Genomic DNA, 57,671 nt, shown 5'->3' on the forward strand with positions numbered 1-57,671 from the left:
CCCCTTGAAGACGACGAGGTAGATAGGTCAGAGGTGGAAGTACAGTAATGTATGGAGCTGACTGATACTAATCGGTCGAGGGCATGACCAAGCAAGGTGATAGGTAGGATGAAAGAAAATATTTCTTGTATGCAGTTTTGAAGGTATATGAAAGATAAGAAGCAATCAACGATATGTTGGTTGTTTTTTGTTATATAAATATAATTTATGAATTAAAATAATATTAAGATTTATAATTCTCTTTTTTTAGTCAAGTAGTAAGAAGCAATCAACAATAGCCACATGTTGATTGCTTCTTTAGATATCAAAGTATACAAGAAAAGTTGCCGATGGCAAGTTTTGGATATAGCAGACTTAGTTACAGCAAGGCTTACGATCGAATTCAGGATTGAATGCGTAGAAATTCTTACTGTCAAGTTTATCTTGAACAATTCTCAGACTTTCACCGAAACGCTGATAATGAACAATTTCACGTTCACGGAGGAAGCGGATTGGATCGCAGACTTCAGGATCTTTTACCAGACGCAGAATATTATCATACGTAGTGCGGGCTTTTTGTTCTGGGGCGACTTCGTAAGAACAACATTACACAATATAATATGAAGATAAAACAAGCTATCCTACATAGTTCCAGTGTTTTCGATATTTAGGCGTTCAGAAATGAGCGTCTTTTTTCATACCCAAAATCGAAAGGAGAAAGAGAAAATATGAATAAGCTAGTAAAGCGATTGCTGACAGGAACGCTTGCTTTTGCAACTATTCTCACGGCATTACCAGTGACGGCGGTTCATGCTTCCGGCAATCAATACTGGACAGAATCAGCAGAACGTGTCGGCTACATTGAACACGTTATGAATGATGGTTCTATCAAATCTACATTCAATGAGGGACACATGAAAGTTGAGGGCGAAACTGCCTACTGTGTGGACATCAATACCAGTTTCAAGAATGGATATAAAACACGTTCTGACGCAAGCACCCGCATGAGTAGCGATCAGATTGCGGACGTTGCTCTTTCTTTAGAGTACGTCAAGCAATATACCGCTTCTCATACGAACTTAAATTATAAACAAGGTTATCTGTTGGAACAGTGTGTTGTCTGGCAGAGATTGAGTGAACAGCTCGGCTGGCAATGTGATAACGTCAGAGCTTCTTATAATGAAATCTCACAGGCAGTACAGAATGAAGTGTATGCTGGTGCGAAAGCATTTGTGAAAGCGAATAAGGGACGCTATGAATGTGGTGGTTACATCTACACTGGCGAAGGACAGGACATCGGACAGTTCTGGGCGAAGTTAAATGTGGGAAATGCAAAGGTCAAAAAGACTTCTTCCAATCCCACGGTCACAAATGGCAATGCCAACTATTCCTTTGAGGGTGCGACATTTGGTGTCTATTCTGATAAGGGCTGTAACAGCCAGCTTGCTACACTTACTGCCGATGGAAATGGCGATACCAAAGAAGTTGAGGTAAAAGCCGGAACAGTTTACATCAAAGAGCTTTCTGCTCCAAAGGGTTACAAGCTGGATTCTATTGTCCATGCCTTAAATGTGGAAGCTGGAAAAACAGCGACATTGACTGTTGCTGACACTCCAAAGGTCACAGAAACTTTGATTGATTTATTTAAAATCGACATGGAAACAGGAAAATCCACTCCACAGGGAAATGCTTCTTTAGAGGGTGCAGAGTTCACATGGTGTTATTATGACGGATACTACAATGCAGACAATCTTCCTGCAAAGGCTACCCGTACATGGACAACCAAAACCGCTACCGAAAAAGACAGTGACGGAACTATCTATTATGTATCCAGACTTGCTGACAACTACAAAGTATCCGGCGACAGCTTCTATACACAGGACGGTAAAAATGTACTGCCACTTGGTACACTTACTGTCACAGAAACCAAAGCACCAAACGGTTACTTATTAGATGGTGCATATATGCAGGCTGACAGAAGTTCCGAACAGATTAAGGGAACATACCTTACACAGATTTCCGAAGATGGCGAACTTGCCGTACTTTCTGGAAGCAACCAGTATTCCGTATCCGATAAGGTTATCCGTGGCGGTGTAAAAATCCAGAAACGTGACCTTGAAACAAAGGATACCAAAGCACAGGGAAGTGCGACCTTACAGTACACAGAATTTAATATCATTTCCTTAAATGACAGTCCTGTACTGGTTGAGGGAAAATTATACAGCAAGAATGAAACTGTCAAGAAGATTCAGACAGGAATTGACGGAATCGCTTCTACTTCTGCTGATTTACTCCCTTACGGAAATTACAGATTAGAAGAAAGCAAAGCACCAGAGGGCTACTTAACAGACGGTGCAAAAGCAATCGACTTTTCTATCACGGAAGATGGAAAAATCGTGGACTTGACCGACAAATCCCACTCTGTCTACAACCAGATTAAGCGTGGCGATATTGAGGGTGTAAAAATCGGTGCAGGTACGCACAAACGCCTTGCAGGTGTTCCATTCAGAATTACAAGCAAGACAACGGGAGAATCCCATATTGTAGTCACGGACAAAAACGGTCAGTTCTCCACTGCTTCAAGCTGGGCTTCCCACAAGGTCAATACCAATGCCGGAAAATCCAGTGAAGACGGTGTATGGTTTGGTACATCTGAACCAGACGACAGCAAAGGTGCATTACTTTATGATACCTATGTGATTGAGGAATTAAAGTGTGATTCCAACGCCGGATTTAAGCTGATTCCAGCCTTTGAGGTGGTCGTATCCAGAAATAAAGTGACCATAGATTTAGGGACACTGACCGATGAATACGAAAAAGAAATCACAATCCATACCACAGCTACCGACAAGAAAACAGGCGAAAAAATGATTGTTGCCGGAAAAGACATCAAGATCGTGGACAAAGTCACACTTGATGGCTTGGAAACTGGAACAAAATATAAACTTTCCGGCTGGCAGATGTTAAAGGAAGAAAACGCCGAACTTCTGATTAACGGGAAACGTGTAGACAGTGATTACACATTCACTGCTGACAGCGAAAAAATGACGGTTGAGATTGCCTTTACCTTTGATGGTTCTTCTCTTGGTGGCAAGAGTCTTGTTACCTTTGAGGAATTATATGATATGACCAATCCAGACGAACCAAAGAAAGTGACGGAACATAAGGACATCACAGACGATGGACAGACTGTGACAATCAAGGAAGTGCCGGAAGTCCCAGACACACCAAAGGATACCGACACGCCGGATACACCATCTACGGTTACTAAGACAAGTGACAGCCCAAAAACAGGCGACAATACCAATATCTATGCTTATCTTGCCATGCTCGGTCTTTCCTGCGTAGGACTTGGCGGTATGCTTTACTTCAAACGCCGTAGAAAGAAATCATAAGGCGGTAATGTAGCGGTTGGTAAAGCGTTCAAGGTCGCCACCCTTTTTGCAACTTCACGCTCCCGTGAAGCTTTGATTTACGGGAGCGTGAAGTCCACTAGGGGCGTGGGGAGTGTAGCTCCCCACAAAGTACAGCAGGAAAGAACTTACAAATAGAAAGAAAAGAGGTCAATTATTTATGGAATTAAGATTTGTCGTACCAAACATGGAAAAGACATTCGGTAACTTGGAGTTTGCCGGAGAAAACACTACGGAACAGCAGAGAATCAACGGGCGTATGGCTGTCATTACCAGAAGCTACAACCTGTATTCCGATGTGCAGAGAGCCGATGATGTAGTTGTGACACTTCCTGCCAAAGCTGGCGAAAAACATTTCTCGCCGGAGCAGAAAGTCAAACTTATCAACCCACGAATCACTACCGATGGCTATAAAATCGGGGAACGTGGATTTGTCAATTACATCTTACTTGCAGACGATATGTTACCAGTAGAAAGTAAATAAGGGGGTATTCAGATTATGAGATTAGCAAATGGAATCGTCATTGATAAAGAAAAGACTTTCGGAGTGTTGAAGTTCTCCGCATTACGCCGTGAAGTTCATGTGCAGAATGAAGATGGAACGGTCAGTGAGGAAATCAAGGAACGTACCTACGATTTGAAATGCAACACACAGGGACGCATGATACAGGTATCCGTTCCGGCGACCGTACCGTTAAAGGATTATGACTACAACGCCGAAGTGGAACTTATCAATCCTGTTGCAGATACGGTAGCCAATGCGAATTACCGTGGTGCAGATGTGGACTGGTATGTAAAAGCAGACGATATTCTTCTAAAGAACAAAGGCACTCATGCCGGAAATCCACAGAACAATGCTCCACAGCAACCACCGAAGAAATAAATTCACAATTTAGATTTTCATTGTACTGGTCAAGTGTAATTGATATAATGTATTAAATAATTAAATCGAAACTCGGGGAGGAAAATCAAATGAAAATAGGAAAAGTTGAAATTAGCTCATGCCCATATTGTGAAGGAACTGATATTAGATACGGATACCAAAGTGGTGATTGCAGGTTGTATGGAGCGTCAGGCTTCTTAGATAATCAAGAACCGATACATCATTTAGTATGTGCTGAATGTGGTGCAATTATTTTTACATGGGTAACTAATCCTAGAAAATATTCTAAAACTATTCCAGAACGAGCTATTTAAGTTTAATACTTATATTCGCAAAGCAGTTAGTCTACACGATTGACTGCTTTTCTTATGTCCAAAGAAAGGAGTTTTAATGAAAGTATGGGCGTTTAAAGGTAACAGGATTCGTGCCAGTGACAAATCGCTGGTCTATCACTTCTGTATTGGCTGGCTGTTGCTCCTGTTTGTTGCGGTGTTCCTGCTACTGAACCTGCGACAGCTTCTTGTTACCGACTGGAAAGATTTTAACCTGCTCCATGCCGGAATTACTTGGACTGTTTACAATTCCATTACGGTTCTGATAGCGACTGGTGTTTGTGCATTGGTCGCTTTTCTCTACTACCGTTACGGATATGACCGTATCAAGCGGTTGCTCCACAGGCAAAAACTGGCTCGTATGGTGCTGGAAAATAAGTGGTATGAAGCAGAAAACACCAAAGACAGCGTTTTTTTCACTGACCTGCAAAGCAGATCAAGAGAAAAAATCGTGTGGTTTCCAAAAATCTACTACCAGATGAACAATGGCTTGCTCCATATCCTATGTGAAATCACAATGGGAAAATATCAAGAACAGCTCCTGTCCTTAGAGGATAAGCTGGAATCGGGGCTGTACTGTGAACTGACCGACAAGACAATGCATGACGGCTATATCGAATATACCCTGCTCTATGATATGATAGCGAACCGTATTTCGATTGATGAAGTGATTGCTGAAAACGGCGGTCTGCGGTTAATGAAAAATCTGGTGTGGGAATATGATTCACTTCCCCATGCCCTTATCTGCGGTGGTACTGGTGGTGGAAAGACCTATTTTCTGCTGACCATCATTGAAGCCCTGCTAAGAACCAATGCGGATTTATATATTCTTGACCCGAAGAACGCTGACCTTGCAGACTTGGGAACGGTCATGGGAAATGTCTACCACACAAAAGACGATATGATTGACTGCGTCAATGTCTTTTATGAGGGCATGGTCACACGCTCGAAAGAAATGAAACTGCACCCGAACTACCGCACAGGGGAAAACTATGCCTATCTGGGGCTTGCTCCACAGTTCCTTATCTTTGATGAATATGTGGCGTTCTTGGAAATGCTCACGACAAAAGAAAGCACCGCCCTGTTAAGCCAGCTAAAGAAAATTGTTATGCTCGGCAGACAGGCTGGATACTTTCTGATTGTGGCTTGCCAGCGTCCAGACGCAAAGTATTTCGGGGACGGTATCAGAGATAACTTTAACTTCCGTGTGGGGCTTGGTCGCATGAGTGAACTCGGCTACGGTATGCTCTTTGGAAGTGATGTAAAAAAGCAGTTTTTCCAGAAGCGAATCAAAGGGCGTGGATACTGTGATGTGGGAACAAGTGTCATATCAGAATTTTACACTCCCCTTGTACCCAAAGGCTATGATTTCTTAGGTACGATTAGGGAACTTGCACACATAAGGCAGGACGGACAGGTGGCGTGCGGAGCGAAAGCCACAGGTACGGACTAGCCTTGCTGGTGTGGCGGTAGCCACGCCAGCATATATTAAGCCCCTCGGTATCTAACAGAGGGGCACAAATCACAAGGAAACATACACAAAAGTTACCGATTCTTGGCTGAAATCAAGCGTTTGGTAGCTTTTTTTACTGCTGTGACATCGGATAAAAAATGTCACAGTTTTTTCGTAAAGGGGGTATCGCACTGAATGATACAGAGTGGATACAGGATTTTGCAGACAGGCGTTTGCAGTACGGTGTATCCCAGACGAAACTTGCGGTCATGGCTGGAATCAGCCGTGAACATTTAAGCCGTATCGAATCCGGCAAGGTGGCGGTCACAGAAGAAATGAAAGTAAAACTTTTGGAAGCTCTGGAAAAATTCAATCCAGAAGCACCGCTTACCATGCTGTTTGATTATGTGAGGATACGGTTTCCGACATTGGATATTGGACACATCATTAAGGACATCTTACAGCTCAATATCCAGTACATGATACATGAGGACTTCGGGCATTACAGTTACACGGAACACTACTACATCGGAGATATTTTCGTATATACTTCCCCCGATGAAGAAAAAGGTGTCCTGCTGGAACTGAAAGGAAAAGGCTGTCGCCAGTTTGAAAGTTATCTGCTGGCACAGGAACGGAGCTGGTATGACTTCCTTATGGACGCTTTGATTGATGGCGGTGTGATGAAACGTCTTGACCTTGCCATCAATGACCATACAGGAATGTTGGATATTCCAGAGCTGACCGAAAAATGCCGGAATGAGGAATGTGTATCCGTGTTCCGTTCCTTTAAGTCCTATGCTTCCGGCGAACTAGTCAAGCATGAGGAACAGGACAAGGCTGGTATGGGCTATACGCTTTATATCGGCTCATTGAAAAGTGAGGTGTACTTCTGTGTCTATGAAAAGAGCTATGAGCAGTACATCAAACTTGGGATTCCCATTGAGGAAGCACCGATAAAAAACAGATTTGAAATACGGTTGAAAAATGAACGTGCTTATTATGCTGTCCGTGACCTGCTGACTTACTATGACGCTGAACGGACGGCATTTTCTATTATCAACCGTTATGTACGCTTTGTGGATAAGGAAGCAGACAAGAAACGGAGCGACTGGAAATTATCTGTCCGCTGGGCGTGGTTCATCGGGGAAAACAGAGAGCCGTTAAAGCTCACGACCAAACCCGAACCCTACACACTGGACAGAACCCTACGCTGGATTCAACGGCAGGTTGACCCGACACTCAAAATGCTGGAAACAATCACAGCGAAAACAGGGATTGATTATCTGAAAGAAATCCGTAAATCCACGAAACTGACGGAAAAGCACTACAAGATAATCGAACAACAGACCACATCAACCGAAGATGTGATTTTAGAAAAGGAGAATTGAAAAATGCAACGATTATTATTTGACTTCCTGTTCTTCTCTTTAGGCGGAACAGTTGGCGTGATTGCCATGTGTATTTTACAGGCTGGCAGACAGTCTGACCGAAAAATGATGGAACTGAAAGGAGAAAAGAAAGTATGAATTTTGGACAGAACCTTTATAACTGGTTTTTAAGCAACGCACAGAGCCTTGTGCTGATGGCGATTGTTGTTATCGGTATCTACTTGGGATTCAAGCGTGAGTTTTCCAAACTTATCGGATTCTTGGTAGTTGCCTTAGTAGCCGTTGGTCTTGTATTCAATGCGTCCGGCGTAAAAGACGTATTGTTACAGTTATTCAATAAGATTATTGGAGCGTAAAGCCTATGGAAGAATGTAGCGTATTGATTGAAACGACCAAATCAGCAGAGGATAAAACCTCTCGCTGGTTTGATTTACCCATTGATTATGAGCTGTTCCGTGACCTGCTCGGTGTGGAAGCTGACAGCAAAGACTATCAAATCACAGATATGAAGCTCCCCTTTGCTGGCGACATTGTAAGGACAACATCTGTCAGACGCTTAAATAAGCTGTACTTTGCTTACACGGATTTATCGCCAGAGGTTCAGCAGGCTTATAAAGAGTTGATTCCGTATTGTGGCGGTGTTGAGGATTTATTGCAGAAGTCGGAAGAATTTCTGTTTTATCCAGAGTGCCACAACATCATGGACGTTGCCCGTTACCGCTTGGAGCATAACATTGAATTTTCTGCTCTTTCCGAAAAAGGAAAGAAATATTTTAATCTGGAAGCCTACGCCCATGAACTGGAAGAAAAAGGACGTTATGCTCTCTGCAACAATGGTATGTTCAAACTTTGACAGGTGGCATTGCTTATGGCAGAAATGAAAGTATTTGTTATCAATCTTGATGAACAGGAAAAAGATACAGGCTGTGCATGGTTTACACTTCCCTGCAACATAGAAGCATTAAAACAATCCATTGGCTTACCGCCGGACAGTGAGCGTTATCTTATCAGTGATTATGATTTTCCTTTTGAAATCCTGCAAGATACAGACCTCGACTTGCTAAATAATGTCTGCCTTGCAATTTCAGAGAGTGAAATCCCACACGAAGATATACCTGCAATTCAAAGAGAATGGTTTTCAAACCTGCAAGAGCTGGAAGCCGGACTTTGCAATATTACATACCATCGGAACTGTTCAGATATGGAAGAAACATCAGAACATTTCCTGTGTGTGCATGGCAGATTTTATGAATACAATGAGTGAAAGGAAGTGACCGTTTATGATTGATGATATGCAAGTCTATATAGCCAATCTTGGCAAGTACAATGAGGGAGAACTGGTCGGGGACTGGTTCTCTTTTCCGTTGGACGAAGAAGTGATTGCAGAACGTATCGGCTTAAATGCAGAGTACGAAGAATACGCAATCCATGATACGGACAACTTCCCGATGGAGATTAGCGAATACATTTCCATTGAAGAACTGAACCGTATCTATGAACAGTTGGAAGAATTACCGGATTACCTGCTGGACGACTTGGACAGTTTTATATCCTGCTATGGAAGTCTGGAAGAACTGGTGGAACATAAGGACGATATCATTCTGTATTCCGGCTGTGAAACGATGACCGATTTAGCCTACTATCTGATTGATGAAGAACAGGTACTCGGAGAAATCCCGTCCTCTTTACAGAACTATATCGACTATGAAGCCTACGGGCGTGACCTCGATATAGAGGGGACATTTATTGCAACAAACGCTGGTATCTGTGAGGTACTGCGTTAAGGGCTGGCAGATCAGCACCGCCACTGGTGCTACTGTCAGCTTTTCTCTTGGGGGCAGTCTGGAAAATCCGGCTGTCCCTGTTGTTAGGAAAATGAAGAAAGGAGCATTTACAAGTGAAGAAAATCCGAAGTTATACAAGTATCTGGAACGTGGAAAAGGTACTGTATGCCATCAATGATGTAAACCTGCCATTCCCTGTGACCTTTACCCAGATTACATGGTTCGTGCTGACGGAATTTATCATCATTCTGTTTGCAGATGTACCGCCACTTTCCATGATTGAGGGTGCGTTTTTGAAATATTTCGGGATTCCCGTTGCCCTTACATGGTTTATGTCACAGAAAACTTTTGACGGGAAAAAGCCATACAGTTACATCAAGACGATGGTGCTGTATGCTCTGCGTCCCAAAATGACTTATGCCGGAAAAGCCGTGAACCTGCATAAGCAGAAATTTGAGGAAACTATCACGGCAGTAAGGAGTGTGACCTATGTTCCCGATTAAATATATCGACAATAACCTTGTCTGGAATAAGGACAATGAGGTGTTCGCCTACTATGAGCTGATACCGTACAATTATTCATTCTTATCCCCAGAACAGAAATACCTTGTGCATGACAGCTTCCGTCAGCTTATCGCACAGTCCCGTGAGGGAAAGATTCATGCGTTGCAGATTGCAACTGAAAGTTCAATCCGAAGCATACAGGAACAGTCAAAGAAGCTGGTCACTGGAAAGCTCCGTGAGGTAGCAATCCAAAAGATAGACGACCAGACCGAAGCCCTTGTATCCATGATAGGCGACAATCAAGTAGATTACCGTTTCTTTCTGGGATTCAAGCTCATGGTCACAGAGGACGAAGTCAATCTGAAGAACATCAAAAAATCGGTATTTCTGACATTCCGTGAGTTTTTGAATGAGGTAAGGCATACGCTGATGAACGACTTTGTTTCTATGAGCAATGATGAAATCAACCGTTATGTGAAGATGGAGAAATTACTGGAAAACAAAATCTCCCGTAGGTTCAAAATCCGCCGACTGGAAGCCAAAGACTTTGCGTATCTGATGGAACACCTCTACGGCAGGGACGGGATAGCCTATGAAGATTATGTGTATCCTCTGCCAAAAAGAAAGCTGAAAAAAGAAACACTGATTAAGTATTATGACCTTATCCGTCCTACCCGTTGTGTGGTGGAAGAAAGCCAGCGATATTTGCGTCTGGAACATGAGGACAGTGAAAGTTATGTGTCCTACTTTACGGTCAATGCGATTGTCGGAGAACTGGACTTCCCATCATCGGAAATCTTTTATTTCCAGCAACAGCAGTTCACATTCCCTGTGGATACTTCCATGAATGTTGAGATTGTGGGAAATAAGAAAGCATTAACCACTGTCCGCAACAAGAAAAAGGAATTAAAGGACTTGGATAATCACGCCTATCAAGCCGGAAATGAAACAAGTTCAAATGTGGTGGAAGCCTTAGACAGTGTCGATGAACTGGAAACAGATTTAGACCAGAGCAAGGAAAGTATGTACAAGTTAAGTTACGTCATACGGGTGTCTGCACCCGATCTTGACGAACTGAAACGCCGTTGTGATGAAGTCAAGGACTTTTACGATGATTTGAATGTGAAACTGGTTCGCCCTGCCGGAGATATGATGGGACTGCATGGAGAGTTTCTTCCTGCCAGCAAGCGTTATATCAATGATTATATCCAGTATGTGAAATCCGATTTTTTAGCCGGACTTGGCTTCGGTGCTACCCAGATGTTGGGCGAAAATACAGGAATCTATATCGGATATTCCGTGGATACGGGAAGAAATGTCTACCTGCAACCGTCCCTTGCCAGTCAAGGGGTAAAAGGTACAGTCACAAATGCGTTGGCTTCTGCTTTTGTCGGTTCGCTTGGTGGTGGAAAATCATTCTGTAATAACCTGCTGGTGTATTATTCCGTTCTGTTCGGTGGACAGGCAGTTATCCTAGACCCGAAAAGTGAGCGTGGGAACTGGAAAGAAACACTGCCGGAGATTGCAGAGGAAATCAACATTGTAAATCTTACCAGCGACAAGGAAAATGCAGGGCTTCTTGACCCGTTTGTAATTATGAAAGATAAAGAGGACGGAGCTACACTGGCAAAAGAAATTTTAACATTTTTAACAGGTATCTCAACCCGTGATGGAGACAAGTTCCCTGTGCTTATCGGTGCAATCAGCAAAGTATCAGAAAGTGAACACAGAGGATTGCTAAATGTTATCACAGAATTGCGGAAAGAAAATACGCCTATTGCAAACCATATCGCAAATCATATTGACAGTTTTACAAATTATGATTTTGCACACCTGCTCTTTTCAGACGGAACAGCGAAAAATACTATCAGTTTGGATAACCAGCTCAATATCATACAGGTTGCGGATTTGGTTCTGCCGGATAAAGATACTACTTTTGACGAATACACGACCATTGAATTATTATCGGTGGCAATGTTGATTGTAATATCTACCTTTGCCTTAGACTTTATCCATTCAGACCGAAGCATTTTTAAGATTGTAGACCTTGATGAAGCATGGGCGTTCTTAAATGTGGCACAGGGCGAAACACTCTCAAATAAGCTGGTGCGTGCTGGTAGAGCCATGAACGCCGGAGTCTATTTCGTGACACAATCCTCTGGGGACGTATCGAAAGAAAGCCTGAAAAATAACATCGGCTTAAAGTTTGCGTTCCGCTCCACAGATACCAATGAAATCAAACAGACCTTAGAGTTTTTCGGACTGGACAGTGAGGACGAAAACAACCAGAAACGGTTGAGGGATTTGGAGAACGGACAATGCTTAATGCAGGATTTATACGGGCGTGTCGGTGTGGTACAGATACACCCTGTCTTTGTAGAACTGCTCCACGCTTTTGATACCAGACCGCCGATAAAAAGTGAGGTGGATTTGGAATGATGAAATCTGTCACAAAAGAAAAGATATTCCATGTGCTGAAAATGGTTCTGCTTGCCGTGACCGTCACGCTGGTACTGCTGTCCCTGCTTGGGACAGTGGCTCATGCGTCTGGACTGGTCGATGATACAGTCAATGCAGACAACCTGTATTCAAAGTATCCGCTTTCCAATTATCAGCTTGATTTCTATGTGGACAATAGCTGGTCATGGCTTCCGTGGAACTGGCTGGACGGCATTGGAAAATCGGTGCAGTACGGGCTTTACTGTATCACAAATTTTGTCTGGACAATCAGCCTGTATCTTAGCAATGCCACAGGGTATGTGGTGCAACAGGCATATAAGCTGGACTTTATCAATGACATGGCAGACAGTATCGGGAAAAGTATCCAGACACTCGCCGGAGTGACCGAAAACGGATTTTCCAGCAGTGGATTCTATGTGGGATTCCTGCTCATTATCATTCTGATTGTAGGTGTTTATACCGCCTATACAGGGCTTCTCAAACGGGAAACAAGCAAGGCACTTCACGCTGTTATTAACTTTGTGGTGGTGTTCATTGTGTCTGCGTCCTTTATTGCTTATGCTCCCAACTATATCCAGAAAATCAATGATTTCAGTTCGGACATCAGCACCGCTTCTCTGGACTTGGGGACAAAAATCATGCTCCCCGATTCACAAAGCAAAGGGAAAGACAGCGTAGACCTTATCCGTGACAGCCTGTTTTCGATACAGGTAGAAAAACCGTGGCTGTTATTGCAGTTCGGGAACAGTGATACCGAAGAAATCGGGACTGACCGTGTAGAAGCTCTGGTATCTGCCAGCCCGTCCGATGAAGATGGGGAAACAAGGGAAAATATTGTGAAAACAGAGATTGAGGATAACGACAATGACAACCTTACCATTCCACAGGTCGTCAACCGTCTTGGCATGGTGTTCTTCCTGCTCATTTTCAATCTCGGTATCACAATCTTTATCTTCCTGCTTACCGGCATGATGTTATTTTCCCAGATACTTTTTATCATATATGCCATGTTTTTGCCTGTCAGCTTTTTACTGTCCATGATACCGACCTATGAGAACATGGCGAAACAGGCAGTTGTCCGTGTGTTCAACGCCATTATGACAAGAGCCGGAATTACGCTGATTGTGACCGTGGCATTTTCGATTTCCAATATGTTCTACAACATTTCCACGGACTATCCGTTCTTCATGGTGGCGTTTTTGCAGATAATCTGTTTTGCAGGAATCTATATGAAGCTCGGAGAACTAATGAGTATGTTCAGCCTGAATGCCAATGACAGCCAGCAGATAGGTCGCCGGATTTTCCGTAGACCGATGGTGTTCATGCGACATCGAGCAAGACGTATGGAACACAGGATTGCAAGGGCTGTCGGTGCTGGAAGTGTTGCAGGTGCGGTGGCAGGTGCAAGTGTTGCCAGAGCCGGAAAATCAGCAACGAACCAACCGCCAAAGAAACGGGAAAATACTTCTGCCAGCATGGGAAGCCGTGTCGGTTCTGCGGTGGGTGCTGTGATGGATACAAAAAATAAAGTCCGTGACAGTGCTTCCTCACTGAAAGAAAATGTGAAAGATTTACCGACACAGGCTGGTTATGCTGTCCATTCTGCCAAACAGAAAGCAAAGGATAATGTATCGGACTTTAAGCGTGGCGTTGTGGAAGAACGGGAAAACCGACAGGAACAGCGTACACAAAAACGCAACCTGCACAGGGAAAATATCTCACAGAAAAAGCAGGAATTACAGAAAGCACAGGAAGCAAAACAGACAGTTCATGCGAATGGATCAGCGACAGCCGGAGCTACCAGAAGCCATGAACGCCCTGTTGCCACACCTGTTCCAAAACCAGCACAGACCGATATAGTTACGAAGCCGGATATGAAACGTCCTGCTACTTCTCCTGTGATAAAAAATGCAGAAATCAAGGCTGGAAAAGAAACCGTCCGAACCAATATCAGACAGGAACAACAGGTCAAATCTGTTGCCAGAACGAATCAGTCAAACGTAGCGGAATCCAGAAGTAATCAAAAGAAAACAACCGTACAGAAACAGGTCAACCAAAAACAAAATCGTAAGACTGTTACGAAGCAACCAGAGAAAGGACGGAAGAAATGAGATTAAAGCGTATCCTTATCATAGGTACGATATTCCCAGTCCTTTTCTCCCTCGTCCTCTTTTTCGGGATACTGATTTCCGGCGAAGATGACGACAGTTCCAACAGCTATTCGCCTGTCTACTCTGGCATGAACCTGTCAGCCGATGTCCTCAAACATCAGCCAATGGTAGAAAAGTACGCCAGAGAAAACGGTATCTCGGAGTATGTGAACGTCCTGCTTGCCATCATACAGGTGGAAAGTGGCGGTACGGCTACCGATGTCATGCAGTCCAGCGAAAGTCTGGGACTACCGCCAAACTCATTAAGTACAGAAGAATCAATAAAGCAGGGGTGTAAATATTTTGCGTCCCTGCTTTCTTCCTGTAAAGCAAAAGGCATGAATGACATTAACGTGGTCATTCAATCTTATAACTATGGTGGTGGCTATGCAGACTATGTGGCGAAGAACGGGAAAAAGCACAGCTTCAATCTTGCAGAGAATTTCGCAAAGAATAAATCCAGCGGTACAAAAGTGACCTATACGAACCCGATAGCGGTTAGTAAAAATGGTGGCTGGCGTTATAACTACGGAAATATGTTTTATGTGGAGCTGGTCAACCAATATCTGAACATAAAACAGTTCAGTAATGAAACGGTACAGGCGGTTATGAATGAAGCGTTGAAATATCAAGGCTGGAAGTATGTCTATGGTGGCAGTAACCCGAACACCTCTTTTGACTGTTCTGGACTTACCCAGTGGTGCTACGGAAAAGCCGGAATCAGCCTGCCACGAACCGCACAGGCACAGTATGACGCAACCCAGCATATTCCATTGTCACAGGCACAGGCTGGCGATTTGGTCTTTTTCCATTCCACCTACAACACCAGCGACTATGTAACCCATGTAGGAATCTATGTGGGAAACAATCAGATGTATCATGCCGGAAATCCAATCGGCTATACTGATTTGACCTCTGCCTACTGGCAACAGCACATCATTTGTGCCGGAAGAATCAAACAATAGAAAGGACTTGAAATATGTTTAAGAAGAAAGAAAAAACAGAGAAAGCACCTAAGAATAAGAAAGTGCGTACCATGAAAGTCGGGACACATAAGAAATCTGTCCTGCTGTTGTGGGCGGTGCTTTTAGCAAGCACCAGCTTTGGTGTGTATAAGAATTTTACCGCTATTGACACCCACACGGTACATGAAAAAGAAATCATTCAGCTAAGATTGAACGATACCAACGGTATTGAAAATTTCGTCAAGAACTTTGCGAAAGCCTACTACTCATGGGATACCAGCAAGGAAGCCATTGAAGCAAGGACAACGGAAATCAGTAAATACCTTACCAAAGAATTACAGGATTTGAACGCCGATACCATCAGAACGGACATACCAACCAGTGCGACCGTTACAAATGTGCTGGTCTGGAATGTAGAACAGCCTGGAACGAACGATTTTACCGTTGCCTACGAAGTAGATCAGCAGGTAAAAGAGGGAGAACAGACACAAACAGTCACAGAAAACTACACAGTGACCGTTCATGTGGATAAGGACGGTGCAATGGTCATTACCCAGAATCCTACCCTTGCTCCGGCGGTACAGAAATCAAAGTATGAACCGAAAGTACAGGAAGCAGATGTCAGTGTCAGTTCCGACACAGTCAAGGACGCTACCGCTTTCTTGGAAACATTCTTTAAGCTGTATCCGACAGCTACGGAAAAAGAACTTGCCTATTACGTCAAAGACGGTGTGCTTGCTCCTGTTTCCGGCGACTATGTATTTTCGGAACTGGTAAACCCTGTCTTTACCAAAGACGGCGATAACCTCAAGGTCAGTGTGTCTGTGAAGTATCTGGATAACAAGTCGAAAATGACACAAATCTCACAGTATGAGCTTATGCTTCATAAGGACGATAACTGGAAGATTGTAGAATAAATAATCAAGGCTTGCGTCATAAACCGTATAGTATGCTCCGCAAGCCTCATTTCGGTATGATTTGCAAGCTGATTAATATAGTTGTTACATTTCGTTTAAGAGATTATAATAATTAAAATAGCTAAAATCTATCAATTTTTAACAGTAGTATGTGGACATAGTTGATAAAAAATTGCTTTTTCAATGATAAGATATATTTCTAAGGAGGAACGAGATATGGCACAGAGCATTTTGATTGTAGACGACGAAAGAGATATTGTATCAATGCTAAATCAATATTTTTGCAAAATTGGTTATGTAGTATACACAGCAATTAACGGAAAAGAAGCACTGAATGCAATCACAAAACATCCAGATATTATTTTATTAGATATAAATATGCCAGATATGAATGGTTTTACAATTTGTGAAAAAATCAGGAATTTTGTGTCCTGTCCTATTATTTTTTTAACAGCTCGGATTGAGGACTGTGATAAAATCAAAGGATTTGCTGTCGGTGGTGACGACTATGTTGTAAAGCCTTTCTCCGTTGATGAATTAGAAGCCAGAGTTGCTGCACATTTGCGGAGAGAAAAAAGACATGGTTCGTCCGCAATAGTTCAGTTCGATAATAATATAGTAATTGATTATTCATCACGAGTTGTTTTTTATAGAAATGCTGAAATAAATTTTACGAAGAAAGAGTTTGATATTATTGAATTTCTTTCACAAAACAAGGGGATTATTTTTGATCGTGAGACAATTTATGAAAAAGTATGGGGCTTAGATGGTTCTGGTGACAATTCTGTTATTACAGAACATATACGCCGGATAAGAACAAAATTCCTTTCTATAGGCGACAATCCTTATATAGAAACTGTCTGGGGGTGCGGATATAAATGGAAAAAGTAAGGCGAAAAAATTCAAGGCATTATATTGACAACATGAGTATTAAAAATTCGTTTGTTTTTTATGCTCTTATTTCCTTAGTGATTGGTATTGTAATAGGTGTTATATCTATTACTCTTGTAGATGATTACAGAATAAACCTTAACTATAAATATGAGGACATGACAACAAGGTATGATATACCTGAAAATGGTTCATTTACAGCGAAATATAACAAAGACCAAACAGAATACACAATATATAATGCAAGTGAAAAGGAAGTATGTAATTTTGTTGTAGACTATCAAAAGGAACGTCCAGTACAAGAATATATTTATCCTAATCATGTTTCTTACATTGAAGTTTCACCAAAGTTTACTAAACATGATAGAATTGTGGATTCTGCTCTAGGTGTGGTTAATATTGTCACCATTCCTATTGTTCTTTCAATTAGCATGATTCTTTGTGTGACTATCTTTGTAAACCGAAAATTAGTAAGACCCATAAAGTTACTGACGAATGCATACAGAAAAGTCGAAAACAACGAACTGGATTTTACGTTGCCTTACCCTTATAAAGACGAGATGGGGAGGCTGTGTCTTGCATTTGAGAAGATGAAAAATTGTTTATATCAAAACAACCAAAAAATGATACGGCAATTTACTGAACAAAGGAGATTAAATGCTGCTTTTTCACATGATTTACGCACGCCTTTAACAATACTAAAAGGACATACCACAATGTTGTTATCATTTATTCCCAAAGGATTAGTTTCTCAACAGGAGGTACTCGACGAATTATCAACAGTACGCAACAATGTGGAACGGCTTGAAAAATACGTTAGTGCTATGACAAACTTATACCGTTTAGAAGATATAGAAATCGAAAAAGAAAACATAAACTTTGACTTCTTATTAAAAACCTTATCAAATACAACGGAAATGCTCTGTTCTGATATAGAATATACGATTAAAACAAATTGTAATAAACAGCAAACTCTATTTATCAATCTTGAAATTATCATACAAATTTATGAAAACCTGTTGTCTAATAGCATTAGATATGCTAAGTCGATGATAGCTATTGATGTAAATAAACAGGAGGAATTTTTATTGATTACGGTCTCTGACGATGGCTGTGGTTTCAAAAGTACGGATATAGAACGTGTAACATTACCATTTTATAAACCATCGCAAGATACTACGTCTGAACATCTAGGTCTGGGATTAAACATTTGTAAAATATTATGTGAAAGGCATGGAGGTACAATAAAAATTTCAAATAATCATAAGGGGGGAGCCTGTGTTACAGCTTGTATAAAAATTGCATATGTTGATGAAAAATAGACATTTTCCCCATATAATTGCATTAAGCACTTATAAAGGAGGTTTCGATTATGAAAAAAATTATCTGTATTATTTTAATAACTGTCACAAGCATTTTGTCCGGGTGCAATTCAACATCAGATGAAGAAATAATATCATCACAGGATTTCAAAGAGAATTATGAGGTTTCGTCCTATGGAACTGAGGAAAAAATTAATACTTTATCAGATGTTGAGCTTACATCAAGTGAAAAAGAGTATTCTGACTTAGAAAACGCAAAATTTTTTTTAGAAAATAACTCCAACAAAGAGTATCATTATTCTAAAGCTTATTTTGAAATTGAAGCGGAGCAATCAGAAACATGGTATCAATTAACTCAACTTTATGACCCATCAAAAGATAACGAAGATGATGCAGTTATAAATCCCACCGAAAGATTAAGTTTATCATTTGATATTTCCTCGGTTTATGGCGAACTCCCATCAGGGCACTATAGAATAATAGTAAGTATTTCTTATTTCGAATCCCCTAAAGATTGGGATTATGACACTTATTATTTGGCATGTGAATTTACATTAAAATAGTATATCAGAAAGGAAACAAATGGGAACAGCAAAATGGATATACTGTCCTATATGCAAGAATAAAACAAGAACAAAAATCAGAACGGATACTAAGTTGATAAATTTTCCACTGTATTGTCCAAAATGCAAACAGGAAAACCTAATTAATGCCAGCAAATTAAAAATAACAGTAATCAAAGAGCCAGACACTTAGATGCAGAGCCGATAATTCAGAGGATTTCATATCTCATAGATTATCGGCTCATTTTTATTACCTATCATCATATCCCGTATGATTGGCAGGCAAATAAAAATGGAGGAACTAATCTTCCCCCACTTCCTTTGATTTGATGATACCAGCAGCGACGCTCTCCATGACAACCATATCTTTGTCGTCGAAAGTATCAAGCTGTTGTTCCAACTGTCTGCGGCGAGTGCTTTTTACTTTGTCACTGGTCGGCAGGAAAATTTCATCAACAGACACATTAAGTAGAGTTACAAGGTCATAAAACACCTGTAAACTTGGGTGCTGCCCTTTATTCTCAATATTCGTCAGATAGCGTGGGTCAATTTCAATTTTTGCTCCCACCTGTTCACGGGTCAGACCTTGTTTCATCCTTGCCGCTTTGATGGCAAGACCAAAGGCTCTGAAATCGTATTTATCTTCTGTTTTACGCATAATTAATCACCTCACTACATTTTACTGTTCCTAAAGAATTTGTGACAGGTACAGTAAAACGTATTGCAAGGTTTATCAGTTCCTATAAACAGGTAAATAACAATATATGCTGCTTGGCGGTAAAAAAAAACCGTTGTCAGCAGTAATGCTTTTATACGTCCTTTTAGATAGAACGACGGTTCATACAGCCGCCGTTTTATTTTTGTCCAACGGTGAACAAACTACTGGTTGGTTTTGTTTTAGCGGCTTCAGGAGGTAGCCGCATGGAATGCCTATACATTCAACAATATTCGACCATTGGTAGCTTGTTAAAAAAATCCGTTTAACTTTTGCGGATTATATCGCTCTTGTATATGGTTTTTCACATCACATAGCAGGAACAATTTATAAGGCACAAGAACAGCACGTCAGTATTGCTCTTGTGCTTTTTTGCTACTTTAAAAAATTTTTTGATTTTTTTCTGATTCGGGTTACAAATCGCCCCTCCGTGTTGAGTGTTAGTGCGGAAAGAGGTAAAAAGCCTTTTCGCTTTAGCAACTTCAACTTGAAAGGAGGTGAGATTATGAAACCTTCTTCATTTGAGAACGCTATAAGACTTCAATTTGACTGTCTGGCTCGTAAGGTGATTGGCAGAACTGTAAAGAACTACAACAAAGAACTTGCCAGACGTGCAAAGCATGAAATATCTTTCTGTGAAATACCAGAGCTGGAATTAAACCAGCTGGGTGTATCGGACGAATACTCGCTTGAATTTACTTCCTTTGATGTGTTCGGTACAGAAGTTCGTGTCTATGATGAGAAATTATGTGAAGCAATCAAAAAATTAAGTGAAAGACGACGCAATGTTGTGTTGATGTTCTACTTTCTGGAATTACCAGACGCAGAAATCGCAGAGATTTTGGATATTTCCAGAAACTCTGTTTATAGAAACAGAATGTGTTCACTAAAGCTCATTAGAGATATGTACGAGGAGGAATTATAACATGATGAAGTCTACAAAAAAGTGTCCTCTATTCTCCACAATCAGTTTAGCTGCTGATGGCGACGAAGTGGCAATAGAGAAAATTTTAAATCACTATGACGCTTACATATCAAAAGCAAGTTTACGCCCGTTCTATGATGAACACGGAAATATGTATATTGTGGTCGATATGGAACTGAAAGGCAGAATTAGAGCTGCCCTTATTAAAGCAATTCTAGGTTTTGAAGTCAGAGTGAAATAAGCGAATATATACGGAGTGTGATACCACCTCATTCCAGCTCCGTTTTACAAGTGTTCTTTGAAAATTGAATAAAGTAATCAGATACGTTTGATATGCGGTGAGCCGACGGACTGGAACGCCATGACCCATGAAAAGGAGGGATAAAGAAGCGAGCGACCACGCCAGTGATCCGTAAGCGACTGTTGGAAAAGTTGCTGCCATGACCCGTATATCAGAATAATGATACACTCGCATGGTGCGGTTCACCCATCAGAATGGGAATGGTGAAATTCCAGTGGAGCTTTCCAAAGCCATCTGATTACTTCTTACTTTATAGACAAATTCTTTCATAATGTACAAGCATTTTTGCATACTTTGTAAATATATTGTAGTGAGGTGGTTCAATGGCAAATGACGCAAAGGTAGTTTGCAAGAATGTTTTTAAAAATTGTGATAAAGCGGCGTTTACAAAAGCATTTACTCTAAAATGGATAGAGTTGATAAATCAATATGAAAAAAATAAAGGAAGGGCAACTCCTGCCAGATGATAGACAAACTATCCTACAAGATGTTATAATAACATTATGTAGAGATAGTTTGTTTCGTCTTCTCAAAAAGGAGAACGAAGCATGATAGAATCAAAATCAAGAGTTGCTATTTATTGCCGCTTATCAGAGGAAGATAGAAACAAACAATCAGAAACAGACGACAGTAACAGTATTCAGAATCAAAAGTCAATGTTACTTCAATACTCATTAGAGCATGGTTGGGAAGTCTACAACATATACAGTGATGATGATTACACTGGTTCTGACAGACGACGACCAGAATTTAACAGGTTGTTGGAGGACGCAAAGAATCGTAAATTTGATATTGTCCTTTGTAAGACACAATCCAGATTTACCAGAGAACTAGAATTAGTGGAAAAATATATCCACGGTCTTTTTCCTATTTGGGGTATTCGCTTCATCAGCATTGTTGATAATGCAGATACCGCTAATAAAGGAAATAAGAAATCAAGACAGATTAACGGTCTGGTGAATGAGTGGTACTTGGAGGATATGTCAGAGAACATTAAAAGCGTTCTCACTGACAGAAGAAAGAACGGACACCATATCGGTGCTTTTGCTCTGTATGGTTACAAAAAAGACCCTGACGTAAAAGGGCATTTGATTATTGATGAAGAAGCTGCGGAAGTTGTCAGAGAAGTTTTTACACTGTTTTCACAGGGATATGGAAAGACCGCCATTGCCCGTATGCTGAATGACAGAGGAATACCAAACCCTACGGAATACAAACGACTTCATGGTTTGCGTTACAAGCAGCCTAAAACGAAAAACAGTACCCTATGGAAATATTTTGCCATATCAGATATGTTGGTGAATGAAATCTATATCGGGAATATGGTTCAAGGGAAATATGGCAGCGTTTCTTATAAGACAAAGCAAAACAAACCCAGACCCAAAGACGAGTGGTACAGAGTTGAGGGTACACATGAGCCGATTATTGACCGTGAGTTATGGGATAGGGTTCAAGCATTGGTAGCTCAAAAGGCAAAACCTTTCACAGTTGGCACAATCGGTTTATTTGCCAGAAAAGCTCGCTGTATGAATTGTGGTTATACAATGCGTTCGTCAAAGAATCATGGTAAGCATTATTTACAATGTTCTAACCGCCATGTAGCAAAGGACGCTTGTATAGGTTCTTTCATTTCAGTAGACAAATTAGAAAAAGCTGTGATTGATGAACTTAATAAGTTATCCGCAGAATATCTTGACAAAGATGAGCTTGAACAAAATGTGCAATTCAACAATGACTTGCGAGGTCAAAAAGAAGCTCTGGAAACGGAGATTGCTGCTTATCAAAAAAAGATTGCGGAATATACAAAAGGAATCCGAGAATTATATTTAGATAAGGTAAAGGGTATTCTTTCCGAACTTGATTACTTGGATTTATCCAAAGACTTCTCAACACAAAAAGAAAGGCTCGAAAAACTGGTGATTGATACGCAGAAACAGCTTGATGTTATTGAAAGAAAAATGCTGATTGGCGACAACAGACGACAGTTAATCGAGCAATATACAAATCTTGAACACTTAGACAGGGAAACGGTTGAAAAGCTGATTGATTATGTATTGGTTGGCAAAAAAGACCCTGTAACTAAGGAAGTACCTATTGAAATACATTGGAATTTCTAGGGTTCTCATATCTGGCAGCTAGTATGCCAGATTATCGGGAACTTTCTTTTAAAACCTCAATGTTGTCTTTATACAATCGCACCCTCTGCAGCCATATCTTCATGCAGATCTGTAATCGGATCACCTTTGGACTGGAATGTTGTAGCACTCCAAGGAGTTCCGCTGGCAGCCTGAGGCCAGAGTGCGAGTGTGTGGTCTACATAATATTTGTCGAAGCCGGATTTTTCAATTTGTTCTGGTGTAAGATTACGGGTAAGCTGATGCACAATGGCACAGATGATTTCAAGGTGAGCCAGTTCTTCGGTGCCTATATCCGTAAGAATTCCGGTAACTTCCTTATAAGGCATAGTATATCTCTGGGCCAGATATCTCATAGATGCAGCGAGTTCTCCATCCGGTCCACCGAATTGAGTAAGGATAATCTGGGCAATTTTCGGGTTAGTCTGAGTAATCTTAACAGGATATTGTAATCGTTTCTCATAATTCCACATAAATTAGCATCCCCCTTCCTGCCATGGCCACGGATCATTAATCCATTTCCAATAATCCATCTGTGTAGTTGCCGTATCAAGCGTGAGAGGACCGTAATATTTGGCATATTCTTTTAAGGCCTGCACGCGTTGCTTTTTAAATTCATCAAAAAATTCCAGTGCTTCGGTGCAATTTGGGTGAGTGTCGAGAAATAATTTTACATCGTCTACAGCAAAACTGACAATATTTATCCATTCCAGGAGCTCTTTTTTACAAGGTCGGTTTTCGTTCATCTGGCCGCACCACCTTTCCAACAGAATGGGAGATTTAATTCCGCAAAAATAGTTCCACATCGGAATCCTTTTTCGACTTCATAAAGAGAACGCCATTCCTGCCACGGAACATAGGCCATAGCAATTGGGAGCCCGCTTAATTTGTCGTGTTCATGAATATTGCAGCACGATCTGGAAGGAGTGGATGGCGATACAGAAGCCGGCATTGTTCGGCTCCCGCCTACATGACATCCGTTAGAATTGTTCTGGCGCATATAATCAGGTGTATTATAACGATAATTTGGCATTTAAAATACTCCTTTCGTTAATGTTATGCAATAATATTGTATGAAAATTAATGAAAGTTGTGAATCAGACAGTTGTTTTTAAGAACGTATCTGAGTATAATAGATACGATTGGAGAGTAGAAATATGGTAAAAGAAGTTAATAAAGAGCACAAAAATGTGGAAATGACAAGGAAAAAGAAAAGGAGTGGAATTGCTTACTTTGATTATAGTCTGCTGGCAATACTGATTTGTCTTGTATGTTTTGGATTGGTTATGCTATATAGTACAAGTTCTTATAGCGCGATGATGAAACAGAATGGGGACAGTCTGTTTTATTTTAAAAGACAATTATTATTTTGCATTGTTGGTTTTATAGGAATGTGGCTGGTAAGTAAGATTGACTACCATTGGTACATAAATAAATCGAAGTTATTTTATTTCTTTTCTATTTTTATGATGTTTTTAGTAAAGACACCACTGGGAAAGGAAGTAAATGGCGCAAAAAGGTGGATCAAACTTCCGTTTGAACAGCAGCTTCAACCTGCAGAAATAGCCAAAATTGCTGTTATATTATTTATTCCGGCACTGATCTGTACGATGGGTAAGGAGATTAAGCCCTGGAAGGGAGTAATAAGAGTACTGGCATGGGGAGGATTTTCGGCGGCAGTTGTTTATCTGATCACAGACAATTTGAGTACAGCGATTATCGTGATGGGAATAACCTGTATCACGATATTTGTAGTACATCCGAAGACGAAGATATTTGTCGGCATAGCAGGTGTGGGAATTGTTCTTGCGATTGCCGGTGCAAGAATTCTGGGAACAATGATGGAAACGAGCGGAAGCTTCCGTCTGCGCCGTATTCTTGTATGGCTGAATCCGGAAAAATATGCGTCGGAAGGTGGATATCAGATCATGCAGGCATTGTATGCGATAGGATCTGGTGGCTTTTTTGGTAAAGGTCTAGGAAACAGTGCACAGAAAATGATCATTCCGGAAGTACAGAATGATATGATCCTTTCTATTATATGTGAGGAACTGGGAGTGTTTGGTGCAATTATGGTTCTGATATTGTTCGGTATGTTATTGTACAGACTTTTGTTTATTGCACAGAATGCGCCGGATCTTTACGGATCATTGATCGTAACCGGAATATTTGCACATATTGCATTGCAGGTAATATTAAATGTAATGGTAGTAATTAACTGTATCCCGACAACGGGAATTACACTTCCGTTTATCAGTTACGGAGGAACTTCGGTGTTGTTTTTGATGGCTGAGATGGGACTGGCACTGGGGGTTTCAGCAAGGATAAAAATTGCGGAATAAAAGACTTTCATTTCTTGTGTAAATATGCTATGATGAATAATGTAGTATTTAAAACTACTTCTAATAGAAATAAGCGACCGAAAAAGAGTTTTTGTATCAATTATATAAAACACTCATGTAAGGTCACATTAGGAGGAAGAACATGAGTTACAAAGTTATCATAGATAGTTGTGGAGAATTAACAGAAGAAATGAAGAAGTCGGGCCATTTTGAGACGGCGTCTCTGCAGATCGATGTAGATGGACATCATATTGTTGATGATGAGAGTTTTGACCAGGCGGACTTTTTAAGAAGAGTAAAAGTATCGGGTGAATGTCCGAAATCATCATGTCCGTCGCCGGAAAGATATATGGAAGAATATCATTGCGATGCGGAACATGTATATGCAGTGACATTGTCGGCAGAACTTAGTGGATCATATAATAGTGCTGTTTTAGGAAAGAATCTGTATGAAGAAGAGTATGGAGAGAAAGACATTTACGTGTTTAATTCAAGATCGGCATCCGTAGGTGAGACATTGATCGGTCTGAAGATAGCAGAATGTGAAGAAAAGGGCATGAGTTTTCAGGAAGTGATCGAAACAGTTGAATCTTATATTGAAGAGCAACACACGTATTTTGTACTGGAAACACTTGATACGCTTAAGAAAAATGGAAGATTGAAAGGACTAAAGGCTGTTGTCGCAACGGCACTTAATATTAAACCGGTTATGGGTTCAACTCCGGAAGGCAGTATACAGCAGCTTTCGCAGGCAAGAGGAATAAAAAAGGGACTGGCTAAGATGGTGGATGAAGTAGCAGCCAATATGAAGAATACACAGGAAAAGATTTTAGCGATTTCACATTGCAATTGTGAGGAAAGAGCAAAGGCTGTAAGAGATATGCTTCTTGAACGTGCATCGTTTAAAGATGTTATTATTCTGGATACGGCAGGAATCAGTAGTATGTATGCGGCTGATGGCGGAGTGATTGTAGTTGTATAATTTTATCAGATATGATAGAATGAATACATTGATTGGAAAAGGAGCAAAAAACTATGAGCCAGGCTAAAGTAGACAGATATAAAGATGAAAAGAAAAACCGTAAAAAGAACATGAAGAAAGAAAAGGTTCAGAACATTATCAGAAGATGTGCAGTATGTGTAATAGCAGTTGCTTTGATCGGATGTGCAGGCTATTCTGTACATAATATATATGAGTCGAAAAAGCCGACGGAAAAGGTAACGGTTGATTATTCGGCAATGACAACTTTGAGCCAGTCATTAGCTGGAAATAGTGACACAACAGCTGAATAGTATAAAATAAATCTAGAAAGAATAAGTGAACAGAAGCATTTTCTGTTCACTATTTTTTTGCCTTAAAATTATCTTAATTTCTTAAAAAGGGTTGAAAACAGCAAAAAAGTAGTTTACAATGGGTTCAAGTGGTAGAAAGTGGTGAAAAGTGGAACAAAGTGGTAGAAAAGTGGATGATGCAGGATGAAAGCTAAAAACGTAGCTCTGAAAGCAAAGTCCGGTGTTATACCATTGGAAAAAGGAGAGTCCTATGTTGAAAGGAGAGTACAGTCATAATATTGATGCCAAAGGGCGTCTGATCATTCCGGCTAAGTTTCGTGACGATTTAGGGGAGCATTTCGTCATTACGAAGGGAATGGAGAATTGTCTGTATGTATACCCGGAAGCAGAATGGACCGCTTTTGAAGAAAAACTTAACGCATTACCAACCACCACTGATAAAAAAGCACGTGCGTTTGCGTATTTCTTTCAGGGAAGCGCAGCGGACGGTGACCTTGATAAGCAAGGCAGAACTCTAATCCCTTCTGTACTTCGTACATTTGCACATCTGGATAAGGAAGTTGTATTCATAGGCATGGGGAAGCGTGCTGAGATCTGGGATAAGGCAAGATGGGATGAAAAGAATGCTGAAGTGGAACTTAACATTGAAGATATTGCATCTGATATGGAAGAAAGCGGATTCAGTATCTAGAGGGAGAAGATATGGGATTCGAACACAAATCAGTATTACTGAATGAGACAATTGAAGGATTAAACATCAAGCCGGACGGCATCTATGTAGATGGAACGCTTGGTGGAGGCGGACATGCATATGAAGTATGCAGACGCCTTGGTGAAAAAGGGAGTATTATAGGAATAGACCAGGATGAGGCGGCAATAGAAGCTGCCAGTGTCCGATTAAAAGACTTCGGGGAGAAAGTCACAATAATCCGAAGCAATTATTGTGATATGAAGTCAAAGCTTCATGAACTGGGAATTGACAAGGTCGATGGAATTGTTCTTGATCTGGGCGTATCATCTTATCAGTTAGATACGGCAGAACGAGGATTTTCTTATCGTGAAGATGCACCTCTGGATATGAGAATGGACAGACGTCAGAAGATGACAGCCAGAGACATCGTCAATGACTACTCTGAGATGGATTTATACCGTGTGATCAGGGACTACGGGGAGGATAAGTTTGCAAAGAACATTGCCAAACATATCGTAGCAGCACGTGGTACAAATCCTATCGAGACTACGGGGCAGTTGACAGAGATTATCAGAGCCTCGATACCAATGAAATATCAGAAAAAGTCTGGGCATCCTGCAAAAAGGACGTTCCAGGCTATTCGAATTGAATTAAACAGGGAATTGGACGTATTAAAAAATTCTCTGGATGACATGATTGAAATATTGAACCCTGGTGGAAGGTTGTGTATTATCACATTCCATTCGCTGGAAGACCGGATTGTAAAGAGTGCATTTAAGAAAAATGAAAATCCATGTACGTGCCCTCCGGATTTTCCTGTGTGCGTATGTGGAAAAGTTTCCAAAGGGTGTGTTGTTACCAGAAAGCCGATTCTTCCAAGTGAGGAAGAATTAGAATATAACAGCCGTTCTAAAAGTGCAAAGCTCAGAATATTTGAGCGCCGTTAGAGATAGGACAGGATATATGAACAATTAGAAAGGAGTGGCGTAAATGGCAGCAAGAGAAAGTTATGCAAGCGATAGACGCCAGTCCGGCGGATATAGTTCTGCGCGTTCGAAAGCGGGACAGGCTTATATGTATGGCAATGTAGTTGCAAAACCGGAATATGAACCAAAAAAGAACCGATCATCCGTAAAAAGAAGAAAAAAAGTAAGCAGACAGGTACAGAAAAATAGAAATCGTGCACTTCATATGAATGCAGCGTACGTAGTGTTCCTTACAATTGCAGCAACAATTGTGTTGCTATTGTGCGTTAATTATGTACGATTACAGTCTGAATTAACAAAGCATTCAAAGAATGTAACTGCATTGCAGGAAGAGCTTGCAGATCTGAAAGAGGAGAATACGACAAAGTATAATGCGGTCGTAGATTCCGTAAATCTGGATGAGATCCGAGAAAAAGCAATTAATCAGTTGGGAATGACATATGCCACACCAGATCAGATCGTGGAATATGATAATCCGGCGTCTGATTATGTGAAACAGTATGAGAATATCCCGGAAAATGGTGTGCTTGCTCAGTCAGACAAGAATAAGAAATAGGTGGGATTATGGCAAGAAAGAAGACAAATTTCTTTAAGAAAAAAATTTCAGGCCTTATGCAGAAAAAGCTAGTAATGCTCTTTGGAGCGATTATACTAGCTTTTGTTTTCTTGATAGGGTGGATTACGTATATTAATGCTTCGAAGGGCGAAAAATATACGAAGGTTGTATTAGATCAGCAGCAGTATAATAATCGTACGATTCCATTTAAGCGTGGAGATATCGTAGACAGAAATGGCACAAAACTTGCAACGAGCGAAAGAGTATATAATGTAGTAGTAGATGCCAAGACAATTACCAGTAATAAAAAGTATATCAATCCGACGATAAAAGCCTTATCAAAATGTTTTGATTTAAAGAAAAAAGATGTAAGAAAGCAGATCAAAAAGAATCCGAACAGCAGATATCTTGTACTGAAAAAGGGAGTAAATTACGAAGCATATCAGAAGTTTGAGAAGATTACATCTGACACTGATAAAAATCCTAACGTACAGGGAGTCTGGATGGAAGAAGATTATACGAGAAAATATCCATATAAGACACTGGCAAGTGACGTGATCGGATTTACAACAAATGGAAATGTAGGAAGCAACGGAATAGAGGCTTCTTATAATTCGATTTTAAATGGTACGGATGGAAGAGAGTATGGATATCTGGATGAAGATTCGGGATATGAAAGAACGGTAAAAGAACCAGATAATGGAAGTACGGTTGTCTCAACGATCGACCTTCAGCTTCAGAGTATTGTAGAACAACATATACTTGAATTTAATGAAGAGCATAAAAATGAAGCAACACAGGGTGAAGGAAGTAAGAATACCGGTGTGATCGTTATGAATCCCCAGAATGGTGAGATACTGGCGGAAGCATCATATCCGAATTACGATCTGAACAATCCGAGAGATCTGACAAAATATTATACAGAAGAACAGCTGAAGAAAATGACGGATCAGGAAAAACTGGATACACTGAATGATCTCTGGAATAACTATTGTGTCAGCAATACGTATGAGCCGGGTTCGACATTCAAACCATTTACAATTTCCGCGGGACTTGAGACGGGGGTTCTTACAGGAAATGAAAATTATGTCTGTGACGGTGTCATGCACGTCGGAGATCATGATATTCATTGCAGCAACCGTTCCGGACATGGACCGGAGACTTTGAAGCAGGCTCTGGAAAATTCATGTAATGTGGCGTTAATGCAGATTGGTGCAAGTATAGGAACCGAGGAATTCTGCAGATATCAGAGGCTGTTCGGATTTGGCGAATATACAGGAATCGATCTGCCAGGAGAAGGAGAAACCAGCGGGCTGTTATATACACCGGCGACGATGGATCCGGCCAGTCTTGCGACGAACGCATTTGGTCAGAACTTTAATGTCACGATGACTCAGATGGCGGCGTCATTCTCTTCTCTGATCAATGGTGGTAACTATTATGAACCACATGTAGTAAAACAGATTCAGGATGATAATGGAAACGTTACAGAAAATAAGGATCCAGTACTGGTAAAGAAGACGATTTCAAAAGAAACAAGTGATATTATCAAAGATTATATGCTGGGTGTAGTAGAAGAAGGAACCGGAGCAAGTGCCGCAGTAGAAGGATATGCAGTTGGCGGTAAGACCGGTACGGCCGAAAAACTTCCTCGTGGTAATGGAAAATACCTGGTTTCATTTATCGGATATGCACCACAGGAGAATCCGCAGGTTATGGTGTATGTAGTTATTGACGAGCCGAATTCGGCTGTTCAGGCTAACAGTGGGTATGCAACACAGCTTGCGTCACAGATCATGACTGATATTTTCCCGTATCTTGGTATAGAGAAGAAAACGGATAGTGCTTCCAATACAGATACACAGACGACTCAGACAGCACAACAGTAAGTTATATGTTCATAACCCCATAAAAGTTTTCATATATTATTATGAAAATTTTTATGGGGATTTTTGTTATGAAAAATAAAACGTTTCATAAAAAGAAAATTCTGGTTGTTTTTCTGGCGGCGTTTATCCTGATTCTGTATCTGATCGGAAGACTGGTATATCTGATGGTATTTGATGCAGAGTACTATCAGCAGAAAGCAGAAGATCTGCATGAAAGGGAACGGGATATTAAGGCAGCAAGAGGTGAGATCATTGACAGAAATGGAACCGTACTTGCAACCAATCGGACGGTATGTACGATTTCTGTGATCCACAGCCAGATTGAAAATCCTGAAAAAGTAATCGAAAAATTGTCAGAGTTTCTGGAAATGGATGCAGACCAGGTTAGAAAAAAAGTAGAAAAGATTTCATCGATAGAAAGGATCCGGTCCAATGTAGATAAAAGAACAGGAGACAAAATCAGAAATCTTGGCCTGGCCGGTGTGAAGGTAGATGAGGACTTTAAACGTTATTATCCGTATAATGAGCTGGCATCTAAGGTGCTGGGATTTACAGGAGGGGATAATCAGGGAATTGTAGGACTGGAAGTAAAATATGAAAAGTACCTGAAGGGGATAAACGGAAAGATTCTGACAACAACGGATGCCAGGGGGATTGAACTGGATGGTGTGGCAGAGGACAGACTGGAACCGGAAGCAGGAAATACGTTGAGGATCAGCCTGGATTATACGATGCAGAAGTATGCACTACAGATGGCTGAAAAAGTGAGAACGGAGAAGCAGGCTGACAAAGTGGGAATTATACTTATGAATCCACAGAACGGAGAAATCTATGCAATGGTGAACGTTCCGGAATTTGATCTGAATCAGCCGTTTATGCTGAATAATGAAGAGACAGGTGAAAACCTGACGGATGAACAGAGACAGGATGCATTAAATCAGATGTGGAGAAATGGCTGTATTAATGATACCTATGAACCGGGAAGTACATTTAAAATTATTACGGCATCGGCAGGACTGGAAGAAGGAGCAGTGCATCTTACAGATCAGTTTAGCTGTCCGGGGTATAAAGTTGTGGAAGACAGGCGGATCCGCTGCCATAAAGTTGGGGGACATGGGGCGGAAAATTTTGTACAGGGGATACAAAATTCATGTAATCCGGTATTTATTGAAGTAGGATTAAGGATAGGAGTGGATCGTTTTTTTGATTATTTCAGACAGTTTGGGCTGATGGACCTGACCGGGGTAGATATACCGGGAGAAGCAGGAACGATTATGCATAAAAAAGAAAATGTAGGGCAGGTTGAACTTGCGACGATCAGTTTCGGACAGTCATTTCAGATTACACCGATCCAGCTTGCAACGACGGTGAGTGCACTGGTTAATGGAGGAAGAAGGGTGACTCCGCATTTTGGAATGGAAGTATTGAGTGCGGAAGGAAAAAAAGTGAAAACATTTCGATATAATGCAAAAAAGCATATTGTGTCTGAAAAAACATCACAGACAATGCGGGAACTTCTGGAGAGTGTAGTGGCAGAAGGGTCCGGAAAGAATGCATATGTAGAAGGATACAGGATCGGGGGAAAGACGGCAACTTCCCAGACACTTCCAAGAAGTGCCAACAAATATATATCATCTTTTGTAGGATTTGCACCGGCAGATGATCCGCAGATCCTTGGAATGTGTGTAATATATAATCCACAGGGAGTCTATTACGGAGGAACCATTGCGGCACCGGTGATCGGAAAAATTTTTGAAAATATATTGCCGTATCTTGGCATTGAAAAACAGTAGGAAATGCAGTATACTAGGTAAAGTTAGAGATTAACTGAATAACAAAAGAATTAAAGAGGTGGATTATGGATTATAAAGTGTTTATTCCAGTATTGATTTCATTTGTATTAAGTGTGATTCTTGGTCCTCTTGTAATACCAGTACTTAGAAGACTGAAGATGGACCAGACGGAGAGAGAGGACGGTGTACAGTCTCATCTTAAGAAGACGGGAACTCCGACAATGGGAGGAGTAATGATCCTGCTGGCTGTTGTGATTACTTCAGTTATTTATATTGGTCGTTATCCAAAGATTATTCCGATTCTGTTTCTGACACTTGGTTTTGGACTGATCGGATTCCTGGATGATTATCTGAAAGTTGTGATGAAACGTTCTGACGGCTTATATCCAAAGCAGAAGATGGCTCTTCAAATCGTAGTGACTGCGATCTTTGCATTTTATATGGTTAAATTTGCAGGAGTTTCGCTTACGATGCTGATTCCATTTACAGGTGGAAAATATCTGGATATCGGATGGGTTGCGATTCCATTGATGTTCTTTGTTGTAATTGGAACTGTTAACGGTGTAAACTTTACAGATGGTCTGGATGGTCTGGCATCAAGTGTTACCGTACTTGTAGCAACATTTTTCACGGTGGTTGCGATCGGTACCAAAAGTGGAATTGAGCCAATTACCTGTGCGGTTGTAGGAGCACTTCTTGGGTTCCTGCTGTTTAATGTATATCCAGCCAGTGTATTTATGGGAGATACAGGTTCGCTGGCACTTGGAGGATTTGTTGCTTCAGCGGCATACATGCTTCAGATGCCAATCTTTATTATTATTGTTGGATTTATCTATCTGATAGAAGTATTATCGGTTATGATCCAGGTAACATATTTTAAAAAGACCGGCGGTAAGAGAATATTCAAAATGGCGCCGATACATCATCATTTTGAGCTGTGCGGATGGTCAGAGACGAGAGTTGTTGCAGTATTTTCTATTATTACAGCAATCTTATGTCTGATCGCTCTGATGGCTATGTAGGAGGATATCATGGAAGTAAAAGGTAAGAAAGTACTTGTGTTTGGTCTTGGAATCAGTGGAATCGGAGCAGGACAGATTCTTGAAAGACATGGTGCAGAAGTAATAATGTACGATGGAAACCAGAAACTGACAGAGGAAAAGATAAAAAAACAACTTGGAGAAGACAGCAGTGCCAAGATCGTGATCGGAGATTTTCCGGAAGAAGTTCTGGAAAAGCTTGATATGACAGTATTAAGTCCGGGTGTGCCGACGGATCTTCCTGTGATTGAAAAAATGCGTGAGCAGGGAATTACGGTAATTGGAGAAGTCGAGCTTGCATATCAGTTCGGTAAAGGTGATGTCCTTGCAATTACCGGTACAAATGGTAAAACAACCACAACGACACTTCTGGGAGAGATTATGAAGAACTATCAGGAAGATGTCTTCGTTGTGGGAAATATTGGAACACCATATACAACAGCAGTTGAGAAGATGACAGACAATACAATCACAGTTGCCGAGATGAGCAGTTTCCAGCTGGAGAGCATTGTGGATTTCAGACCGAGAGTAAGTGCAATCCTGAATTTCACACCGGATCATCTGAATCGCCATCATACGATGGAAGCATATGTCAATGCAAAGAAAAATATTGCAAAGAATCAGACAGAAGATGATTATTGCATTTTAAATTATGAGGACAGGCTTACAAGAGAATTTGGAGAAGAAATCAAAGCAAATGTTCTATATTTCAGCAGTCAGCGTAAACTAGAAGAGGGAATCTATCTCGAGGAAGGCAATATTATTTACAATTATGGCAGAGTAAAAGAAACAATCTGTCATGTGGATGAATTGCAGATCCTGGGAACGCATAATCATGAGAATGTTATGGCAGCATGTGCAATGGCAGCAGTTTATGGAGTGCCGGTAGATGTGATACGTGAAAGCGTCAAGGCATTTAAAGGAGTAGAGCATCGTATTGAATATGTAACAGAGAAAAAAGGTGTTACATATTACAATGATTCAAAGGGAACAAATCCGGATGCGGCGATCAAGGCAATTCAGGCAATGAAGCGCCCGACAGTATTGATCGGTGGAGGATATGATAAAGGATCTGAGTATACAGAATGGATTAACAGTTTTGACGGTAAAGTAAAAAAACTGATCCTTCTTGGGGATACAAAAGAGAAGATAGCAGCAGATGCAGAAAAATGTGGATTTAAAGACTATATGTTTGTAGATTCATTTGAGGAAGCAGTTCTTACTGCAGCAAAAATTGCAGAGTCAGGAGAGGCAGTTCTGCTTTCACCTGCATGTGCAAGCTGGGATATGTTCCCGAGTTATGAAGTACGTGGAGAGAAGTTCAAAGAAATTGTAAATTCCTTATAAGGAGAGGATGGCTTGGAACGATCGAAACAAAGAGCGTATGATTATGCTCTGGTCATCGTACTGGGGATTATTATTGTAACAGGGCTTGTGATTCTTTACAGCACAAGTGCATATAATGGGAAACTCAAATTTCAGGATTCGTTTTACTATCTGAAAAAACAGATATTTGCAACGCTTCTTGGAATAGCAGGTATGTGGATCATCGCCAGAGTGGATTATCATGTCTGGAAAAAATGGTCAGTACCGGGGTATCTGGTATCTGTTCTGCTGGGTATTGCGGTTCTTCTGATTGGTGATGAATATAACGGATCCAAAAGATGGTTATCTTTGGGTCCGTTTTCTTTTCAACCGTCGGAATTTGCAAAAGTTGCGGTTATATTGTTTTTGACGTACGTGATTATGCGAAATGTAAAAAGCATGGGGAAATTTACAACGGTCTGTAAAATAGTTGTAAGTGTTCTGCCGGTTGTAGGACTGGTAGGGGCAAGTAATCTAAGTACAGCAATCATTATTCTTGGAATAGCCGTAGTATTGGTATTTGTTGCAAGCCCAAAATATGGTCAGTTTGCATGGATGATATTTCTTGGCTGTGCATTTATGGGAATATTTCTTGCAATGGAAAGTTATCGTCTGGAACGTCTGCAGATATGGCGGCATCCGGAAAATTATGAAAAGGGTTATCAGACATTGCAAGGTCTGTATGCAATTGGTTCGGGAGGATTGTTTGGAAAAGGATTTGGAAGCAGTATTCAGAAATTGGGATTTGTGCCGGAAGCCCAGAATGATATGATTTTTTCTATCATATGTGAGGAATTAGGTCTGGTAGGCGCATCTTTTGTATTATTATTATTTTTAATCTTAATCTGGCGTTTTTTTGTGATAGCTTCACATGCACCGGATCTGGAGGGTGCATTGATTGCATCCGGGGCAATGGCACATATGATGATACAGGTAATCCTGAACATTGCGGTGGTGACGAATACGATCCCGAATACAGGAATAACACTTCCGTTTATCAGTTATGGAGGAACTTCGGTTATGTTCCTGCTTTTTGAAATGGGGCTTGTGCTGAATGTGTCATCTTTGGTAAAATAATATACATGTGGATGAGACACAAGAATGAAAGGAAGTATGAATGATATATGGGAAACCAGAATCAGAAAAGAGAAGGTACAAAAAAGAAAAGAAAAGATAAAAAGAAAAAACATCATGCATATGCCTTGATTGTTTTGATATTGGCGGCTGCCATTATAATCCTTGGAACTGTTTTGCTATTCTATATTCAGGAAGTGGAAGTAAGCGGTAATGAATACTGTGACAGTCAGGAAATAGTTGAATGTGTACAGAATGATAAACTGTCGAAGAATTCCCTGTATGTACTGGCAAAGTATTCGTTGGGCCAAGGAAAGAAGCCGGAGTGCCTGGATACATTGAAAGTCAGTATGAAAAATCCATGGACACTAAAAATTACCGTAAAAGAAAAGACAAGGGTAGGCTGTGTGAAATCGGGAAAAAAATACAGTTATTTTGATCAAACTGAGCTTGTAGTAAATGAAACTGAAGTGAAAGACAGCAAGATACCGGTTGTCAGTGGATTAAAAATAAAGAAAAATAAACTGTACAGCCAGATTAAAACGACAAATCAGACGAAATTTTCCGAAATAGTAGAAGCATGTGGGGAAAGCCAGAGGTATGGAATATACCCGGAAAAGATATATGTAAAGGATCAGCAGATCTATATGGATTTTGGAAACGTAAGAGCATGCCTTGGAAATCAAGTATCCGCAGAACAGATCGCTCAGATCAGACCAATCTTAAAAAAGCTGGGAGATAAAACGGGAATTTTGCATTTGGAGTCGTATTCTGAGAATAACACTACGATTACATTTGAAATGGAAGATATTTCACAAGAAAATTAAGAAAATTAGAGAAATTCTATTGATATTTTATACGAAAGTCTATATTATATACTATATATAGCAAACTGAGTTCATCTCACTTGCTCTATCAATGGGATGTATAATATATAATAAGGATAACAAAGGAGGAGAAACCCTTGCTAGAAATTAAAACAAACGAATCAGAAGCAGCGGCAAAGATTATTGTTGTTGGAGTAGGTGGAGGCGGTAATAACGCGGTAAACCGAATGATTGATGAGCAGATTGCCGGTGTTGAATTTATAGCGGTCAATACAGATAAACAGGCACTTCAGCTGTGTAAAGCTCCGACACTGATGCAGATCGGTGATAAGATTACCAAAGGTCTGGGAGCCGGTGCAAGACCGGAGATCGGTGAGAAAGCAGCAGAAGAAAGTGCAGAAGAAATATCAGCAGCACTGAAAGGTGCCGACATGGTATTCGTAACATGCGGTATGGGCGGTGGTACCGGAACAGGTGCTACACCAGTGATTGCACGTATTGCAAAAGAACAGGGAGCATTAACCGTCGGTGTTGTAACAAAACCGTTCCGTTTTGAGTCTAAGACACGTATGAACAATGCCCTTGCGGGAATTGAAAAATTAAAAGAAAGCGTGGATACGCTGATCGTAATTCCAAATGATAAACTGCTGGAGATTGTTGACAGACGCACAACAATGCCGGAAGCTTTAAAGAAAGCTGACGAAGTATTACAGCAGGGTATTCAGGGAATCACAGACCTGATCAATGTACCTTCACTGATCAACCTTGACTTCGCAGATGTACAGACTGTTATGACAGATAAAGGTATTGCCCATATCGGTATCGGTCAGGGACGCGGTGATGATAAGGCTCTGGAGGCTGTGAAACAGGCGGTTGCCAGTCCTCTTCTGGAGACAACGATTGCAGGAGCATCACATGTTATCATCAATGTATCCGGAGATATCACACTTATGGATGCAGCTGATGCGGCAGAATATGTACAGGAACTTGCAGGAGAAGATGCAAATATCATCTTTGGTGCTATGTACGATGATTCCAGAGCAGATGAAGCAACAATCACTGTAATTGCTACAGGACTTCACAATGTTGGAGGAAGTGCTTCAAAGTTAAAATCAAGACTGGAGAATCAGGGCAGATCTTCGGCTATGCCACATGGTCAGCAGGGACATGCATCCGCATATGAAAGACCGACACGTCAGAATAATACGATGTATACGCAGCAGCAGACTGTACGTACACAGCAGGCTGAACGTCCGGTTTCACCAAGACTTGATTTTGGAACAACAACACAGAGAGAAAACGGTGGAACAACTGCAAGAAGACCGATTGGTGGAACAACTCCTACATTGGATACACCAAGAACACCGACAAGTAAAGTGAAAGAGCAGTCAATCAAAATTCCGGATTTCTTTAAAAAATAACAATCACATAAAGAGTTATATTACTTAAAAAAGACAGAAGAACTGATGCACATGAATTTGAAGTGTGCACAGTTCTTTCTTTTTTTCTTCTTTTCTTTCTTAAATGCTCTTTTGTTTACGAAAGCAGTCGAACGAAAACCGGCATATCATACATCATATGACAAAATCCTTTCTATAAAATCTATATAATGATACTTGTTTGAAACAACAAATCTATTTCTGTGCACGGAAAGAGAAAGAAGGCCTGATGTGTACTATGAATTATATGTAGATGTGTTCTTTTTGATGAACTTTACGATGGATACAATTCTTTTGGCTTTACTAAAGAAGGCATTGGCATGTCCGGTGAGATATGGCCGCATAATAGCGGGAGGCGTACTGGGAGCAGTATTGACCTGTGTTGTTGTGATATGGCCGTGTAAGACAACTTGGGCGAAATTTATAGTATTTCATGGCGTCATTAATGTATTGATGCTAAGAACCGGTCTGGGATTAAAATGGGGCCGGGAATTGTTCAGAGGATGGGTAATTTTATATATAGAGTCTTTTCTTTTAGGGGGAGTATTACAGTTTGCGGGACAGTATCTGCGGCAGGGAAGTGTATTCTTTGCATTGGCAGTCATCAGTTATTATGTGGTGTTGGGAATCTGGAAGATCATTTTATTGTTTTCGGAGAAAGGAAATCGTTACTGTGAAGTGGTGGTGTTTTTCGGAGAACGAAATTGCAGACTGAGAGCCCTTATAGATACAGGAAATACATTGAAGGATACAGTGAGTAAAGATCCGGTCAGTGTTATGGATCAGGCATCTGTAAAGAGATTGACAGAAGGAAAGCAACCGGAACGATTCAGATATATTCCATATCATTCCATCGGGAAAAAAGAGGGAGTTATGCCTGCATTTCGCATGGATAAGATACAGATCATACGGAATGGATACAGGATAAATGTAGAACATCCATTAGTGGCGGTATGTGAAGAAGAATTAGGGTCAGAAAATTATCAGATGATCATAAATCCAGATATATTGGCAGGAGGAAAGAAAAATGGTGATAAAAGTAGCAGTTCCACATCAGTTTAAATTGAAAGTAATTCCGGATTTGAAGACACTCTTTTTTGTGGACAGAAAAGACATTCATTACATAGGCGGATCGGATATTCTGCCTGCACCTTTAGAGGCGGCGGCAGAAAAGAAAGCAATCAAAGACCTTGGGACAGAAAAAGATGAAAATGCAAGGAAAATACTGATTGAACATAATTTGCGCCTGGTGGTATATATAGCAAAGAAATTTGACAATACAGGAGTGGGGGTAGAGGATCTGATATCCATAGGAACGATTGGTCTTATAAAAGCAATTAATACATTTAATCCTGATAAAAATATCAAACTTGCAACCTATGCATCCAGATGTATTGAAAATGAGATATTAATGTATTTGCGGAGAAATAATAAAACGAGAATGGAAGTATCGATAGATGAACCGCTGAATGTAGACTGGGATGGTAATGAGCTGTTGTTATCAGATATCCTGGGGACGGAAGAAGATGCGATTTATAAGGATTTAGAGAATGAAGCAGAAAAGAAGGTGCTCATCAGAGCTATTGGACGTCTGTCTGGAAGAGAGCAGATGATCATAAGAATGAGATTTGGACTTGGAACGGAGGATGGAGAAGAAAAGACTCAGAAAGAAGTAGCGGATATGCTGGGGATTTCCCAGTCCTATATATCCAGACTGGAGAAAAAGATTATGCAAAGATTGCGTCGGGAGATGGTGAAGTATTCATGAAAATATGATACAATAAAAAGAAAAAAGGGGTTGGTCATATGAGACTTAGCTTTTTTGGAGCAGCCCATGAAGTGACTGGAAGCTGCCATCTTCTTGAAGCGTGTGGAAAGAATATTCTGATTGACTGTGGAATGGAACAAGGACCGGATCTTTATGAGAATCAGGAACTTCCTGTTACACCGGGAGAGGTAGATTACATTCTTCTGACACATGCACATATCGATCATTCGGGAAATATTCCGTTATTGGTTAAAAAGGGATTTTCCGGAGAGATCATTACAACATTTGCAACGGCAGATTTGTGCGATATCATGTTGCGTGACAGTGCCCATATTCAGGAATTTGAGGCGGAATGGAGAAACCGGAAGGCAAGACGAAGTGGGGAACCGGAATACGAACCGATTTATACGGTTGCAGATGCAGATGCGGCGACCAAGCTTCTGGCACCTGTGGATTACGGTCAGAAGATTACATTGTGTGACGGAATAGAAGTCAGATTTAATGATGTAGGGCATCTTCTGGGATCCGCAAGTATTGAAGTGTGGGTAACAGAAGGAGAAGTTTCTAAAAAGATCGTATTTTCCGGAGATGTGGGTAACAAGAATCAACCGATCATCAAAGATCCGCAGCTGGTAAAAGAAGCAGATTATGTAGTGATTGAATCTACATATGGAGACCGGACACATGGAGAGGATATTCCGGATTATGTCGGCGAATTTACAAGAATTTTACGGGAAACATTCCAAAAAGGAGGCAATGTAGTAATCCCATCGTTTGCGGTAGGACGTACGCAGGAAATCCTGTATTTTATCAGAGAGATAAAAGAAAAGAATCTGCTTCCGGAATTCCCGGGATTTGAAGTGTATGTAGACAGTCCGCTGGCAATTGAAGCGACCAATGTGTTTAATAAAAATGTCAAAGGATGCTTTGATGAAGACGCAATGGCGCTTGTCAATCAGGGAATTAACCCACTGTTGTTCCAGGGACTCAAGACAACGATTACCAGTGATGAATCCAGACAGATTAATTTTGATACGAAACCTAAAGTAATCCTGTCTGCATCCGGTATGTGTGAGGCCGGACGTATCAGGCATCACTTGAAACATAATCTGTGGCGGCCGGAATGTACCATCTGTTTTGTTGGATATCAGGCAGTGGGAACGCTTGGAAGAAAGCTGATCGAAGGTGCACAGAGTGTGAAATTATTTGGTGAGAACATCACGGTCAACGCAAAGATAGAAGTGTTAAGGGGAATCAGCGGACATGCAGATATGAATGGACTGTTAGACTGGCTCGCAGGATTTGAAAAGGTACCGGACCGTGTGATGGTTGTACATGGTGAGGATACAGTGACGGATCATTTTGCTGCGCTTGTAGAAGAGCAATTTGGCTGCCCGGCATTTGCACCGTATTCCGGAGGTTCCGTAGATCTTGCGACAAATGAGATCATTACCATTGGTCAGAAGATTCCGAAGAAGGCAGAAGAAAAGCCGAATAAGATTAAAAGTGCATCTGCATTTAACCGTCTGGTGGCAGCAGCCAAACGTCTGTTAAATGTAGTATATAAGAACGAAGGAATTGCCAATAAAGATATGGCAAAATTTGAAACACAGATCCAAAATCTGGCAGACAAATGGGACAGATAACCGACGTCAGACCGGATGTCAAGGAGTAAAAGTTTTTTTAATTTCATAAGAATCCGCATAAGCCTGTGCGATATGGAGAATCATTTTACTAGAAACTGATAGAGAAGATTCTGACAGGAGGTTCGCAATGGCACAGGGAAAAGTAGAAATATGTGGTGTGAATACAGCAAAGCTTCCGATCCTGAATGAAAAGGAGAAGGAAGCTTTGTTTGTGCGTATTAAAGCGGGAGATCAGGAAGCGAAAGAAGAATATATCAAAGGTAATCTAAGACTTGTCTTAAGTGTAATAAGGAGGTTCGGTGCAAGTGGAGAGAATCCGGATGATCTGTTCCAGATTGGCTGTATTGGCCTTATTAAAGCAATCAATAATTTTAATACAGAATTAGAGGTAAAATTTTCCACTTATGCAGTACCTATGATTATCGGAGAAATCAGAAGGTACATGAGAGATAATAATTCCATAAGAGTCAGCCGGTCACTCAGAGACACTGCATACAAGGCAATTTATGCTAAGGAAAACTATATGAAGAAGAATCAGAAAGAGCCTACAGTACAGGAAATCGCTGAGGAGATCGGAATATCCAAAGAAGATATTGTATTTGCACTGGATGCAATCCAGGTACCTATGAGCCTTCAGGAACCGGTGTACAATGATGGAGGAGATGCACTCTATGTAATGGATCAGTTAAGTGATCAGACGAATAAAGAAGAAAAGTGGATAGAAGATTTATCATTGGAAGAAGCAATGAAACATCTGGGAGAGAGGGAACGGTATATTATAAAGCTTCGGTTTTTTCAGGGAAAAACACAGATGGAGGTTGCAGATGAAATACAGATATCACAGGCTCAGGTGAGCAGACTTGAAAAGAATGCGTTGAAAACAATGCGCCAGTACCTTATCTAAGGGCTGGCGTATCGCTTTGTGTGTCATGTATATGACAAAAAAGTCTGATAGATTTTTTTAGTATTGCATTTTTGACAGTCTCATACTATGATATTTGCAGGAGGGATTTGTATAATGAAAGCTTGTATATTTGACCTGGATGGAACATTAACAAATACATTGGAATCTATGACATATTCTGTGAATCTGACACTGAAGGAGATGGGGCTCTCCCAGATCACAAAGGATCAGTGCAGAATGTTTGTCGGAAACGGAGCAAGAGTTCTGATCGAAGAATCTCTGAAAGTGTCGGGGGATCCTAAGGCTTCAAGAATTGAAGAAGGAATGAAAATTTACGGACGTATATTTGATCAGAATTGTACATATCATGTAACACTTTACGAGGGGATTCCAGAGATGTTAAAAGCATTGAAAGACAGAGGAATCCATCTGGCAGTCCTTTCGAATAAGCCGGACCGTCAGACGGTAAAGGTTGTAAAAGAAATCTTTGGAGATAACATTTTTGACTATGCACAGGGACAAAAAGACGGCATCCGCAGAAAACCAGAACCGGACGGAGTCTGGTATCTGATGGAGCAGATGCAGGTATCGAAAGAAGAATGTCTGTATATCGGAGATTCGGAAGTCGATGCGGCAACCGGAAAGAATGCAGGCCTTAAGACAATAGGTGTGCTGTGGGGATTCCGGGACAGGAAAACGTTAGAAACTGCGGGAGCAGATCATCTGATTGAAAGACCGGAAGAACTGTTGCAGTTTGTGTAATATTACGATAAGGGAGGTTGAGATGTATGTACGAATATGATGAAGAATGTCTGAAGACCTTTATCCTGAACCAGGGACAGCTGTTTGACGAACCAGTTGCTGAGACTTTAGAAGAGGCTGAGGCTTTTCTGGAGGATTGTATGGCTTCTATCGTAGACAGCATTGAAGAAGTTAAAGAATTCCTGGATCAGGAGGGAATGGATATCAGCGGAATGTCTGATGAAGAGATCGAAGAGGCATCGGAAGTATTTGCACTTCCAGATGGACGTTATCTTATCGTTGAGGGTTAAGATCAGAACAAGAACAAAAGAGAGCAAAAGAAAAAGCCGCGACTACTTTGTAGTTTCGGCTTTTTTTAGTGCGCTTTCAATGGCCTGAACAATCAACTGGGAAGTATAAGGAGTATCGGAAGAATACTGTATATTCTCAAGAGACTGTTTTTTATAGACCTGTTCGGCAATATCTTCAATCGCCGGTTCGATAAAAGGGTACATGGTTGTGATGGAATCATTCAGATTCGTAAAACGGATTGAATTGATATGCGTTTCATCCACTGTGACCTCAACTTCTAAAGCAGTATTATTCAACGTAATATCGGAAGTGTAGATTCCGGGAGTGTAGATCTTCTTATCATTGGATCCGGAATGGTGTCCGGGACGGAACATGAATATCAAAAGCAGGATCAGAACAATGGCTAATACTGCAAAAATAACGGTATAGATGATTTCCTTCATGTGAAGTACAACAATTTTGGTTTTGGAACTCATAGCGAGACCTCCTGGTATTTTATTTCAAAGATTGTTTTATTTTCTATAATGTATGAAAAAAGTGGAAGGATTATTCATTTAATTTTTCCGTGACAAATGGAAAAGGTTCTTGTAGAATGGTAAAAGAAATGGAAGGTGAAGAATTATGTTTATTATTGCAGGACTTGGGAATCCTACACTTCAGTATGAAGGAACCAGACACAATGTAGGATTTGATGTCATAGATATGCTGGCGGACAGATATAATATTTCTGTAGATGGAAGAAAAGGAAGAGCGCTGGTCGGAAAGGGAATCATTGAGGGTCAGAAAGTGCTTCTGGTAAAACCGCAGACTTACATGAATCTCAGCGGGGAAAGCTTAAGAGAACTGGTCAATTATTATAAGATCGATGAAGAACATGAACTTCTGGTGATCTATGATGATATCAGTCTGGATGTGGGACAGCTAAGGATCCGTAAAAAAGGAAGTGCCGGAGGGCATAACGGAATCAAGAATATCATTGCCAATTTGGGAACGGATGTATTTCCGAGAATCAAGATCGGGGTAGGTGAGAAGCCGAAGAAATATGACCTGGCGGATTATGTGCTGGGACATTTTTCAAAAGAAGACCGTGAATTGATGGAAGAAGGTTATGACCGCGCAGACCATGCGGTAGGAATGATCTTAAATGGAGAGATCGAGGCTGCCATGAATCAGTATAACAGGAAAGTAAAGCCTAAGGAGGCATAAAAGATGCAGGGCTTAATCGGGCCGTTAAAAGAACTGGCAGAGTTTGAAGAACTCTGCAAGAATAAGAAAAAAGATGTGGGAATGATCCGTGTGTGCGGATGTGTGAATTCCCAGAAATCTCATATGATGTATGCACTTGGCGATGGCTGTAAATATAAAGTCATCGCCTGTTCCAGTGAAACAAAAGCAAAACAAATCTATGAAGAATACCGTTTCCTGGACAGTAATACGTATCTGTATCCGGCGAAAGATTTTCTCTTCTATCAGGCAGATATCCGAAGTAAAGAACTGGTAAAGCAGAGAATGGAAGGAATCCAGGCAGTGCTTTCGGGTGAACCGGTAACGGTTGTGACAAGCCTGGACGGCTTCATGGATCATCTGGCACCGAAGGAAAGTATTGCGGAAAAAGTACTTAAGATACAAAATGACAGCGTTCTCAAATTGGATGAGATGGCAGAGAAGCTTTCGGTTATAGGTTATGACCGGGAAGTGCAGGTGGAAGGACCTGGACAGTTTGCGGTACGTGGAGGAATCCTGGATATCTATCCGCTGACGGAAGAACTTCCGGTGCGTATCGAACTCTGGGGAGATGAGGTGGATTCCATCCGTACGTTTGATGTGGAGAGCCAGCGGTCGATCGAAAATCTGATGGATATTGTAATCTATCCGGCGGTAGAATTCCCACAGAATGGTGAGAAGGGTGTCTCGTTTCTGGATTATTTTCCACCGGAGGATACGATTCTTTTTCTGGATGAACCGGTACGTCTTGTGGAGCGTGGACAGAATATTGAAGATGAATTCATGGAAGCACAGAAGAAACGTCTGGAAAGCGGATATGATTTGGAAGAGGAAGAAGCAAAAATCTTTCCGGTCACTGAGATCCTGAAAAAGATCAATTGTTACAGTAGTATCGGATTCTATGCACTGGGGATGAAATGCAAAGGACTGGAAGTGAGAGAGTCTTATGAGATCCAGGCGAAAAGTGTGAATCCGTATAATAACAGTTTTGAAATGCTGACACAGGATCTGAAACGGTTAAAAAGAAATGGATACAGGGTAATTCTGTTGTCAGGTTCCAGGACCCGTGCGAAGCGTCTGGCGGAAGATTTAAGAGATTATAATCTGAGCAGTTATTACAGTGAAGATCTGGACCGGGAAGTGAAGCCGGGAGAGATCATGACGGCATACGGATATATCGCAGAAGGTTATGAATATCCGATGCTCAAATTCACTGTGATCGCAGAGTCGGACATTTTCGGCAAACGGAAAAAGAAGAAAAAGAGAAAGACATATGAAGGCCGTAAAATCCAGAGCTTTTCGGAACTGAAACCGGGAGACTATGTGGTCCATGAGAATCATGGTGTCGGGGTCTATCAGGGGATCGAGAAGATCGTCGTAGACAAGATTTCGAAGGATTATATGAAGATTTCGTATGCACAGGGCGGAAATCTTTATATCCCGGCAACGCAGCTGGATCTGATCCAGAAATATGCAAGTGCCGATGCCAAGAAACCGAAACTGAACAAGTTGGGAACGCAGGAATGGAACCGGACCAAAACAAAGGTGCGCGGTGCGGTAAAAGAGATTGCAAGGGATCTGGTGAAGCTGTATGCGGCGAGACAGGAACAGGATGGTTATGTCTATGGAGAAGATACTGTCTGGCAGCGGGAATTTGAAGAGATGTTCCCGTTTGAAGAGACAGAAGACCAGATGATGGCGATCGAGGCTGTGAAAAAAGATATGGAAAGCCACAAGATCATGGACCGTCTGGTCTGTGGCGATGTCGGATTCGGAAAAACAGAAGTTGCGATCCGTGCGGCATTCAAAGCAGTACAGGAGAGTAAACAGGTGGTCTATCTGGTTCCGACAACAATCCTTGCACAGCAGCATTACCGGACGTTCGTGCAGCGTATGAAAGACTTTCCGGTGCGGATCGATCTGATGTGCAGATTCCGCACGCCGGCGCAGCAGAAGAAGACAGTCGAGGATGCGAAAAAGGGGCTGGTAGATATTATCATCGGAACACACCGAGTGTTAAGTGAAGATATGAAATTCAAGGATCTCGGGCTTCTGATCATTGATGAAGAGCAGAGATTCGGAGTACAGCACAAAGAGAAGATCAAGAAATTAAAGGAAAATGTAGATGTACTGACGCTTACGGCAACTCCGATCCCGAGAACCCTTCATATGAGCCTGATCGGAATCCGTGACATGAGTGTGCTGGAAGAAGCGCCGAACGACCGTATGCCGATCCAGACGTATGTCATGGAATATAACGATGAGATGGTACGTGAGGCAATTGAACGGGAATGCGCAAGACAGGGACAGGTATATTATGTCTACAACCGCGTGGAAGATATTGATGAAGTGGCAGGACATGTGCAGAAACTGGTGCCGGATCTGACGGTTGCCTATGCACACGGACAGATGCGGGAACACGAACTGGAACGGATTATGTATGATTTCATTAATGGTGAGATTGATGTACTGGTATCTACAACGATCATAGAGACCGGACTGGATATTTCCAATGCGAATACGATGATCATCCACGATGCGGATCGTCTCGGCCTTTCACAGCTTTATCAGCTGCGTGGGCGTGTCGGACGCTCTAACCGTATGGCATATGCATTCCTTCTATACCGGAGAGACAAGATGTTAAAAGAAGTGGCTGAAAAGAGACTGGCGGCCATCCGCGAGTTTACGGATCTTGGTTCGGGATTCAAGATCGCAATGCGGGATCTTGAGATCCGCGGAGCAGGCAATCTTCTAGGAGCAGAACAGCATGGACATATGGAAGCAGTCGGATATGACCTTTACTGTAAGATGCTGAACGAGGCGGTGAAGCAGCTGAAAGGCGAGATGGAAGAAGAGGAGACATTTACAACGACGATGGATCTGAATGTGGATGCATTTATTCCGGCTTCGTATATTCCGAATGAATATCAGAAACTGGATGTTTATAAACGGATCGCTGCAATCGAGAACAGAGAAGAGATGGAAGATATGACAGAAGAACTGATCGACCGTTTCGGAGATATTCCGAAGAAAGTAGAAAAGCTTCTGGAAGTAGCGGCTCTGAAGGCACAGGCACATCAGTTGTATGTAACGGCGGTCGAGCAGAAAGGCGAGGTTTACACATTTACCATGTATGAAAAAGCAAAAGTACATCCGGAGCGGATTCCGAAGCTGATTGAAGATTTTCGTGGCGAGCTGACGTTCAAAGCGGATGGGGTGCAGCCATGCTTTATCTATGAGAAGAAGAGAAGGAATCTGAAAGAGAAGCAGACAGACGCATTGGAAAGTACAAAAAATGTGTTAAATGGGTTGAAAAGATTGATAGGCGAAGAAAAAAGCGGTATAATTGACCCATTAAGCAAATAAAGGCAGGTTAGGATAAATGAAAAAAAGAGCATTAATATTAGTACTGGCAGGAATTATGGCAGCATCACTTATCGGATGTGGATCACTGAAGGACGATGCAGTAGTCGTAAAAGCAGGGGATGAAGAGATTACGGCAGGTGTTGCAAATTTCTATGCAAGATATACACAGGCTCAGTACGAAACATACTTTGCAAGCTATCTCGGCGGTGATGATATGTGGAGCAGAAATGCATCAGACGGCAAGACATATGAAGAGTCTATCAAGAAGACACTTCTGGATGATCTGAAGAATATGGCTCTTCTGGAAGAACATATGAAAGATTATGATGTGAAGCTTACAAAGGCCGATAAAAAAGCAATCAATGATGCAGCAAAAGAATTTGACAAAGCCAATTCACAGAAGAAAAAAGACAAGGTGTCCGGTTCTAAGGAAAATGTAAAACGTGTCATGACACTGATGGCGATCGAACAGAAAATGCGTGCGGCAATTGTAGCAGATGCGAATGTGAAAGTAACGGATGAAGAAGCGACACAGAAGCATATGCAGTATGTAGAATTTGATTATAGTACAACATCTGATTCTTCAAGCTCATCAGATACTACAGTATCCGAAGCGGAAAAGAAAAAAACCAAAAAGACGGCAGAGGCATTTGCCAAAGGTGCAAAGACAGCAGAAGATTTTGCTGCGTATGCAACGGAACAGGGAACAGAAGCCAAAGATGCCACGTTTGATTCGGATTCAGTAAGTCCGTCTAAGGAAGTCGTAAAAGCAGCAGACAAATTAGGAGAAGGCGAGACGACGGATGTGATCGAAGGTGACACTGCATGCTATGTGGCAAAAGTTACAAGCCTCAATGATAAAACGGCTACAGAGACTAAGAAACAGTCCATGATCACAGACAAACAGGATAAATACTATAAAAAAGTATTAAAGAAATGGAAAAAAGAAGAAAAGATTACAGTCCATAAAGGTAGCTGGAATAAGATTAGCTTTACAAAACTGAGTGTGAAAGCCAAAGACACAAGTACAACCGAAACAAACAGTACTTCTGGTAACTAAGAGGATTAAAATAATGGGCAGCATCCATCGGGTGCTGCCCATTATTTTGTGATCACTATGTGTTCGGAAGAAGCAGCAGGTGGCGGTTCTGTAGATACCATAGTATACAAGAAGAGCTGCCAGCGGCAGCTCTTGAAGATTTTATTTCATGAAAGTAGATACGATCTCGTTGACGAGCTTGCCGTCAGCTTTTCCCTTTACTTTAGGCATCAGGTTCTTCATGATCTTGCCTTTATCCTTTGCGGTAGGAGCATCCAGTCCCATCTCTGCAAGAACAGAAGCAACGACTTCTTTGATCTCTGCTTCATCCATCATCTTAGGAGCATACTGTTCCAGAACAGCCAGACGCTTGTTGCATTCTTCGATGATCTCTGTACGATCTGCAGGAGTCATATCCAGGGTCTCTTTTGTCTGCTTGATCTCTTTTAAGATTACCTGAGTCTCTTCTTCCGGTGTCAGGTCTTCGCGTTTGTCGATTGCTTTATTCTTAAGAGCTGCAAGCAGCATGGATAAAGTTTCCTTTGTGTCTTTGTCTTTGGCTTTCATGGCTTTGACCATATCAGCACGTACTTCATCAATTTTACTCATGATTCATTCCTCCTAATATTTTCTTCCAACTATTATACAAAACTATTGAAAAAATATCCAGTCTAATATCTGCATGAATAATTCCTTGCTGTTTTCAGCATACTAGCCATATGTTAGAAAATATGGAAAAAACAGAAAAATCAGGAGGAAGATAAATGCTATGAAGGCAACAGGAATCGTAAGAAGAATCGATGATCTGGGGCGTGTGGTCGTGCCAAAAGAGATCAGAAGGACACTGAGGATCAGGGAAGGCGATCCGCTGGAGATATTTACAGACAGAGAAGGTGAGATTATTCTGAAGAAATATTCACCGATCGGGGAACTGTCTGCATTTGCAAAGCAGTATGCGGAAAGTCTGTCGCAGGTTCTGGAATGCCTGGTGGGGATCTGTGATATGGATCAGGTAGTGGCAGCAGCGGGAAATGGAAAGAAAGAGATTCAGGATGAAGATATTACGGGAGAGCTTGGAGAATTTCTGAAAGAACGAAAAACACGGAATGCCAAAGCCGGGGAAAAAAGATATGTACCGATCGTGAGTGTATCAGAACCTTATAAACAGGAGGTGATCAGTCCGATTCTGTGTGCAGGTGATGTGATCGGTGCGGTTTTTCTGCTGAATCAGGAACGTACGGACAGATTCAAAGATACAGAGCTTTGTCTTGCGGAATATACGGCAAAGGTTCTGGGCAAACAGATGGAACAATAGGACGATTGTAAACAAAAATAAGCGCATAAATCAGATGCTTCCTTCATAATCTGTGATAGATGAGGAGGGAAAGCATGGGAAAAAAGGGACAAAATGAAGTGTGGATCATGTGGATACTGAAATCTCTTCTGGCAGCATATGTAGTGACCGGAATTCTTTTGATGATACTGGCAATGGCGCTGTATAAATTCGAACTTACGGAAGAAGCTGTGACAGCAGGGATCACAGCGGTCTATCTGCTCTCTACATTTGCCGGTGGACTTGTGGCGGGTAAACTTGCAAAGATCAGACGTTTCTTTTGGGGAATTGTACTTGGAATTCTGTACTTCGCATTTCTGTTACTGATTACATGGGGAATCTATCGTACATTTCACGGAAGTGGAACAGAGATTCTGATGACATTTGCGCTGTGTGCGGGAGGTGGTATGGCAGGCGGAATGATATCCTAAGAAAAAGATTGCGAAACCTATGTCGAAATGTTATAATAACGTAAGTTAAGCAATAGTAAGGAGGGATACGAACATGAAACATGTAAAATCATTGAATAAACCTATGAACAGCAATCTGAAAAAAAGCGGATGCGGCGAATGCCAGACATCATGCCAGTCAGCATGTAAGACATCCTGCACAGTAGGAAACCAGACTTGCGAACAGAGCAAATAATTTAAAAAGATATGGGATACTTGGGACAGCGGTCTTTAGGGTCCGCTGTTTCTTGTTGCCATGCATGTGACGAAAAGGTCCGGTGGACCTTTTTTAGTTGTCTGCGGAATTGTTTTTTGATTATTTGACAACATATGGTTTTTGACGGGTAGAAAGATAACGGGAAATTCCCGATATGAAATAAGAAAAATTAGAAAGGGGTACCAAAGGATATGATTCATCAGTACCGTAATAATGGATATAATATCGTTATGGACGTGTACAGCGGATCTGTACATGTGGTAGATGATGTCTGTTATGACGTGATCGCGGAAGTGAACAAGTCAGAAACAGAACCAACTGCCGAATCGTTAAAAGAAGCGGATGTAAAAGAAAAGCTTTTACAGACACTTGGAAACAAATATGAAACATCCGACATTGAAGATGCATTATCAGACGTGATCGAACTGACAGAAGGCGGTCAGTTATTTGTAAAAGATACATATGAATGCATGATCGAAGAAGTAAAGAAGAGAAAGACAGTTGTAAAGGCACTGTGCCTGCATATTGCACACGACTGTAACCTTGCTTGCAAATACTGTTTTGCAGAAGAAGGGGAATATCATGGAAGACGAGCACTTATGAGCTATGAAGTCGGTAAGAAAGCGCTGGACTTCCTGATTAAGAATTCTGGTAACCGCCGTAATCTGGAAGTAGATTTCTTCGGCGGGGAGCCTCTGATGAACTGGCAGGTGGTAAAAGATCTGGTAGCTTACGGAAGAGAGCAGGAGAAGATACATAATAAGCATTTCCGTTTTACGATCACAACGAACGGAGTGCTGTTAAATGATGAAATTCAGGAATTTGTAAATAAAGAAATGGACAATGTAGTGTTGAGCCTGGATGGACGTAAAGAAATCAATGATCAGATGCGTCCGTTTAGAAATGGAAAAGGAAGTTATGATCTGATCGTTCCGAAGTTCCAGAAACTTGCAGAAAGCAGAAATCAGGAAAAATATTACATTCGTGGTACATTTACAAGAAATAATCTGGATTTCTCCAATGATATCATGCATTTTGCAGACCTCGGATTCAAACAGATGTCGATTGAACCGGTTGTTGGAGATGAAAGTGATCCGTATGCGATCAGGGAGGAAGATCTTCCTAAGATCAGGGAGGAATATGATAAGCTCGCCAAGATGATGATCGAACGCGAGAAAGAAGGAAAAGGCTTCAATTTCTTCCATTTTATGATAGATTTAAATGGTGGACCATGTGTGGCAAAACGTTTATCCGGTTGTGGATCCGGAACAGAGTATCTGGCTGTTACACCATGGGGAGACCTCTATCCATGCCATCAGTTTGTCGGACAGGATGATTTCCTGATGGGTAATGTGGATGATGGAATCGTGAAGCCGGAGATTGCTGACGATTTCAGAAGCTGCAATGTGTATTCCAAAGATAAATGCAGAAACTGCTTTGCAAAATTCTACTGCAGCGGCGGATGCATGGCAAACTCTTATAATTTCCATGGTACGATCCATGATACTTATGAGATCGGCTGTGAGATGCAAAGGAAACGTGTAGAGTGTGCGATCATGATGAAGGCAGCACTTGCAGATGAAGAATAATATTTCGAGAGGATGTGTAGGAGAACGATGAAGAAGTCAAAAAGCATACTGAGTCTGCTTCTGGCTGTAATTCTTATCGTCGGACTTGGATTTACTGTGATCACAGGAATTGGCAAATCTAAGTCTGGTGCGATGAAAAACATCAAACTTGGTCTGGATCTTGCCGGTGGTGTAAGTATTACCTATCAGGTAAAAGATAAGAATCCGACCAAAGAAGAGATGAGCGATACGATCTACAAACTGCAAAAACGTGTAGAACAGTACAGTACAGAAGCAAGTGTATACCAGGAAGGAAATGACCGTATTAACATTGAGATCCCTGGTGTTACAGATGCCAATAAGATTCTGGATGAACTTGGAAAACCAGGTTCCCTTTCATTCCAGACAGCGGATGGAGAAACAGTTCTTACGGGAACAGATGTTAAGAGTGCGTCTGCAAAAACCGGTCAGGATGACATGGGGAATAAAGAATATTCTGTAGAGTTGAATCTGACCAAATCAGGTACCAGCAAATTTGCAACGGCAACGAAAGAAAATATCGGAAAACAGATTGCGATCATCTATGATGGTGAGACAATCTCAAGTCCGGTCGTACGGTCTGAGATCACAGGTGGACAGGCCTATATTACAGGCGACTTCACTTATGAAGAAGCAGATAATCTGGCATCTACGATCCGTATCGGTGGACTGAAACTTCAGCTTGAAGAGCTGCGTTCCAATGTAGTAGGAGCACAGCTTGGAGAACAGGCATTGAATACAAGTTTAAAAGCCGGTATTATTGGTCTGATCCTTGTATTCCTGTTCATGATCTTTGTATACAGACTTCCGGGACTGGCATCAAGCCTTGCGCTGGTCATCTATACAGAGATCGTACTTGTAATATTGAATGCGTTTGATGTAACGCTGACCCTTCCGGGTATTGCCGGTATCATTTTAAGTATTGGTATGGCAGTAGATGCGAATGTTATCATCTTTGCCCGTGTACGTGAAGAGATGGCAAGAGGAAGAAGTGTAAAAGTATCCTTAAAATCAGGATTCCAGAAAGCTATGTCAGCAATTGTTGACGGTAATGTGACAACACTGATCGCGGCTGCGGTTCTGTGGTTTAAAGGTTCCGGAACAGTCAAAGGATTTGCGCAGACTCTGGCAATCGGTATTGTGGTATCAATGTTTACAGCACTGGTGATTACACGTATGATCGTGTTTGCGTTCTATGGAATCGGAATTCGAAAAGAGAGTCTGTATTACCATAAGATGAAAGAAAGAAAGCCAATCAACTTCCTTGGCAAGAAGAAAGTGTTCTTCAGTATTTCTATTGCAATGATCCTTGCAGGATTCGTGGTTATGGGAGTACATTCTGCCCAGGGTAACGGGGCATTGGCTTACAGTCTGGATTTCAAGGGCGGAACATCTATGAATGTGAAGTTTGACAAAGATTATTCAATCGATGAGATTGATAAAGAGATCGTTCCTGTTGTAGAAAAAGTGACAGGAGATCATAATATCCAGACACAGAAAGTATCCGGAACAAAACAGGTAGTCATCAAGACAGTAACTTTAAGTTTGTCTGAACGTGAGAAGGTAAATAAGGCACTGGAAGATAATTTTGGTGTAAAAGAATCTGATATTACAGCGGAAAATATCAGTTCAACGATCAGTAATGAGATGCGTCAGGATGCAGTGATCGCAGTGATCGTAGCAACAATTTTCATGTTGCTTTATATCTGGTTCCGTTTCAAAGATGTACGTTTTGCTACAAGTGCGGTGCTGGCATTATTACATGATGTACTGGTTGTACTGGCATTCTATGCAGTATCCAGAATCTCAGTCGGAGGTACATTTATTGCTTGTATGCTGACGATTGTAGGTTATTCGATCAACGCGACGATCGTAATCTTTGACCGTATCCGTGAGGAACTTCCGCTTATGAAGAGAAATACAGATCTGTCAGAACTTGTAAATAAGTGTATTACACAGACACTGACAAGAAGTATTTATACTTCACTGACAACATTTATCATGGTTGCGGTACTGTTTATTATGGGTGTAAGTTCTATTCGTGAGTTTGCAGCACCTCTGATGGTAGGTATCGTCTGCGGTGGATATTCTTCTGTATGTGTTACAGGAGCACTGTGGTATGTAATGAAGACGAAAGTCGGCAAAAAAGCACAGCCAAAGAAAAAGAAAAAATAGATCATAAAATGATCCGGGAAGCAGTTATGCCTATTGACAGGGCATAACTGCTTTTTTTAAAATAGAAACATAATATTCTGACGGACAGATACAAAGGGGATAAAGATAAATGGAACGATGGGTTCTGCTGCGCAAAGGTGCAGATTTTGAAGCGATAGGAAAGAAATATCAGATTAGTCCGAGACTGGCATGCTTGATCCGCAACAGGGATGTGATCGGAGAAGAGGCAATCGAACGTTATCTGAATGGAACGATCAGTGATCTGTATGATGGGATGCTGATGAAAGATGCGGATAAGGCGATTGACATTTTGAAAGAAAAGATTGCAGAGGAGAAGAAAATCCGGGTGATCGGAGATTATGATATTGATGGTGTGAATGCGACGTATATTTTGCTGGAGGGGCTGGAACGTCTCGGGGCATATGTGGACAGTGATATTCCGGACCGCATAGGTGACGGATATGGTCTGAATCGGCATCTGATCGACCGGGCTTACGATGCCGGAATCGATACGATCATTACCTGTGATAATGGAATCGCAGCAGCAAATGAGATTGCATATGGCAAAGAACTGGGCATGACGATCATCGTAACGGATCATCATGAGATCCCGTTCGATGAAATAGACGGAGAAAAGATATACAGACTTCCACCAGCGGATGCAGTGATCGATCCGAAGCAGAAGGACTGTGTATATCCGTTCAAGGGACTCTGTGGCGCGGCGGTTGCATATAAACTGATGGAGGCGTTGTGGGAAAGCATGGGGAAAGATTCCACTGATCTGGATGATCTGATTGAAAATGTTGCAATCGCAACGGTCGGTGACGTGATGGATCTGGAGGATGAGAACCGGATCTTTGTCAAAGAAGGACTGCAGATGCTTAAGCGAACGAAGAATCCGGGACTGAAAGCACTGATAGAATGTACAGGAATTGATAAAGAAAGTCTGAATTCTTATCATATAGGGTTTGTTCTGGGCCCCTGTATCAACGCAAGCGGGAGGCTGGATACAGCAAAGCGGGCACTGAAACTTCTGCGGGTGCGTACACAGAAAGAAGCGGATATTCTTGCGGGTGATTTAAAAGCATTAAATGACAGCAGAAAGGATATGACCGAAGAAGCAGTAAAGCTTGCGAAAGAACAGGTGGAGACAACAGATTTATCCGACGACAGGGTACTGGTCATCTATCTGCCGGATTGTCATGAAAGCCTTGCGGGGATTGTTGCGGGAAGAATAAGGGAATGCTATTACAAACCGGTATTCGTACTGACGGATGCGGAGGATGGTGCGAAAGGATCCGGACGGTCGATCGACGGATATCATATGTATGAGGAACTGAATAAATGCAAAGATATCCTGACGAAGTTTGGCGGACACCGGCTGGCAGCAGGACTTTCTCTGGAAAAAGAGAATATCGCAGAATTCCGGAGAAGACTGAATGAGAACTGCACCCTGACGGAAGAAGAAATGAAAGAAAAAGTCACGATTGATATGGAGATGCCGTTTCTTTGTGTGACGGAAGAACTGGTGAAAGAGCTGGAACTTCTGGAACCATTCGGAAAAGGGAATACAAAGCCGATATTTGCCGCACGCGGAGTGACGCTTCTGGGAGCGAGAATACTTGGAAAGAACAGAAATGTACTGAAGATAAAGGCACAGGATGCAAACGGAAGTGTCATAGAAGCCATGCTGTTCCAGAATGTGGAAGGATTCTTAAAGAATATGGAAGAGACCTACGGGCGCATGGAGGTGGATGCTCTTTTACAAGGCAGAGGCGGTCATATAAAAATTGCGGTGACTTATTATCCTGATATCAATGAATATATGGGAAAGAGAACACCGCAGATTGTGATCACACATTACCGTTAAGCTGGTTTCTCTCGTTGCAGGGTGAAAACCATAGATTGAAAATCAGAACGAGTAATGGTATACTTAAAGTTGTATTTTAGACAGAAATGGAGAGAGTATCATGAAACCGATAGAAGAGTATGTAAGAAGTATTTCGGATTTTCCGGAACCGGGAATTATATTCAGAGACGTAACAAGCATCCTTCAGGATGCAGATGGATTACATCTGGCGATAGACCTGATGCAGGAAAAATTAAAAGACGTGGATTTTGATGTGGTTGTAGGACCGGAATCAAGAGGATTTATCTTTGGTGTACCGATCGCATATAATCTGCACAAGCCATTTATCCCAATCAGAAAAAAAGGAAAACTCCCATGCGAGACGGTTTCTGTTGAATATGAACTGGAGTATGGCACAGCCACGATCGAGATGCATAAAGATGCAATCAAGCCGGGGCAGAAAGTGGTTATTATTGATGACCTGATTGCTACAGGCGGAACCAACGAGGCTATGGTGAAGATGATCGAAAGCCTCGGCGGAGAAGTGGTAAAAGCAGTATTTCTGATGGAACTTGCCGGGTTAAAAGGAAGAGAAAGATTAGAAGGATATGATGTGGATGCTGTGATCACATATCCTGGAAAATAAAAAGAGAGAAATCAAGG

At 41.3% G+C, this 57,671-nt stretch carries 58 protein-coding genes, 1 rRNA gene and 2 pseudogenes; 54 read left to right on the forward strand and 7 right to left on the reverse strand.

What is annotated here, in order from left to right:
• Positions 1-91: ribosomal RNA gene (locus tag NCY30_RS03415) — 23S ribosomal RNA — on the forward strand; the annotation flags it as partial.
• Between the two features lie 263 nt (positions 92-354).
• Here the strand turns inward: NCY30_RS03415 and NCY30_RS15305 are convergent.
• Positions 355-573, reverse strand: a pseudogene (locus tag NCY30_RS15305) (manganese catalase family protein); the annotation flags it as partial.
• 134 nt (positions 574-707) lie between these two features.
• On the opposite strand from NCY30_RS15305, the gene NCY30_RS03425 reads away from it, so the two are divergent.
• The 20 genes from NCY30_RS03425 (at position 708) to NCY30_RS03520 (ending at position 19,200) form a co-directional block, all read left to right on the forward strand.
• Positions 708-3,374 carry a SpaA isopeptide-forming pilin-related protein gene (locus NCY30_RS03425; RefSeq protein WP_173744880.1) on the forward strand — a complete coding sequence of 889 codons (2,667 nt, stop codon included), beginning with the start codon at positions 708-710 and terminating at the stop codon, positions 3,372-3,374.
• A gap of 178 nt (positions 3,375-3,552) precedes the next feature.
• Positions 3,553-3,876: a YdcP family protein gene (locus NCY30_RS03430; RefSeq protein ID WP_055167000.1), complete on the forward strand. Its 324-nt coding sequence runs from the start codon at positions 3,553-3,555 to the stop codon at positions 3,874-3,876.
• Positions 3,877-3,891: 15 nt separating this feature from the next.
• Positions 3,892-4,275, forward strand: a complete 384-nt coding sequence (locus NCY30_RS03435) for a YdcP family protein (protein ID WP_035403730.1) — start codon at positions 3,892-3,894, stop codon at positions 4,273-4,275.
• Positions 4,276-4,364: 89 nt separating this feature from the next.
• A complete protein-coding gene (locus NCY30_RS03440) occupies positions 4,365-4,589 on the forward strand; it encodes a hypothetical protein (RefSeq protein WP_055039113.1) in 225 nt (74 codons plus the stop codon).
• A gap of 76 nt (positions 4,590-4,665) precedes the next feature.
• A complete protein-coding gene (locus NCY30_RS03445; RefSeq protein ID WP_055039114.1) occupies positions 4,666-6,060 on the forward strand; it encodes an FtsK/SpoIIIE domain-containing protein in 1,395 nt (464 codons plus the stop codon).
• A 158-nt stretch (positions 6,061-6,218) separates the two neighbouring features.
• On the forward strand, positions 6,219-7,451 hold the full coding sequence (gene mobT, locus NCY30_RS03450) for a MobT family relaxase (protein WP_173744881.1): 1,233 nt from the start codon (positions 6,219-6,221) through the stop codon (positions 7,449-7,451).
• Positions 7,452-7,454: 3 nt separating this feature from the next.
• The gene (locus NCY30_RS03455; RefSeq protein WP_005423185.1) at positions 7,455-7,589 is read left to right on the forward strand and encodes a DUF3789 domain-containing protein; all 135 of its coding nucleotides are present in this window, start codon (positions 7,455-7,457) and stop codon (positions 7,587-7,589) included.
• Positions 7,586-7,807 (forward strand): hypothetical protein, encoded by a 222-nt coding sequence (locus NCY30_RS03460; RefSeq protein WP_004844214.1) that lies wholly within the window; start codon positions 7,586-7,588, stop codon positions 7,805-7,807. The genes NCY30_RS03455 and NCY30_RS03460 overlap by 4 nt, the downstream gene beginning before the upstream one ends.
• A 5-nt stretch (positions 7,808-7,812) precedes the next feature.
• Positions 7,813-8,304, forward strand: a complete 492-nt coding sequence (locus tag NCY30_RS03465; protein ID WP_055200583.1) for an antirestriction protein ArdA — start codon at positions 7,813-7,815, stop codon at positions 8,302-8,304.
• Between the two features lie 15 nt (positions 8,305-8,319).
• The gene (locus tag NCY30_RS03470) at positions 8,320-8,715 is read left to right on the forward strand and encodes a hypothetical protein (protein ID WP_173744882.1); all 396 of its coding nucleotides are present in this window, start codon (positions 8,320-8,322) and stop codon (positions 8,713-8,715) included.
• 16 nt (positions 8,716-8,731) lie between these two features.
• Entirely contained in the window at positions 8,732-9,235 is a 504-nt protein-coding gene (locus tag NCY30_RS03475) for an antirestriction protein ArdA (RefSeq protein ID WP_005423194.1), read from the forward strand.
• 113 nt (positions 9,236-9,348) lie between these two features.
• A complete protein-coding gene (locus tag NCY30_RS03480; RefSeq protein WP_173744883.1) occupies positions 9,349-9,738 on the forward strand; it encodes a conjugal transfer protein in 390 nt (129 codons plus the stop codon).
• On the forward strand, positions 9,725-12,178 hold the full coding sequence (locus tag NCY30_RS03485) for an ATP-binding protein (protein WP_173744884.1): 2,454 nt from the start codon (positions 9,725-9,727) through the stop codon (positions 12,176-12,178). The genes NCY30_RS03480 and NCY30_RS03485 overlap by 14 nt, the downstream gene beginning before the upstream one ends.
• A complete protein-coding gene (locus NCY30_RS03490) occupies positions 12,175-14,310 on the forward strand; it encodes a CD3337/EF1877 family mobilome membrane protein (protein WP_173744885.1) in 2,136 nt (711 codons plus the stop codon). Before NCY30_RS03485 ends, NCY30_RS03490 begins: the two co-directional genes overlap by 4 nt.
• Positions 14,307-15,314 carry a bifunctional lytic transglycosylase/C40 family peptidase gene (locus NCY30_RS03495; protein WP_173744886.1) on the forward strand — a complete coding sequence of 336 codons (1,008 nt, stop codon included), beginning with the start codon at positions 14,307-14,309 and terminating at the stop codon, positions 15,312-15,314. The genes NCY30_RS03490 and NCY30_RS03495 overlap by 4 nt, the downstream gene beginning before the upstream one ends.
• Positions 15,315-15,328: 14 nt before the next feature.
• Positions 15,329-16,231, forward strand: a complete 903-nt coding sequence (locus NCY30_RS03500; RefSeq protein WP_173744887.1) for a conjugal transfer protein — start codon at positions 15,329-15,331, stop codon at positions 16,229-16,231.
• 216 nt (positions 16,232-16,447) lie between these two features.
• Complete coding sequence (locus NCY30_RS03505) at positions 16,448-17,122, forward strand: response regulator transcription factor (protein WP_020994080.1); 675 nt, start codon at positions 16,448-16,450, stop codon at positions 17,120-17,122.
• Entirely contained in the window at positions 17,110-18,444 is a 1,335-nt protein-coding gene (locus tag NCY30_RS03510) for a HAMP domain-containing sensor histidine kinase (RefSeq protein ID WP_006857577.1), read from the forward strand. Before NCY30_RS03505 ends, NCY30_RS03510 begins: the two co-directional genes overlap by 13 nt.
• 50 nt (positions 18,445-18,494) lie before the next feature.
• Positions 18,495-19,007 (forward strand): membrane lipoprotein lipid attachment site-containing protein, encoded by a 513-nt coding sequence (locus NCY30_RS03515; RefSeq protein WP_139009686.1) that lies wholly within the window; start codon positions 18,495-18,497, stop codon positions 19,005-19,007.
• Between the two features lie 19 nt (positions 19,008-19,026).
• Positions 19,027-19,200, forward strand: a complete 174-nt coding sequence (locus NCY30_RS03520) for a cysteine-rich KTR domain-containing protein (protein ID WP_008704154.1) — start codon at positions 19,027-19,029, stop codon at positions 19,198-19,200.
• 108 nt (positions 19,201-19,308) lie between these two features.
• On the opposite strand, the gene NCY30_RS03525 is transcribed toward NCY30_RS03520, so the two are convergent.
• Entirely contained in the window at positions 19,309-19,665 is a 357-nt protein-coding gene (locus tag NCY30_RS03525) for a helix-turn-helix domain-containing protein (RefSeq protein WP_006857575.1), read from the reverse strand.
• 562 nt (positions 19,666-20,227) lie between these two features.
• On the opposite strand from NCY30_RS03525, the gene NCY30_RS03530 reads away from it, so the two are divergent.
• The 4 genes from NCY30_RS03530 to NCY30_RS03545 all read left to right on the forward strand — a co-directional run bounded on the left by NCY30_RS03530 (position 20,228) and on the right by NCY30_RS03545 (position 23,065).
• A complete protein-coding gene (locus tag NCY30_RS03530; protein ID WP_008704153.1) occupies positions 20,228-20,647 on the forward strand; it encodes an RNA polymerase sigma factor in 420 nt (139 codons plus the stop codon).
• 1 nt (position 20,648) lies between these two features.
• On the forward strand, positions 20,649-20,888 hold the full coding sequence (locus NCY30_RS03535; protein ID WP_006857574.1) for a helix-turn-helix domain-containing protein: 240 nt from the start codon (positions 20,649-20,651) through the stop codon (positions 20,886-20,888).
• 383 nt (positions 20,889-21,271) lie between these two features.
• The gene (locus NCY30_RS03540; RefSeq protein ID WP_006857573.1) at positions 21,272-21,415 is read left to right on the forward strand and encodes a hypothetical protein; all 144 of its coding nucleotides are present in this window, start codon (positions 21,272-21,274) and stop codon (positions 21,413-21,415) included.
• A gap of 81 nt (positions 21,416-21,496) precedes the next feature.
• Positions 21,497-23,065 (forward strand): recombinase family protein, encoded by a 1,569-nt coding sequence (locus tag NCY30_RS03545; RefSeq protein WP_117605852.1) that lies wholly within the window; start codon positions 21,497-21,499, stop codon positions 23,063-23,065.
• Positions 23,066-23,148: 83 nt separating this feature from the next.
• Here NCY30_RS03545 and NCY30_RS03550 read toward each other — a convergent pair.
• From NCY30_RS03550 to NCY30_RS15185, 3 genes and pseudogenes are all read right to left on the reverse strand, one after another.
• Positions 23,149-23,556 (reverse strand): annotated as a pseudogene (locus NCY30_RS03550) (manganese catalase family protein); the annotation flags it as partial.
• A 3-nt stretch (positions 23,557-23,559) separates the two neighbouring features.
• Positions 23,560-23,829 (reverse strand): spore coat protein CotJB, encoded by a 270-nt coding sequence (locus tag NCY30_RS03555; RefSeq protein WP_022414988.1) that lies wholly within the window; start codon positions 23,827-23,829, stop codon positions 23,560-23,562.
• Complete coding sequence (locus NCY30_RS15185; RefSeq protein WP_022414989.1) at positions 23,826-24,116, reverse strand: spore coat associated protein CotJA; 291 nt, start codon at positions 24,114-24,116, stop codon at positions 23,826-23,828. The genes NCY30_RS03555 and NCY30_RS15185 overlap by 4 nt, the downstream gene beginning before the upstream one ends.
• A gap of 124 nt (positions 24,117-24,240) precedes the next feature.
• On the opposite strand from NCY30_RS15185, the gene NCY30_RS03565 reads away from it, so the two are divergent.
• The 19 genes from NCY30_RS03565 (at position 24,241) to NCY30_RS03655 (ending at position 43,748) form a co-directional block, all read left to right on the forward strand.
• On the forward strand, positions 24,241-25,425 hold the full coding sequence (locus NCY30_RS03565; protein ID WP_331476449.1) for a putative peptidoglycan glycosyltransferase FtsW: 1,185 nt from the start codon (positions 24,241-24,243) through the stop codon (positions 25,423-25,425).
• Between the two features lie 142 nt (positions 25,426-25,567).
• The gene (locus tag NCY30_RS03570) at positions 25,568-26,407 is read left to right on the forward strand and encodes a DegV family protein (RefSeq protein ID WP_250818465.1); all 840 of its coding nucleotides are present in this window, start codon (positions 25,568-25,570) and stop codon (positions 26,405-26,407) included.
• A gap of 53 nt (positions 26,408-26,460) precedes the next feature.
• A complete protein-coding gene (locus NCY30_RS03575; protein ID WP_006427110.1) occupies positions 26,461-26,718 on the forward strand; it encodes a hypothetical protein in 258 nt (85 codons plus the stop codon).
• A 250-nt stretch (positions 26,719-26,968) separates the two neighbouring features.
• Positions 26,969-27,409 carry a division/cell wall cluster transcriptional repressor MraZ gene (gene mraZ / locus NCY30_RS03580; RefSeq protein ID WP_006427108.1) on the forward strand — a complete coding sequence of 147 codons (441 nt, stop codon included), beginning with the start codon at positions 26,969-26,971 and terminating at the stop codon, positions 27,407-27,409.
• An 11-nt stretch (positions 27,410-27,420) separates the two neighbouring features.
• Positions 27,421-28,356 carry a 16S rRNA (cytosine(1402)-N(4))-methyltransferase RsmH gene (gene rsmH, locus NCY30_RS03585; RefSeq protein ID WP_006427107.1) on the forward strand — a complete coding sequence of 312 codons (936 nt, stop codon included), beginning with the start codon at positions 27,421-27,423 and terminating at the stop codon, positions 28,354-28,356.
• Between the two features lie 43 nt (positions 28,357-28,399).
• Complete coding sequence (locus NCY30_RS03590; RefSeq protein ID WP_006427106.1) at positions 28,400-28,951, forward strand: hypothetical protein; 552 nt, start codon at positions 28,400-28,402, stop codon at positions 28,949-28,951.
• 8 nt (positions 28,952-28,959) lie between these two features.
• On the forward strand, positions 28,960-30,840 hold the full coding sequence (locus tag NCY30_RS03595) for a peptidoglycan D,D-transpeptidase FtsI family protein (RefSeq protein WP_250818466.1): 1,881 nt from the start codon (positions 28,960-28,962) through the stop codon (positions 30,838-30,840).
• A gap of 68 nt (positions 30,841-30,908) precedes the next feature.
• On the forward strand, positions 30,909-32,633 hold the full coding sequence (locus NCY30_RS03600; protein WP_022414994.1) for a peptidoglycan D,D-transpeptidase FtsI family protein: 1,725 nt from the start codon (positions 30,909-30,911) through the stop codon (positions 32,631-32,633).
• A 65-nt stretch (positions 32,634-32,698) separates the two neighbouring features.
• Positions 32,699-33,655 carry a phospho-N-acetylmuramoyl-pentapeptide-transferase gene (gene mraY, locus NCY30_RS03605; protein ID WP_006427103.1) on the forward strand — a complete coding sequence of 319 codons (957 nt, stop codon included), beginning with the start codon at positions 32,699-32,701 and terminating at the stop codon, positions 33,653-33,655.
• A 9-nt stretch (positions 33,656-33,664) separates the two neighbouring features.
• The gene (gene murD / locus NCY30_RS03610; protein WP_130096598.1) at positions 33,665-35,020 is read left to right on the forward strand and encodes a UDP-N-acetylmuramoyl-L-alanine--D-glutamate ligase; all 1,356 of its coding nucleotides are present in this window, start codon (positions 33,665-33,667) and stop codon (positions 35,018-35,020) included.
• A gap of 12 nt (positions 35,021-35,032) precedes the next feature.
• Complete coding sequence (locus tag NCY30_RS03615; protein WP_022414996.1) at positions 35,033-36,115, forward strand: FtsW/RodA/SpoVE family cell cycle protein; 1,083 nt, start codon at positions 35,033-35,035, stop codon at positions 36,113-36,115.
• Positions 36,116-36,162: 47 nt separating this feature from the next.
• Positions 36,163-36,939 (forward strand): hypothetical protein, encoded by a 777-nt coding sequence (locus tag NCY30_RS03620; protein ID WP_055214754.1) that lies wholly within the window; start codon positions 36,163-36,165, stop codon positions 36,937-36,939.
• Between the two features lie 137 nt (positions 36,940-37,076).
• Positions 37,077-38,360 carry a cell division protein FtsZ gene (gene ftsZ, locus NCY30_RS03625; RefSeq protein ID WP_055214752.1) on the forward strand — a complete coding sequence of 428 codons (1,284 nt, stop codon included), beginning with the start codon at positions 37,077-37,079 and terminating at the stop codon, positions 38,358-38,360.
• A 249-nt stretch (positions 38,361-38,609) separates the two neighbouring features.
• Positions 38,610-39,440 (forward strand): sigma-E processing peptidase SpoIIGA, encoded by an 831-nt coding sequence (locus tag NCY30_RS03630; protein ID WP_055195435.1) that lies wholly within the window; start codon positions 38,610-38,612, stop codon positions 39,438-39,440.
• Complete coding sequence (gene sigE, locus NCY30_RS03635) at positions 39,406-40,146, forward strand: RNA polymerase sporulation sigma factor SigE (RefSeq protein ID WP_006427096.1); 741 nt, start codon at positions 39,406-39,408, stop codon at positions 40,144-40,146. The genes NCY30_RS03630 and sigE overlap by 35 nt, the downstream gene beginning before the upstream one ends.
• Positions 40,147-40,184: 38 nt before the next feature.
• Positions 40,185-41,792 (forward strand): MBL fold metallo-hydrolase RNA specificity domain-containing protein, encoded by a 1,608-nt coding sequence (locus NCY30_RS03640; protein WP_006427095.1) that lies wholly within the window; start codon positions 40,185-40,187, stop codon positions 41,790-41,792.
• A gap of 127 nt (positions 41,793-41,919) precedes the next feature.
• Positions 41,920-42,696, forward strand: a complete 777-nt coding sequence (gene sigG / locus NCY30_RS03645) for an RNA polymerase sporulation sigma factor SigG (protein ID WP_006427094.1) — start codon at positions 41,920-41,922, stop codon at positions 42,694-42,696.
• A gap of 114 nt (positions 42,697-42,810) precedes the next feature.
• Positions 42,811-43,458, forward strand: a complete 648-nt coding sequence (locus NCY30_RS03650) for an HAD family hydrolase (protein ID WP_022415000.1) — start codon at positions 42,811-42,813, stop codon at positions 43,456-43,458.
• A 26-nt stretch (positions 43,459-43,484) separates the two neighbouring features.
• The gene (locus NCY30_RS03655; protein WP_006427092.1) at positions 43,485-43,748 is read left to right on the forward strand and encodes a hypothetical protein; all 264 of its coding nucleotides are present in this window, start codon (positions 43,485-43,487) and stop codon (positions 43,746-43,748) included.
• Positions 43,749-43,790: 42 nt separating this feature from the next.
• Here the strand turns inward: NCY30_RS03655 and NCY30_RS03660 are convergent, their stop codons facing one another.
• Positions 43,791-44,225, reverse strand: coding sequence for an FMN-binding protein (locus NCY30_RS03660; RefSeq protein ID WP_195464975.1), 435 nt, complete (start codon positions 44,223-44,225; stop codon positions 43,791-43,793).
• Positions 44,226-44,370: 145 nt separating this feature from the next.
• Between NCY30_RS03660 and pth the strand changes: the two genes are divergently transcribed.
• From pth to NCY30_RS03675, 3 genes are read left to right on the forward strand one after another with little or no spacing between them, the layout of a single operon-like run.
• Positions 44,371-44,955, forward strand: coding sequence for an aminoacyl-tRNA hydrolase (gene pth, locus NCY30_RS03665; RefSeq protein WP_006427089.1), 585 nt, complete (start codon positions 44,371-44,373; stop codon positions 44,953-44,955).
• Between the two features lie 3 nt (positions 44,956-44,958).
• On the forward strand, positions 44,959-48,339 hold the full coding sequence (mfd, locus tag NCY30_RS03670) for a transcription-repair coupling factor (RefSeq protein WP_173817799.1): 3,381 nt from the start codon (positions 44,959-44,961) through the stop codon (positions 48,337-48,339).
• A gap of 16 nt (positions 48,340-48,355) precedes the next feature.
• On the forward strand, positions 48,356-49,399 hold the full coding sequence (locus NCY30_RS03675) for a peptidylprolyl isomerase (RefSeq protein WP_250818467.1): 1,044 nt from the start codon (positions 48,356-48,358) through the stop codon (positions 49,397-49,399).
• Positions 49,400-49,540: 141 nt separating this feature from the next.
• Here the strand turns inward: NCY30_RS03675 and NCY30_RS03680 are convergent, their stop codons facing one another.
• Complete coding sequence (locus NCY30_RS03680) at positions 49,541-49,987, reverse strand: GatB/YqeY domain-containing protein (protein WP_006427086.1); 447 nt, start codon at positions 49,985-49,987, stop codon at positions 49,541-49,543.
• Between the two features lie 160 nt (positions 49,988-50,147).
• On the opposite strand from NCY30_RS03680, the gene NCY30_RS03685 reads away from it, so the two are divergent.
• The 7 genes from NCY30_RS03685 to NCY30_RS03715 all read left to right on the forward strand — a co-directional run bounded on the left by NCY30_RS03685 (position 50,148) and on the right by NCY30_RS03715 (position 57,654).
• Positions 50,148-50,693 carry a stage V sporulation T C-terminal domain-containing protein gene (locus tag NCY30_RS03685; RefSeq protein WP_006427085.1) on the forward strand — a complete coding sequence of 182 codons (546 nt, stop codon included), beginning with the start codon at positions 50,148-50,150 and terminating at the stop codon, positions 50,691-50,693.
• Between the two features lie 74 nt (positions 50,694-50,767).
• Positions 50,768-51,142: a TIGR04086 family membrane protein gene (locus tag NCY30_RS03690; RefSeq protein ID WP_022415002.1), complete on the forward strand. Its 375-nt coding sequence runs from the start codon at positions 50,768-50,770 to the stop codon at positions 51,140-51,142.
• A gap of 73 nt (positions 51,143-51,215) precedes the next feature.
• On the forward strand, positions 51,216-51,356 hold the full coding sequence (scfA, locus tag NCY30_RS03695; RefSeq protein WP_022415003.1) for a six-cysteine ranthipeptide SCIFF: 141 nt from the start codon (positions 51,216-51,218) through the stop codon (positions 51,354-51,356).
• A 212-nt stretch (positions 51,357-51,568) separates the two neighbouring features.
• Positions 51,569-52,966 carry a thioether cross-link-forming SCIFF peptide maturase gene (gene scfB / locus NCY30_RS03700; protein ID WP_022415004.1) on the forward strand — a complete coding sequence of 466 codons (1,398 nt, stop codon included), beginning with the start codon at positions 51,569-51,571 and terminating at the stop codon, positions 52,964-52,966.
• Between the two features lie 27 nt (positions 52,967-52,993).
• Positions 52,994-55,159 carry a protein translocase subunit SecD gene (secD, locus tag NCY30_RS03705; RefSeq protein WP_055180859.1) on the forward strand — a complete coding sequence of 722 codons (2,166 nt, stop codon included), beginning with the start codon at positions 52,994-52,996 and terminating at the stop codon, positions 55,157-55,159.
• A 109-nt stretch (positions 55,160-55,268) separates the two neighbouring features.
• Positions 55,269-57,029, forward strand: coding sequence for a single-stranded-DNA-specific exonuclease RecJ (gene recJ / locus NCY30_RS03710; RefSeq protein WP_006427081.1), 1,761 nt, complete (start codon positions 55,269-55,271; stop codon positions 57,027-57,029).
• A gap of 100 nt (positions 57,030-57,129) precedes the next feature.
• Positions 57,130-57,654: an adenine phosphoribosyltransferase gene (locus NCY30_RS03715; protein WP_250818468.1), complete on the forward strand. Its 525-nt coding sequence runs from the start codon at positions 57,130-57,132 to the stop codon at positions 57,652-57,654.
• Positions 57,655-57,671 lie beyond the last annotated feature (17 nt).

Source organism: Dorea sp. MB18-49 (genome assembly GCF_023669465.1).
GTDB classification, from domain to species: domain Bacteria; phylum Bacillota; class Clostridia; order Lachnospirales; family Lachnospiraceae; genus Dorea_A; species Dorea_A longicatena.

Coding starts and splice junctions, on each gene's coding strand:
- NCY30_RS03425 (WP_173744880.1), top strand. CDS start 708: ATGAATAAGCTAGTAAAGCGATTGCTGACAGGAACGCTTGCTTTTGCA.
- NCY30_RS03430 (WP_055167000.1), top strand. CDS start 3,553: ATGGAATTAAGATTTGTCGTACCAAACATGGAAAAGACATTCGGTAAC.
- NCY30_RS03435 (WP_035403730.1), top strand. CDS start 3,892: ATGAGATTAGCAAATGGAATCGTCATTGATAAAGAAAAGACTTTCGGA.
- NCY30_RS03440 (WP_055039113.1), top strand. CDS start 4,365: ATGAAAATAGGAAAAGTTGAAATTAGCTCATGCCCATATTGTGAAGGA.
- NCY30_RS03445 (WP_055039114.1), top strand. CDS start 4,666: ATGAAAGTATGGGCGTTTAAAGGTAACAGGATTCGTGCCAGTGACAAA.
- mobT (WP_173744881.1), top strand. CDS start 6,219: ATGTCACAGTTTTTTCGTAAAGGGGGTATCGCACTGAATGATACAGAG.
- NCY30_RS03455 (WP_005423185.1), top strand. CDS start 7,455: ATGCAACGATTATTATTTGACTTCCTGTTCTTCTCTTTAGGCGGAACA.
- NCY30_RS03460 (WP_004844214.1), top strand. CDS start 7,586: ATGAATTTTGGACAGAACCTTTATAACTGGTTTTTAAGCAACGCACAG.
- NCY30_RS03465 (WP_055200583.1), top strand. CDS start 7,813: ATGGAAGAATGTAGCGTATTGATTGAAACGACCAAATCAGCAGAGGAT.
- NCY30_RS03470 (WP_173744882.1), top strand. CDS start 8,320: ATGGCAGAAATGAAAGTATTTGTTATCAATCTTGATGAACAGGAAAAA.
- NCY30_RS03475 (WP_005423194.1), top strand. CDS start 8,732: ATGATTGATGATATGCAAGTCTATATAGCCAATCTTGGCAAGTACAAT.
- NCY30_RS03485 (WP_173744884.1), top strand. CDS start 9,725: ATGTTCCCGATTAAATATATCGACAATAACCTTGTCTGGAATAAGGAC.
- NCY30_RS03490 (WP_173744885.1), top strand. CDS start 12,175: ATGATGAAATCTGTCACAAAAGAAAAGATATTCCATGTGCTGAAAATG.
- NCY30_RS03495 (WP_173744886.1), top strand. CDS start 14,307: ATGAGATTAAAGCGTATCCTTATCATAGGTACGATATTCCCAGTCCTT.
- NCY30_RS03500 (WP_173744887.1), top strand. CDS start 15,329: ATGTTTAAGAAGAAAGAAAAAACAGAGAAAGCACCTAAGAATAAGAAA.
- NCY30_RS03505 (WP_020994080.1), top strand. CDS start 16,448: ATGGCACAGAGCATTTTGATTGTAGACGACGAAAGAGATATTGTATCA.
- NCY30_RS03510 (WP_006857577.1), top strand. CDS start 17,110: ATGGAAAAAGTAAGGCGAAAAAATTCAAGGCATTATATTGACAACATG.
- NCY30_RS03515 (WP_139009686.1), top strand. CDS start 18,495: ATGAAAAAAATTATCTGTATTATTTTAATAACTGTCACAAGCATTTTG.
- NCY30_RS03520 (WP_008704154.1), top strand. CDS start 19,027: ATGGGAACAGCAAAATGGATATACTGTCCTATATGCAAGAATAAAACA.
- NCY30_RS03525 (WP_006857575.1), bottom strand. CDS start 19,665: ATGCGTAAAACAGAAGATAAATACGATTTCAGAGCCTTTGGTCTTGCC.
- NCY30_RS03530 (WP_008704153.1), top strand. CDS start 20,228: ATGAAACCTTCTTCATTTGAGAACGCTATAAGACTTCAATTTGACTGT.
- NCY30_RS03535 (WP_006857574.1), top strand. CDS start 20,649: ATGATGAAGTCTACAAAAAAGTGTCCTCTATTCTCCACAATCAGTTTA.
- NCY30_RS03540 (WP_006857573.1), top strand. CDS start 21,272: ATGGCAAATGACGCAAAGGTAGTTTGCAAGAATGTTTTTAAAAATTGT.
- NCY30_RS03545 (WP_117605852.1), top strand. CDS start 21,497: ATGATAGAATCAAAATCAAGAGTTGCTATTTATTGCCGCTTATCAGAG.
- NCY30_RS03555 (WP_022414988.1), bottom strand. CDS start 23,829: ATGAACGAAAACCGACCTTGTAAAAAAGAGCTCCTGGAATGGATAAAT.
- NCY30_RS15185 (WP_022414989.1), bottom strand. CDS start 24,116: ATGCCAAATTATCGTTATAATACACCTGATTATATGCGCCAGAACAAT.
- NCY30_RS03565 (WP_331476449.1), top strand. CDS start 24,241: ATGGTAAAAGAAGTTAATAAAGAGCACAAAAATGTGGAAATGACAAGG.
- NCY30_RS03570 (WP_250818465.1), top strand. CDS start 25,568: ATGAGTTACAAAGTTATCATAGATAGTTGTGGAGAATTAACAGAAGAA.
- NCY30_RS03575 (WP_006427110.1), top strand. CDS start 26,461: ATGAGCCAGGCTAAAGTAGACAGATATAAAGATGAAAAGAAAAACCGT.
- mraZ (WP_006427108.1), top strand. CDS start 26,969: ATGTTGAAAGGAGAGTACAGTCATAATATTGATGCCAAAGGGCGTCTG.
- rsmH (WP_006427107.1), top strand. CDS start 27,421: ATGGGATTCGAACACAAATCAGTATTACTGAATGAGACAATTGAAGGA.
- NCY30_RS03590 (WP_006427106.1), top strand. CDS start 28,400: ATGGCAGCAAGAGAAAGTTATGCAAGCGATAGACGCCAGTCCGGCGGA.
- NCY30_RS03595 (WP_250818466.1), top strand. CDS start 28,960: ATGGCAAGAAAGAAGACAAATTTCTTTAAGAAAAAAATTTCAGGCCTT.
- NCY30_RS03600 (WP_022414994.1), top strand. CDS start 30,909: ATGAAAAATAAAACGTTTCATAAAAAGAAAATTCTGGTTGTTTTTCTG.
- mraY (WP_006427103.1), top strand. CDS start 32,699: ATGGATTATAAAGTGTTTATTCCAGTATTGATTTCATTTGTATTAAGT.
- murD (WP_130096598.1), top strand. CDS start 33,665: ATGGAAGTAAAAGGTAAGAAAGTACTTGTGTTTGGTCTTGGAATCAGT.
- NCY30_RS03620 (WP_055214754.1), top strand. CDS start 36,163: ATGGGAAACCAGAATCAGAAAAGAGAAGGTACAAAAAAGAAAAGAAAA.
- sigE (WP_006427096.1), top strand. CDS start 39,406: ATGGTGATAAAAGTAGCAGTTCCACATCAGTTTAAATTGAAAGTAATT.
- NCY30_RS03640 (WP_006427095.1), top strand. CDS start 40,185: ATGAGACTTAGCTTTTTTGGAGCAGCCCATGAAGTGACTGGAAGCTGC.
- sigG (WP_006427094.1), top strand. CDS start 41,920: ATGGCACAGGGAAAAGTAGAAATATGTGGTGTGAATACAGCAAAGCTT.
- NCY30_RS03650 (WP_022415000.1), top strand. CDS start 42,811: ATGAAAGCTTGTATATTTGACCTGGATGGAACATTAACAAATACATTG.
- NCY30_RS03655 (WP_006427092.1), top strand. CDS start 43,485: ATGTACGAATATGATGAAGAATGTCTGAAGACCTTTATCCTGAACCAG.
- NCY30_RS03660 (WP_195464975.1), bottom strand. CDS start 44,225: ATGAGTTCCAAAACCAAAATTGTTGTACTTCACATGAAGGAAATCATC.
- pth (WP_006427089.1), top strand. CDS start 44,371: ATGTTTATTATTGCAGGACTTGGGAATCCTACACTTCAGTATGAAGGA.
- mfd (WP_173817799.1), top strand. CDS start 44,959: ATGCAGGGCTTAATCGGGCCGTTAAAAGAACTGGCAGAGTTTGAAGAA.
- NCY30_RS03675 (WP_250818467.1), top strand. CDS start 48,356: ATGAAAAAAAGAGCATTAATATTAGTACTGGCAGGAATTATGGCAGCA.
- NCY30_RS03680 (WP_006427086.1), bottom strand. CDS start 49,987: ATGAGTAAAATTGATGAAGTACGTGCTGATATGGTCAAAGCCATGAAA.
- NCY30_RS03685 (WP_006427085.1), top strand. CDS start 50,148: ATGAAGGCAACAGGAATCGTAAGAAGAATCGATGATCTGGGGCGTGTG.
- NCY30_RS03690 (WP_022415002.1), top strand. CDS start 50,768: ATGGGAAAAAAGGGACAAAATGAAGTGTGGATCATGTGGATACTGAAA.
- scfA (WP_022415003.1), top strand. CDS start 51,216: ATGAAACATGTAAAATCATTGAATAAACCTATGAACAGCAATCTGAAA.
- scfB (WP_022415004.1), top strand. CDS start 51,569: ATGATTCATCAGTACCGTAATAATGGATATAATATCGTTATGGACGTG.
- secD (WP_055180859.1), top strand. CDS start 52,994: ATGAAGAAGTCAAAAAGCATACTGAGTCTGCTTCTGGCTGTAATTCTT.
- recJ (WP_006427081.1), top strand. CDS start 55,269: ATGGAACGATGGGTTCTGCTGCGCAAAGGTGCAGATTTTGAAGCGATA.
- NCY30_RS03715 (WP_250818468.1), top strand. CDS start 57,130: ATGAAACCGATAGAAGAGTATGTAAGAAGTATTTCGGATTTTCCGGAA.